Source organism: Rhizobium sp. BK312 (genome assembly GCF_014193605.1).
Taxonomy (GTDB): Bacteria; Pseudomonadota; Alphaproteobacteria; order Rhizobiales; family Rhizobiaceae; genus Rhizobium.
Map to the genome: position 1 here is coordinate 56,858 of NZ_JACHZP010000003.1, position 54,968 is coordinate 111,825.

At 60.6% G+C, this 54,968-nt stretch carries 58 protein-coding genes (1 of these 58 cut by a window edge); 29 read left to right on the forward strand and 29 right to left on the reverse strand.

The features are described 5' to 3' along the window. From FHT85_RS08850 to FHT85_RS08860, 3 genes are all read right to left on the reverse strand, one after another. Positions 1-445, reverse strand: partial view of an FAD-binding oxidoreductase gene (locus FHT85_RS08850; RefSeq protein ID WP_183774056.1) — the 5' end (the start) only. The gene continues 803 nt to the left of window position 1, outside the view; 445 of the gene's 1,248 nt are visible here — the first part of the coding sequence; its start codon is at positions 443-445; the stop codon falls past the left edge of the window. 117 nt (positions 446-562) lie between these two features. Next, entirely contained in the window at positions 563-1,060 is a 498-nt protein-coding gene (locus FHT85_RS08855) for an isoprenylcysteine carboxyl methyltransferase family protein (RefSeq protein ID WP_112335347.1), read from the reverse strand. After that, a complete protein-coding gene (locus FHT85_RS08860) occupies positions 1,060-2,112 on the reverse strand; it encodes a type III polyketide synthase (RefSeq protein WP_112409923.1) in 1,053 nt (350 codons plus the stop codon). Before FHT85_RS08860 ends, FHT85_RS08855 begins: the two co-directional genes overlap by 1 nt. A 197-nt stretch (positions 2,113-2,309) precedes the next feature. Here FHT85_RS08860 and FHT85_RS08865 point away from each other — a divergent pair, with 197 nt between their 5' ends. The 5 genes from FHT85_RS08865 to FHT85_RS08885 all read left to right on the forward strand — a co-directional run bounded on the left by FHT85_RS08865 (position 2,310) and on the right by FHT85_RS08885 (position 6,816). After that, positions 2,310-2,852 carry a tetratricopeptide repeat protein gene (locus FHT85_RS08865; protein WP_112398722.1) on the forward strand — a complete coding sequence of 181 codons (543 nt, stop codon included), beginning with the start codon at positions 2,310-2,312 and terminating at the stop codon, positions 2,850-2,852. A gap of 62 nt (positions 2,853-2,914) precedes the next feature. Next, positions 2,915-3,559: an RNA polymerase sigma factor gene (locus tag FHT85_RS08870; protein WP_246779934.1), complete on the forward strand. Its 645-nt coding sequence runs from the start codon at positions 2,915-2,917 to the stop codon at positions 3,557-3,559. Further along, on the forward strand, positions 3,552-4,355 hold the full coding sequence (locus FHT85_RS08875; RefSeq protein ID WP_183774059.1) for an anti-sigma factor family protein: 804 nt from the start codon (positions 3,552-3,554) through the stop codon (positions 4,353-4,355). Before FHT85_RS08870 ends, FHT85_RS08875 begins: the two co-directional genes overlap by 8 nt. 146 nt (positions 4,356-4,501) lie before the next feature. Continuing rightward, on the forward strand, positions 4,502-6,082 hold the full coding sequence (locus tag FHT85_RS08880) for a Ppx/GppA phosphatase family protein (RefSeq protein ID WP_112409926.1): 1,581 nt from the start codon (positions 4,502-4,504) through the stop codon (positions 6,080-6,082). Beyond that, a complete protein-coding gene (locus tag FHT85_RS08885; protein WP_112335353.1) occupies positions 6,079-6,816 on the forward strand; it encodes an RlmE family RNA methyltransferase in 738 nt (245 codons plus the stop codon). Before FHT85_RS08880 ends, FHT85_RS08885 begins: the two co-directional genes overlap by 4 nt. A gap of 80 nt (positions 6,817-6,896) precedes the next feature. On the opposite strand, the gene FHT85_RS08890 is transcribed toward FHT85_RS08885, so the two are convergent. Then, the gene (locus FHT85_RS08890) at positions 6,897-8,327 is read right to left on the reverse strand and encodes an MFS transporter (RefSeq protein WP_112409927.1); all 1,431 of its coding nucleotides are present in this window, start codon (positions 8,325-8,327) and stop codon (positions 6,897-6,899) included. Between the two features lie 346 nt (positions 8,328-8,673). On the opposite strand from FHT85_RS08890, the gene FHT85_RS08895 reads away from it, so the two are divergent. Further along, positions 8,674-9,546: an MBL fold metallo-hydrolase gene (locus tag FHT85_RS08895; RefSeq protein ID WP_112398728.1), complete on the forward strand. Its 873-nt coding sequence runs from the start codon at positions 8,674-8,676 to the stop codon at positions 9,544-9,546. A 53-nt stretch (positions 9,547-9,599) separates the two neighbouring features. On the opposite strand, the gene plsY is transcribed toward FHT85_RS08895, so the two are convergent. Both plsY and FHT85_RS08905 read right to left on the reverse strand, forming a co-directional pair. Then, positions 9,600-10,280 (reverse strand): glycerol-3-phosphate 1-O-acyltransferase PlsY, encoded by a 681-nt coding sequence (gene plsY, locus FHT85_RS08900; RefSeq protein WP_112409977.1) that lies wholly within the window; start codon positions 10,278-10,280, stop codon positions 9,600-9,602. Between the two features lie 112 nt (positions 10,281-10,392). Beyond that, positions 10,393-11,310: an alpha/beta fold hydrolase gene (locus FHT85_RS08905; protein WP_112409978.1), complete on the reverse strand. Its 918-nt coding sequence runs from the start codon at positions 11,308-11,310 to the stop codon at positions 10,393-10,395. Positions 11,311-11,617: 307 nt separating this feature from the next. Between FHT85_RS08905 and guaB the strand changes: the two genes are divergently transcribed. The 5 genes from guaB (at position 11,618) to FHT85_RS08930 (ending at position 16,127) form a co-directional block, all read left to right on the forward strand. Then, positions 11,618-13,102 (forward strand): IMP dehydrogenase, encoded by a 1,485-nt coding sequence (gene guaB, locus FHT85_RS08910; RefSeq protein ID WP_112335356.1) that lies wholly within the window; start codon positions 11,618-11,620, stop codon positions 13,100-13,102. Between the two features lie 3 nt (positions 13,103-13,105). Next, on the forward strand, positions 13,106-13,696 hold the full coding sequence (locus FHT85_RS08915; protein ID WP_112409928.1) for a hypothetical protein: 591 nt from the start codon (positions 13,106-13,108) through the stop codon (positions 13,694-13,696). A gap of 150 nt (positions 13,697-13,846) precedes the next feature. Then, positions 13,847-14,269: an MAPEG family protein gene (locus FHT85_RS08920; protein ID WP_112335358.1), complete on the forward strand. Its 423-nt coding sequence runs from the start codon at positions 13,847-13,849 to the stop codon at positions 14,267-14,269. 145 nt (positions 14,270-14,414) lie between these two features. After that, entirely contained in the window at positions 14,415-15,296 is an 882-nt protein-coding gene (locus FHT85_RS08925; RefSeq protein ID WP_112409929.1) for a dienelactone hydrolase family protein, read from the forward strand. A gap of 198 nt (positions 15,297-15,494) precedes the next feature. Continuing rightward, the gene (locus FHT85_RS08930) at positions 15,495-16,127 is read left to right on the forward strand and encodes a TetR/AcrR family transcriptional regulator (protein ID WP_112409930.1); all 633 of its coding nucleotides are present in this window, start codon (positions 15,495-15,497) and stop codon (positions 16,125-16,127) included. Between the two features lie 36 nt (positions 16,128-16,163). Here the strand turns inward: FHT85_RS08930 and FHT85_RS08935 are convergent, their stop codons facing one another. After that, positions 16,164-17,117, reverse strand: a complete 954-nt coding sequence (locus tag FHT85_RS08935; protein WP_015338895.1) for a LysR substrate-binding domain-containing protein — start codon at positions 17,115-17,117, stop codon at positions 16,164-16,166. 200 nt (positions 17,118-17,317) lie between these two features. Here FHT85_RS08935 and FHT85_RS08940 point away from each other — a divergent pair, with 200 nt between their 5' ends. Together FHT85_RS08940 and FHT85_RS08945 are read left to right on the forward strand one after the other, a co-directional pair. Then, positions 17,318-17,617: a DUF1127 domain-containing protein gene (locus FHT85_RS08940; protein ID WP_112409931.1), complete on the forward strand. Its 300-nt coding sequence runs from the start codon at positions 17,318-17,320 to the stop codon at positions 17,615-17,617. Between the two features lie 192 nt (positions 17,618-17,809). Next, a complete protein-coding gene (locus FHT85_RS08945) occupies positions 17,810-18,391 on the forward strand; it encodes a dienelactone hydrolase family protein (protein ID WP_112409932.1) in 582 nt (193 codons plus the stop codon). 13 nt (positions 18,392-18,404) lie between these two features. Here FHT85_RS08945 and FHT85_RS08950 read toward each other — a convergent pair whose 3' ends face one another. Continuing rightward, positions 18,405-18,542, reverse strand: a complete 138-nt coding sequence (locus FHT85_RS08950) for a hypothetical protein (RefSeq protein WP_162709577.1) — start codon at positions 18,540-18,542, stop codon at positions 18,405-18,407. Here FHT85_RS08950 and FHT85_RS08955 point away from each other — a divergent pair. Further along, positions 18,541-20,139: an ABC-F family ATP-binding cassette domain-containing protein gene (locus tag FHT85_RS08955; RefSeq protein ID WP_112409979.1), complete on the forward strand. Its 1,599-nt coding sequence runs from the start codon at positions 18,541-18,543 to the stop codon at positions 20,137-20,139. The two genes, FHT85_RS08950 and FHT85_RS08955, sit on opposite strands and share 2 nt — an antisense overlap. Positions 20,140-20,147: 8 nt before the next feature. Here FHT85_RS08955 and FHT85_RS08960 read toward each other — a convergent pair whose 3' ends face one another. The 3 genes from FHT85_RS08960 to FHT85_RS08970 form a co-directional block, all read right to left on the reverse strand. Next, the gene (locus FHT85_RS08960) at positions 20,148-21,026 is read right to left on the reverse strand and encodes an aldo/keto reductase family oxidoreductase (protein ID WP_112409933.1); all 879 of its coding nucleotides are present in this window, start codon (positions 21,024-21,026) and stop codon (positions 20,148-20,150) included. A 122-nt stretch (positions 21,027-21,148) separates the two neighbouring features. Further along, entirely contained in the window at positions 21,149-22,018 is an 870-nt protein-coding gene (locus tag FHT85_RS08965) for a DUF937 domain-containing protein (protein ID WP_112409934.1), read from the reverse strand. A 247-nt stretch (positions 22,019-22,265) separates the two neighbouring features. Then, positions 22,266-23,639, reverse strand: a complete 1,374-nt coding sequence (locus tag FHT85_RS08970) for a glutamate--cysteine ligase (RefSeq protein WP_112335365.1) — start codon at positions 23,637-23,639, stop codon at positions 22,266-22,268. Positions 23,640-23,882: 243 nt separating this feature from the next. Between FHT85_RS08970 and FHT85_RS08975 the strand changes: the two genes are divergently transcribed. Beyond that, on the forward strand, positions 23,883-24,497 hold the full coding sequence (locus tag FHT85_RS08975; RefSeq protein WP_112335366.1) for a LysE family translocator: 615 nt from the start codon (positions 23,883-23,885) through the stop codon (positions 24,495-24,497). 4 nt (positions 24,498-24,501) lie between these two features. Here the strand turns inward: FHT85_RS08975 and FHT85_RS08980 are convergent, their stop codons facing one another. The 3 genes from FHT85_RS08980 to FHT85_RS08990 form a co-directional block, all read right to left on the reverse strand. Beyond that, a complete protein-coding gene (locus FHT85_RS08980; protein ID WP_112335367.1) occupies positions 24,502-25,239 on the reverse strand; it encodes a 16S rRNA (uracil(1498)-N(3))-methyltransferase in 738 nt (245 codons plus the stop codon). A gap of 69 nt (positions 25,240-25,308) precedes the next feature. Beyond that, positions 25,309-26,844, reverse strand: coding sequence for an inorganic phosphate transporter (locus tag FHT85_RS08985; protein ID WP_112409935.1), 1,536 nt, complete (start codon positions 26,842-26,844; stop codon positions 25,309-25,311). A 96-nt stretch (positions 26,845-26,940) separates the two neighbouring features. Continuing rightward, a complete protein-coding gene (locus FHT85_RS08990) occupies positions 26,941-27,438 on the reverse strand; it encodes an NUDIX hydrolase (protein WP_112409936.1) in 498 nt (165 codons plus the stop codon). A 263-nt stretch (positions 27,439-27,701) separates the two neighbouring features. Here FHT85_RS08990 and FHT85_RS08995 point away from each other — a divergent pair, with 263 nt between their 5' ends. Continuing rightward, positions 27,702-28,610 carry a LysR substrate-binding domain-containing protein gene (locus tag FHT85_RS08995; RefSeq protein ID WP_112409937.1) on the forward strand — a complete coding sequence of 303 codons (909 nt, stop codon included), beginning with the start codon at positions 27,702-27,704 and terminating at the stop codon, positions 28,608-28,610. A 127-nt stretch (positions 28,611-28,737) separates the two neighbouring features. Continuing rightward, positions 28,738-29,901 (forward strand): adenosylhomocysteinase, encoded by a 1,164-nt coding sequence (locus tag FHT85_RS09000; protein ID WP_112409938.1) that lies wholly within the window; start codon positions 28,738-28,740, stop codon positions 29,899-29,901. A gap of 3 nt (positions 29,902-29,904) precedes the next feature. Here FHT85_RS09000 and FHT85_RS09005 read toward each other — a convergent pair whose 3' ends face one another. Together FHT85_RS09005 and FHT85_RS09010 are read right to left on the reverse strand one after the other, a co-directional pair. Beyond that, positions 29,905-30,468 (reverse strand): O-acetyl-ADP-ribose deacetylase, encoded by a 564-nt coding sequence (locus FHT85_RS09005; RefSeq protein WP_112409980.1) that lies wholly within the window; start codon positions 30,466-30,468, stop codon positions 29,905-29,907. Positions 30,469-30,497: 29 nt separating this feature from the next. Beyond that, positions 30,498-31,394 carry a LysR family transcriptional regulator gene (locus FHT85_RS09010; RefSeq protein WP_112409939.1) on the reverse strand — a complete coding sequence of 299 codons (897 nt, stop codon included), beginning with the start codon at positions 31,392-31,394 and terminating at the stop codon, positions 30,498-30,500. A 230-nt stretch (positions 31,395-31,624) separates the two neighbouring features. Here FHT85_RS09010 and FHT85_RS09015 point away from each other — a divergent pair, with 230 nt between their 5' ends. The 3 genes from FHT85_RS09015 (at position 31,625) to glcF (ending at position 35,795) form a co-directional block, all read left to right on the forward strand. Beyond that, positions 31,625-33,064, forward strand: coding sequence for an FAD-binding oxidoreductase (locus FHT85_RS09015; RefSeq protein WP_112409940.1), 1,440 nt, complete (start codon positions 31,625-31,627; stop codon positions 33,062-33,064). Further along, positions 33,061-34,260: an FAD-binding protein gene (locus FHT85_RS09020; protein WP_112409941.1), complete on the forward strand. Its 1,200-nt coding sequence runs from the start codon at positions 33,061-33,063 to the stop codon at positions 34,258-34,260. Before FHT85_RS09015 ends, FHT85_RS09020 begins: the two co-directional genes overlap by 4 nt. Positions 34,261-34,475: 215 nt before the next feature. Beyond that, positions 34,476-35,795 (forward strand): glycolate oxidase subunit GlcF, encoded by a 1,320-nt coding sequence (gene glcF, locus FHT85_RS09025; RefSeq protein WP_112409942.1) that lies wholly within the window; start codon positions 34,476-34,478, stop codon positions 35,793-35,795. Between the two features lie 48 nt (positions 35,796-35,843). Here glcF and FHT85_RS09030 read toward each other — a convergent pair whose 3' ends face one another. The 4 genes from FHT85_RS09030 to FHT85_RS09045 all read right to left on the reverse strand — a co-directional run bounded on the left by FHT85_RS09030 (position 35,844) and on the right by FHT85_RS09045 (position 38,941). Further along, complete coding sequence (locus FHT85_RS09030) at positions 35,844-36,191, reverse strand: DUF6881 domain-containing protein (protein WP_112335377.1); 348 nt, start codon at positions 36,189-36,191, stop codon at positions 35,844-35,846. Between the two features lie 76 nt (positions 36,192-36,267). Continuing rightward, the gene (locus tag FHT85_RS09035) at positions 36,268-36,939 is read right to left on the reverse strand and encodes an outer membrane protein (RefSeq protein WP_112335378.1); all 672 of its coding nucleotides are present in this window, start codon (positions 36,937-36,939) and stop codon (positions 36,268-36,270) included. Between the two features lie 302 nt (positions 36,940-37,241). Further along, positions 37,242-37,940, reverse strand: coding sequence for a L,D-transpeptidase (locus FHT85_RS09040; RefSeq protein ID WP_112335379.1), 699 nt, complete (start codon positions 37,938-37,940; stop codon positions 37,242-37,244). A gap of 218 nt (positions 37,941-38,158) precedes the next feature. After that, positions 38,159-38,941 carry a L,D-transpeptidase gene (locus FHT85_RS09045; RefSeq protein ID WP_112409943.1) on the reverse strand — a complete coding sequence of 261 codons (783 nt, stop codon included), beginning with the start codon at positions 38,939-38,941 and terminating at the stop codon, positions 38,159-38,161. A gap of 301 nt (positions 38,942-39,242) precedes the next feature. On the opposite strand from FHT85_RS09045, the gene FHT85_RS09050 reads away from it, so the two are divergent. Both FHT85_RS09050 and FHT85_RS09055 read left to right on the forward strand, forming a co-directional pair. Beyond that, a complete protein-coding gene (locus FHT85_RS09050; protein WP_112409944.1) occupies positions 39,243-39,872 on the forward strand; it encodes a DNA-3-methyladenine glycosylase I in 630 nt (209 codons plus the stop codon). Positions 39,873-39,901: 29 nt separating this feature from the next. Then, the gene (locus FHT85_RS09055) at positions 39,902-40,396 is read left to right on the forward strand and encodes a hypothetical protein (RefSeq protein ID WP_405047969.1); all 495 of its coding nucleotides are present in this window, start codon (positions 39,902-39,904) and stop codon (positions 40,394-40,396) included. 3 nt (positions 40,397-40,399) lie between these two features. Here the strand turns inward: FHT85_RS09055 and FHT85_RS09060 are convergent, their stop codons facing one another. Next, positions 40,400-41,104 (reverse strand): HAD family hydrolase, encoded by a 705-nt coding sequence (locus tag FHT85_RS09060; protein ID WP_112335383.1) that lies wholly within the window; start codon positions 41,102-41,104, stop codon positions 40,400-40,402. Between the two features lie 306 nt (positions 41,105-41,410). Here FHT85_RS09060 and FHT85_RS09065 point away from each other — a divergent pair, with 306 nt between their 5' ends. Further along, on the forward strand, positions 41,411-42,460 hold the full coding sequence (locus FHT85_RS09065; protein WP_112409945.1) for an aldo/keto reductase: 1,050 nt from the start codon (positions 41,411-41,413) through the stop codon (positions 42,458-42,460). Between the two features lie 56 nt (positions 42,461-42,516). On the opposite strand, the gene FHT85_RS09070 is transcribed toward FHT85_RS09065, so the two are convergent. Beyond that, complete coding sequence (locus tag FHT85_RS09070) at positions 42,517-43,542, reverse strand: zinc-dependent alcohol dehydrogenase family protein (protein ID WP_112409946.1); 1,026 nt, start codon at positions 43,540-43,542, stop codon at positions 42,517-42,519. Positions 43,543-43,652: 110 nt separating this feature from the next. Between FHT85_RS09070 and FHT85_RS09075 the strand changes: the two genes are divergently transcribed. Beyond that, positions 43,653-44,552: a LysR family transcriptional regulator gene (locus tag FHT85_RS09075; RefSeq protein WP_112398751.1), complete on the forward strand. Its 900-nt coding sequence runs from the start codon at positions 43,653-43,655 to the stop codon at positions 44,550-44,552. A gap of 19 nt (positions 44,553-44,571) precedes the next feature. Here the strand turns inward: FHT85_RS09075 and FHT85_RS09080 are convergent, their stop codons facing one another. Then, positions 44,572-44,868 carry a YciI family protein gene (locus FHT85_RS09080; protein WP_112335387.1) on the reverse strand — a complete coding sequence of 99 codons (297 nt, stop codon included), beginning with the start codon at positions 44,866-44,868 and terminating at the stop codon, positions 44,572-44,574. Positions 44,869-44,952: 84 nt separating this feature from the next. Between FHT85_RS09080 and FHT85_RS09085 the strand changes: the two genes are divergently transcribed. After that, positions 44,953-45,837: a LysR family transcriptional regulator gene (locus FHT85_RS09085; protein WP_246779935.1), complete on the forward strand. Its 885-nt coding sequence runs from the start codon at positions 44,953-44,955 to the stop codon at positions 45,835-45,837. A 40-nt stretch (positions 45,838-45,877) separates the two neighbouring features. On the opposite strand, the gene FHT85_RS09090 is transcribed toward FHT85_RS09085, so the two are convergent. From FHT85_RS09090 to FHT85_RS09100, 3 genes are all read right to left on the reverse strand, one after another. Then, positions 45,878-46,225: a DUF305 domain-containing protein gene (locus FHT85_RS09090; protein ID WP_409527327.1), complete on the reverse strand. Its 348-nt coding sequence runs from the start codon at positions 46,223-46,225 to the stop codon at positions 45,878-45,880. A gap of 95 nt (positions 46,226-46,320) precedes the next feature. Further along, complete coding sequence (locus FHT85_RS30510; RefSeq protein ID WP_246779936.1) at positions 46,321-46,563, reverse strand: hypothetical protein; 243 nt, start codon at positions 46,561-46,563, stop codon at positions 46,321-46,323. A gap of 206 nt (positions 46,564-46,769) precedes the next feature. Then, a complete protein-coding gene (locus FHT85_RS09100) occupies positions 46,770-47,297 on the reverse strand; it encodes a 2'-5' RNA ligase family protein (RefSeq protein ID WP_112409948.1) in 528 nt (175 codons plus the stop codon). A 125-nt stretch (positions 47,298-47,422) separates the two neighbouring features. Between FHT85_RS09100 and hisS the strand changes: the two genes are divergently transcribed. Genes hisS through hisG form a run of 3 tightly spaced genes read left to right on the forward strand, consistent with a single transcriptional unit; the run spans position 47,423 to position 50,750 of the window. Further along, positions 47,423-48,937, forward strand: coding sequence for a histidine--tRNA ligase (hisS, locus tag FHT85_RS09105; protein ID WP_112409949.1), 1,515 nt, complete (start codon positions 47,423-47,425; stop codon positions 48,935-48,937). Beyond that, positions 48,937-50,055 carry an ATP phosphoribosyltransferase regulatory subunit gene (locus FHT85_RS09110; RefSeq protein ID WP_112409950.1) on the forward strand — a complete coding sequence of 373 codons (1,119 nt, stop codon included), beginning with the start codon at positions 48,937-48,939 and terminating at the stop codon, positions 50,053-50,055. Before hisS ends, FHT85_RS09110 begins: the two co-directional genes overlap by 1 nt. Beyond that, positions 50,055-50,750 (forward strand): ATP phosphoribosyltransferase, encoded by a 696-nt coding sequence (hisG, locus tag FHT85_RS09115; protein ID WP_112409951.1) that lies wholly within the window; start codon positions 50,055-50,057, stop codon positions 50,748-50,750. Before FHT85_RS09110 ends, hisG begins: the two co-directional genes overlap by 1 nt. A gap of 78 nt (positions 50,751-50,828) precedes the next feature. Here the strand turns inward: hisG and FHT85_RS09120 are convergent, their stop codons facing one another. Further along, positions 50,829-51,272: a DoxX family protein gene (locus tag FHT85_RS09120; protein WP_112409952.1), complete on the reverse strand. Its 444-nt coding sequence runs from the start codon at positions 51,270-51,272 to the stop codon at positions 50,829-50,831. A gap of 210 nt (positions 51,273-51,482) precedes the next feature. Here FHT85_RS09120 and FHT85_RS09125 point away from each other — a divergent pair, with 210 nt between their 5' ends. Continuing rightward, positions 51,483-52,190, forward strand: coding sequence for a glutathione binding-like protein (locus FHT85_RS09125; protein WP_112335394.1), 708 nt, complete (start codon positions 51,483-51,485; stop codon positions 52,188-52,190). Positions 52,191-52,247: 57 nt separating this feature from the next. Here the strand turns inward: FHT85_RS09125 and FHT85_RS09130 are convergent, their stop codons facing one another. Both FHT85_RS09130 and groL read right to left on the reverse strand, forming a co-directional pair. Next, positions 52,248-52,706, reverse strand: a complete 459-nt coding sequence (locus FHT85_RS09130; protein ID WP_112335395.1) for a hypothetical protein — start codon at positions 52,704-52,706, stop codon at positions 52,248-52,250. A 572-nt stretch (positions 52,707-53,278) separates the two neighbouring features. Further along, positions 53,279-54,919, reverse strand: a complete 1,641-nt coding sequence (groL, locus tag FHT85_RS09135; protein WP_112335396.1) for a chaperonin GroEL — start codon at positions 54,917-54,919, stop codon at positions 53,279-53,281. Positions 54,920-54,968: the final 49 nt, after the last annotated feature.

Genomic DNA, 54,968 nt, shown 5'->3' on the forward strand with positions numbered 1-54,968 from the left:
CGCGCTTCCCGTTCGAACGGAACAGCTCCACCCAGCCGTTCTTGCGAATGAGCTCTTCGGCATGCGAGGCTTCGATGAGATCGTTGTGCTCGCTGACGGAATGTTCGATCAGCGGCGCGTAGGCGCGCGAAATCATCTCGTGGCGCTTGGTATTGGAGTTCCACCAATAGCGGGCGAGGAAGGCGATTTGCGCCGGCAGAGCGTGCAGATGATAATGCGCGTCGATGCGATTGTTGAAGGCATAGCGCAGCAGCAGGCCGAATTGCTGCGGGAAGCCGTAGGGCACGACGCCCTCGCGCTGAATGAGGCCGGCATTGCCGAAGGATGTTCCCTGGCCTGGTGGCTGGCGATCAACGAGGACGACTTGCCGTCCCCGCCGCTGCAGATGGATTGCCGTCGAAACGCCGACGATGCCCGCACCGAGAACGATTGCGTCCTTTGTCATTTTATCCTGCTATCCGCATGCCTAATGCATTGCCGCTCGGTCGTTCCGTATTGTCTGACCGCGCTCTAAGCATCGAAAATGCCTGCCAAATTTCGCCGGCGCAATTGAAAAATGCGGTCAGGCCGCACTCTGTTTCAGGCAGGCGTTTTCGGCGCGGATGCGGATCACAAGAATGATGCCGTTGAGCAGCGAAAAGATCGCGGCGTAAAGCGGCATGCCGAAGGCGAGCGGCAAGACAGCGATCTCGCCGGCGACGACGGTATAGTTCGGATGGCTGAGGAAGCGATAGGGTCCTTTGGTCACCAGCGCCGCGCGGGGCAGTATGATGATGCGCGTCGTCCAACGATCCTTCAGTGTCGCCAGTACCCAGAGGCGCAGTCCCTGCAGCACCATGAAGAGCAGGAACCAGACGAGATCGACAGGCCGGCCGATGGCGAGCAACCACAATCCGATCAGCCAAGCTGCGTGCATCGCCACCATGAAGGGATAGTGCTCCGGCGCATATTCCCGAGCGCCGCGGTCAAGGAGCGCTGCGGTATTGCGCCTGGCATAGATAAGCTCCGCCAGCCGCTGCAGCGTCACGAAGGCCAGAAGCGCGATCGACGGCCACAGCATCAGGCGACTCTCCTCAGGGTAATACAGCTTGCCGAAAATCCTGGCCCCATGGCAAGCAGGGCGGAACGCTCCGGCAAGCCGGCCGCAATGGCGCGCTCCAGCACGAACAGTATCGTGGGCGAGGACATGTTGCCGTAGTCGCGGATCACCTCGCGTTCGATTTCGAGCGAGCCTTCTTCAAGGCCGAGCGCGCTTTCGAGCGCCGCCAACACCTTGGCGCCGCCCGGATGACAGATGAAGCGGTCGACATCGGAGATCAAAAGCCTGGATCGCTCCAGAATGCCCGCAACCGCGCTCCTCAGATGCGTCTCGGCAAAGACCGGCAGTGATTGCTCGAGGATGATACCGAAGCCGGTATCGTCGATCTTCCAGCCCATGATGCCGAGGCTCTCGGGGAAAAGATGTTCTCCGGTCGATTCGATTTCCGCAATGCCGCTTTCGCCGGCCCGGAGCACGCAGGCCGCTCCGCCATCGCCGAACAGCGCGGTTGCGATAATATTGGGCCGTGTCAGCTCGTCCAGACGAAAGGCAAGCGAGCAGAGTTCGATCGCGACGAAGAGTACGACGGCGCCTGGCCGGCTTCTTGCCATTTTCGTTGCAACGGCAAGGCCGGATACGCCGGCAGCACAGCCGAGCCCGAAGATCGGCACGCGCTCGATATCCAGGCGAAAGCCCATCTCGCCCGCAAGCCGTGCCTCGAGGCTCGGCGTCGCGAGCCCTGTGGACGAAGCCGTGACGATGCAGTCGACCTCTCTGGCCTCAAGACCGGCCCGCTGCAGCGCTGCCGTTGCAGAACGGCGGAAAAGCTCGGAGGCCACCTCAACATAGGCAGCCATGCGATCCTGCCAGCCGTGCGGCTCTTCGAACCAAGAAAGGGGCCGCGCCACATGGCGCTTGCGAATGCCGGTGCTCTCGAACACGCGCGCGAGATATTTGAAGTCCTGAAAACGGTCCGAGAACAGACGGGCCGCCGTCTCGGCAGCGTCGGTCTGGAGAATGATGTTGTCGGGCGTTGCGACGGCAAGGCTTAGAAGTTTGACGGTATCGGTCACGAGTTTCTCCTACGCCCTTGAGGGGCGTGGGATGGAAACACGTGGTGAGGGTGGTCTATTCGATGCCGGAGCGGTCACGAAAGAGTGACGGCGTCCCGGCTTGGGATGCGCCGAAAAAATTTTTCGCATCGTCCGAATAAAAGATGCCGATGGTGTGTTCTCCCCTCGCAACGTTCATTTTGCCAAGGAGACATTCCATGACGACCAAAGCAATTCGCCTGGCTTCCATCGCTCTCGGCGCAAGCCTGACCCTCGGCGCTTTCGCCATCCCGGTCTTTGCTGCCGGCGACGATTCCAGCACGACGCCGACCTGCAAGAAGGGCGAGATCTACGATCAGAAGACCAAGAAGTGCGTCAAGCAGCAGGGCGCCAACGTCACGGACGAAAACCGCGCGGATTATGCATACTCGCTCGCCAAGAAGGATCATCGTTACGAGGAAGCCCTGGCGGTTCTCGACACGATGAAGAACCCGAATACGGCAGAAGCACTGAACTATCGCGGTTACGCCACCCGCAAACTCGGCCGCACGGACGAAGGCATTTCCTATTACCAGAAGTCTGTCGCCATGGATCCGAAGTACACGCTGGTTCGTGAATATCTCGGCGAAGCCTACGTCATCAAGGGCCAGATGGACCTTGCCAAGGACCAGCTGAGCACGATCAAGACGCTCTGCGGCAATACGAGCTGCGAGGAATATCGCGATCTTCACGCCGCGATCATGAATCCGTCCAGCCTGTGATCGCAGGTAAGCGCCGGGGATAAAGACGGCAAGCAGGGAGCTTTACGAGGGATATGGGAGTGATGCCAGTCGCTCGTGGCGCAATTTCCGCTTATAGTCTGACGGCAGCGGAGCCGCCAAAAAGATCGGCGGCTCCCGGACATGCGGGAATGGCGGAGGCTGTCATAGCGAGCGAAGAGGATATCAGGGCGGGACTGTCCCAGCATCTGACGCGGCTGTGGCGCTATGGTGTGGTGCTGTCGCGTCAGCGTGACGTGGCCGACGATCTCGTGCAGGCGACCTGCGTCAGGGCTCTGGAGCGAGCGGCTCAGTTCACATCGGGCACGCGGCTCGATCGCTGGCTCTTTGCCATCCTGCATTCGATCTGGCTGAACGAGGTCCGCTCGCGCCGCGTGCGTATGGGGCAGGGCTTTGTCGAAGCCGACGAGACGCTGGTTTTCGACGGTGCTCGGCAAACCGAAACGCATATTTTGGCCGGGCAGGTGTTGCAGCGCGTTCAGGCCCTTCCGGAGGCGCAGCGCACTGCGGTGTTCCTGGCCTATGTCGAAGGGCTTTCCTATCGCGAGGTGGCTGACGTTCTTGATGTGCCGATCGGAACGGTCATGAGCCGGCTGGCGGCGGCGCGGGCGAAACTCGCCGAGGGCATGGGAATGGCGGCTGACGGGAAATCGTCCGGAGGTGAGCGACTGGGGAATGGAAATGAGTGAATCGCATAAAGGACAGATGCCCTCGGACGAGCAGCTCACCGCCTTCATCGATGGCGAGCTGAATGTCTCCGAGCGCGAGCGGATCGAACGATTGATCGCCGGCGACGAGCGCGTGGCGGAGCGATTCGATTTTCTGTCGCGCAGCACCTTGCCCTTCGCAGAGGCATTCCAGCCGATGCTTGCCGAGGCTCCGGCTGCGAGGCTGGATGCCATGCTTGCCGGCATTCCCTTGAGAGAGGAGAGCAAAGCCAGCACTGCCGGCCTCGGCCGCCGCGGTTTCCTTGCGGCCGTCGCCGCAAGCTTCGTCGCTGCCATTGCCGTCGACCGTGCCGTGATCGGCCTCGGCCACCGGCTTTCGAAACCGGACGAAGATGCGGAATGGCGTGCCGTAGTGGCGGAATATCTCTCGCTCTATACGGCGGATACGCTGAGCGCCCCGGCCGGTGATCATGCGCAACAGGTTGCGCAATTGAATGAAGTCGGCGCCAAATTGAATCTGTCGCTGGCGCCCGAAGCCGTCGCCATGCCGGGTATCGAGTTCAAGCGTGCTCAGATTCTGAATTATGACAGCAAGCCGCTGGCTCAGATCGCCTACCTCGATCCGGAAAGCGGTCCCATGGCGCTCTGCATCGTCCGATCCGCCAAGGGTGCGGCGGCGCCGGACATGGAAAATCGCAAGGGCATGAATGTCGTCTATTGGTCGAGCGCCACCCACGCCTTCATGCTGATCGGGCATGCGCCGATCGACCGGATGGCGCAACTTGCGGCTGATATCAGGGCGCATCTGGTCGCCTGAGGGCTGTTTGGCACGCGACTAAAATGGCGTGATTCAAAAAGAATTTGGCGAAAACCCATCCTGCTGGTATTCTTTGCCCAACGAAAATCGAACGAGCGCCAGCAGCATACCCTCAGGGGCCTTGCGCGGCGCGGTGGAAAAGATACGTGAGTGACCCCGACAGCGGCCTAGCGCCGCAGGCAGACGGGGCGTCGGCAGCAGAGCGCAGGAAGGGTAAATCCTCCCGGCGCGCGAAGCGTAAGCGCGGTCACGGCCGTCCGAACGCTCATTCTGCGGAGGCCGCCCAGGCAGGCAAGTCCGGCCAGGTGGCGCAACGCCCAGCAGAGGATGAGGCCGGCTTACCGGCCAAAAAGCGTAAGCGCCGGCGCCGTGCGCGCGCAGCCCAAGGTGGCGCGCAGCCTGCTTCCCAGACACAGCAGCTTTCGGCACCGGCTGAGCATCGTGCCTCGCCGGATCATGGCCATCCGTCTTCGCATAAAAGCGGCAAGAACCGGCGCAAGCATCGCAGCAAGCGTGGCCTGCAGGGCCGGCCTCTGGTGCATGAGAAAGTGGCGCAGATCGTCGCGCCTGCCAATGCGCCTTCGAACGCGCATGCGCCAGCGGCCCATGATGAGCATCGCCAGATCAGGCAATCGCCGCCGCGCCGCGAAGGGCAGGGCCAACATCATCACTATGCCGACGCCGATTCCCGGCCACTCGACCTCTATGCGGCCCTCGACCTCGGCACCAACAATTGCCGCCTGCTGATCGCGCAGCCGACCCGCCCCGGCCAGTTCCGGGTGGTCGATGCCTTTTCGCGCATCGTGCGCCTCGGCGAAGGACTGGGAGCCAGCGGACGTCTGTCGAGCGATGCCATGGATCGGGCTGTGGAGGCGCTGCGCATCTGCGCGGCCAAGCTGAAGACACGCGAAATCCGGCGCATGCGGCTGATCGCGACCGAAGCCTGCCGCGCGGCGGACAACGGCGAAGCTTTCCTTGCGCGCGTGACCGAAGAAACAGGACTCCAGCTCGAAATCATTGATCGCGAGACCGAGGCACGGCTTGCCGTTTCCGGCTGCTCGTCGCTGGTGGGACCGGAGGCGCGCTCTGTCGTTCTGTTCGATATTGGCGGCGGCTCCTCCGAAATTGCCGTCATCCGTATCGGCGAGAATCGCTCCAGCCGGCTGGCCAATCACATCACCCATTGGACCTCGCTGCCCGTCGGTGTCGTCACGCTCTCCGAGCGGCATGGCGGTCGCGATGTAACGCCTGAACTGTTCGAGACGATGGTGTGCGAAGTCCAGCGCATGCTCGAGCGTTTCGATTGCCCGCCGGTGCATGGCGCAGCACGCGACAGCGGCGACTTCCACCTGATCGGAACTTCGGGCACGGTGACGACGCTTGCCGGCGTTCACCTCGATCTGCCGCGTTACGATCGGCGCAGGGTCGACGGCGTCTGGCTGTCGGATGACGAGGTGAGCGCGATGCAGGCCAAGCTCTTGTCTTGGGATTTTGCCGGCCGCGCCGCCAATCCCTGCATCGGACCGGATCGCGCCGATCTGGTGCTGGCGGGATGCGCCATTCTGGAGGCGATCCGCCGCCGCTGGCCGAGCCCGCGTATGCGCGTTGCCGATCGCGGCCTACGCGAGGGATTGCTGACCGACATGATGGCAGACGATGGCGTTTGGCGGCGGGGCCGCTCGCGCCGGGGTCATCGACCGAGGGATATGAAGGGGCCGCAGACGTGACCAAGCCAACCATCGCCGGCAACCGCACGGGCCGCAAGCTCGGCCAGCGCGTCAAGAAAAAGAAGCTGAAGGCTTCGTCGCGCCAATGGCTGCAGCGCCATATCAACGATCCCTATGTGCAGCGCGCCCAGCTTGAAGGTTACCGCGCCCGCGCCGCGTTCAAGCTGCTGGAGATTGACGAGAAGCATCAGATCCTCAAGGGTGCTCGCCGCATCATCGATCTGGGTGCCGCTCCGGGCAGCTGGTCGCAGATCGCCGCCAAGGTGACCGATTCGACCGAGGAGGATATTCGCGTCGCCGCTATCGACTTCCTCGAAATGGCGCCGATTCCTGGCGTCAGCATCCTGCAGCTCGACTTTTTGGAGCCGGATGCGCCGCAGCGGCTGATCGATGCGGTCGGAGGTACGCCCGATCTGGTGCTGTCGGATATGGCCGCGCCGACGACCGGTCATCACCGGACCGATCACCTGCGCACGATGCATCTCTGTGAAGTGGCAGCCCATTTCGCCGTCGAGGTGCTGGCCGAAGGCGGGCATTTCCTCGCCAAGACCTTCCAGGGCGGCACGGAGCGAGACCTGCTGACCTTCCTCAAGCAGAATTTCCGTCAGGTCGTCCATGTAAAGCCCGGCGCATCCAGAGCCGAGTCGGTGGAAATGTTCCTGCTGGCGAAAGGCTTCAAGGGCCGGAAGCTGGAAGGCGAGACGGAAGAAGAGCAATCCGCCGCCGACCGCTAAATCCGGCAACCCTCAATCGCTAAACTGACGAAACCCTCATTGCGCTGCCGTTTGGCTGAAGCGCAATGAGGGCTGGACCATCACTTTGCGGCCGTCTGCTCCACCTGCGGCTGTACCACTGCGACACGCTTGAGGCCAGCCTTGTGGCCGGAAACCATGGCGCCAGCGCTGCGATCCATGCGGATGAAGGGGATGGTGGCGACCACGGTCAGGATCGAAATGCAGAAGAACGCGATATGGAAATCGCGAACCTGTAGCTGCGTGCCGTTGAAGAAGGTCGAGGCTTCCAGGATCATGGCGGCGACGGCAACGCCGAGCGCCAGGCTGATCTGCTGCATGACCGAGCTCATCGATGTCGCCTGGCTTGCCTGCTTGTCGGTGATATCGGCAAAGGCGAGCGCATTGATGCCGGTGAAAAAGAACGAGCGCGAGAAGCCGCCGATCAGCAGGATGCCGACAATGATGAGATGCGACGTCCACGGCTGGAAAAGGCCGGTGCAGATCGTCGTGACTGTCGTGACGGCAGCAGCCGAAAGCAGCGCCGTCTTGAAGCCGACGGCGGTGAAGACGCGGCGCGCGATGAACTTGGTAGAGATCGCACCGATCGCGCCGGCAAAGGTGATGAGGCCGGACTGGAACGGATTAAGGCCGAAGCCGAGCTGCAGCATCAGCGGAGTTAGGAACGGCATGGCGCCGATGCAGATGCGGAACAGCGTGCCGCCCGTCACCGAGGCGCGGAAGGTGGCGTTCTTCAGCAGCGTGAGATCGAGGATCGGCGCCGGGTGTCGGCGCGCATGGCCGATATAGAGGAAGCCGCAGACGAAGCCGATGACGACGGCCGAGATGCCGATATAGGGCGGCAGCGCCGGCAGGCTGATGACGGACATGCCGAAAACGACCCCGGAGGCGGCAAAGGACGTCAAAAGAAAGCCGATGACATCGAGCTTCGGTGGCTTGGTCGCTTCCACCTCAGGCAGGAAGATTGACGCCAAGATCACGCCGAGGATGCCGACGGGAACGTTGATCAGGAAGATCCAGTGCCAGGAAGCATAGGTGGTGATGAAACCGCCGAGCGGCGGGCCGGCAAGCGGGCCGACGAGCGCCGGGATGGAAAGCAGCGCCATGGCCGAAACCAGGTCGCTTTTCTGCGTAGTGCGCACCAGCACAAGGCGCCCGACCGGAGTCATCATCGAGCCGCCAACGCCCTGCAGGAAGCGGGCGAAGACGAATTCCAGCAGGCCGCCCGAAAAGGCGCACATGATCGAACCGATGACGAAGACGCAGATGGCAACACGGAAAATGTTCTTCGCGCCGAAGCGATCCGCCATCCAGCCGCTGATCGGGATGAAAACTGCCAGCGACACCATGTAGGAGGTCAGGGCCAGCTTGAGCGTGATCGGGCCGACATGGAGATCGTTGGCGATGGCCGGCAGCGCTGTCGCGATGACGGTGGAATCCATCTGTTCCATGAAGAGAGCGACGGCGAGGATCAATGGAACGATGCGATTCATAGGCATCTGCCTCGATAGGTCTGTCTGCGGTAAGGCTATCGCTATTGGCGCGATCAGCCGCTCTGTAGTCCTATGCGAGGCCGCTGCCAATCCCGGATCTTGCTCCATGAATGCTTGGGGATCACGTCTTCGTGATGGCCGCTGTCGCTGGCGCGGAACACAGGGTTTGACATATGCTAAGAGCATGTAAATGCTAAACGCATAAAACATCGTTCGGTGTATTAGCGGATTCGGATCGTCTTGTCATGACCAATTTTCGGTCAAGCAGCATGTGTTCCAGGGCCCTTGCTGCCGACGACGTCGATAGGCGCAGCTTACGTTGCGCATCAGCACAAGGAGTAAGTTCATGACTGCCGTCCTGCCCCCGGATACGCATCAGTTCAAATTGGGATCCTGCACCGTAACCGTCGTCAAGGACGGCGCCAGCATCATGGATAATCCCTGGGAGACCTTTGGCTCGAACCAGGCCCCCGATACGGTTCGCAAATTGCTGGAGCAGAATTTCCTGCCGACGGAAAAGCTCGTGAACAGCTATGCGCCCGCCATCATCGATACCGGTTCCGACGTGATCGTCGTCGATACCGGCTTTGGTGCAGCCGGACGCGCGCGTGGCCTCGGCCGTTTTCGCGAGGGGCTGAAGGCCGTCGGCTACACGCCGGAACAGGTCACCGTCGTCGCGCTCACGCATCTGCATGGCGATCACATCAACGGACTGATGGAGGAGGGCGGCCCGGCGTTTCCGAACGCTCGCTACGTTACCGGCGAGATCGAGTATGGGTTCTGGACGGATAAGGCGCGTGAGGGAACGCCGGCGGAAGGCGGGCATAAGGCGGTACTCACCAATGTCGTGCCCTTCGCGGAGAAGATGACCTTCTTGAAGGATGGTGACCAGATCGTCAGCGGCATGACCGCCATGCTGGCGCCGGGCCACACCCCCGGCCATCTCGTTTTCCACCTGGAATCCGGCGGCAGGCAGCTCGTCATGACCGGCGACACCGCCAATCACCATGTCCTCTCGCTCGGCCGCCCGGACTGGGACGTGCGCTTCGATATGGACAAGCCGCAGGCGGCCAAGACCCGCCGCCGCATCTTCGACATGATCGCCGCCGACCGCATCCCCTTCCTCGGCTTCCACATGCCTTTCCCCGCCGTCGGTTTCGTCGAAAAGCAGCCGGAAGGCTTCCGCTACATTCCGAAAAGCTACCAGTTCGATGTTTGAGATAAGCTAATTATGGTAATCGGGATCGCACATGCTGGATGTGCGATCCCGTTTCAATTCCGGACCACGGCACTTCGCCCGAGACGAGGTTCCGTTCCTGCCAGCAGTCGCTGAATGTTCGTACGATGGCGCACAACCACGTAAAGGCTGCCAGCAATCACCAGCAGCCGATAGGGCAATGGCTGCTCCAGGCTGCAGACAAGGACAATCGCGGTCAGTGCTGCCAGGATTGATCCCAGAGAAACAATCCGAAATATAGCCAGGACGACGCCAAAAACCGTTACCGCGCCCAAGCCCACCGGCCAAGCTATCGCCAGCAGCAGGCCTAATCCGGTCGCGACGGACTTACCGCCCCGAAAATTCAGCCAAATGGGGCGGCTGTGCCCGAGCAGCACGGCTAGCCCGGCCAAGCAAACCGCCCAGGGCATCCAGGCTTGTTGATTGCGTGGATCAAGTGCCGTGGACAACGAGGCAGTTGGCAGCGTGCAGAGCCAAGGATAGAACCAACGGGCAAAGATGATCGCTCCAGCACCCTTCAGTACATCGATCACAAGCACCGCAAGAGCAGGCCATTTCCCGAGAGTACGTAACACATTTGTTGCTCCGGTGGACTTGGAACCGTGTTCCCGAAGATCGATGCCCTTGAGCAGTTTTCCCGCCAGATAGCCCGTGGGAATGGAGCCGACGAGATAAGCGATCGCCCATCCAATGATGTTCGCTATCCAGGACGTCAAAAGTGCCACCTTGTCTGTATCCTCAACGGTTATTCGCATGAAATTATCGTAGCGTGGAGGTCGAATTCCCCGCTGAAGCCAAGGTTTGGCATATCTGCGACTCGGCGTAAGCTCAGGAGCGGTCGCGAAAGGGGCCACTATCTTGATGCATAACGGCACGGATGGCGTCTGCAAAAGCAGCAGGCGCCTCCTGCGGCAGATTGTGTCCGACCCCTGCAATAATGCGCCGCTGATAAAACGCGGCCTTGCAATGCCGCGCGGCGTGGTCGATTGCATCAGGTGGATCGACACTGTCGTCGGCACCTTGCAGAACAAAGGTTGGCACGACGATATCAGGTTGCTTGGCCAGTTCTGCCTCTATGGACTGCAGCTCTGGATCTCCAGGAATGCCGCCGAACCGATGTCGATAGGAATGAATGACGACATCGACAAAATCCGGATTTTCGAATGCCGCAAAGCTCTGTTCGTAAGTTGCGTCATCGAAAGTCCATGTGGGGGACCATAGCTGCCAGATGAAACGGCAAAGCTCGCGGCGTTTCTCGGTCAGTCCTCTTCGGCCACGCTCCGAATGAAAGTAATATTGATACCAATAGCGATATTCCTCTTCAGGCGATGTGGGTTGGGCGGCGGCGGCGATGTTCTGAATGTTGTATCCCATTCCGCAACTGACCAGCCCGCGAACGCGCTCGGGCCAGAGTGCAGCAACGATGCACGCCGCGCGGCCACCCCAGTCATAGCCGCCAAGCGTCGCTGAAGAGATGCCAAGTGCGTCCATGAAAGCCAGAAGGTCCGCACCTAGAGCGGCTTGTTCTCCTGACCGGAAGGTCTCGTCGGAAAGGAATCGCGTCGAGCCGAATCCACGCAAGAACGGCACGAAACAATGCCATCCATCTACAGCAAGTTGCTCAACTACCTGGTCATAAGCATGAATGTCATATGGAAAGCCGTGCAAAAGGATTACCGGCTGGCCGTCGAGTGGTCCGCTTTCACGATAGGCAATTTCCAGAACGCCGGCTGTGACCTTCTTCATGTGCCATTCCTCTTCCGGCCAGATGCGCATGTGATTTTTCTAACATGACAAAACCGGTTTTTGACAACAAGTGGAAATCTTCAAACTCGCGCGGCGCGGAAATTGCTTGGCCGGATCGGTTCTTGCAACGTGGCTGTTCGGACATGAGCATGCCAAGGCTAGCATACCTGCCCATTGCTTTTTGCTATTCCCTTCCTGTCATAGACGTGTTACCAGCCCTCGCCAACTTCCAAGCAACACTTGCAAGATCGCCCGGTAGACGATTCGTTCCGGGCTTTCCTGTTTTTCACAGACGAAGGAATTGGCCATGGCACGCATCATTGAAACGTCAACCGGGTTGGATGCTCTGACATTCGACGACGTGCTCCTGCAGCCGGGACACTCCGAGGTCATGCCGGGCCAGACGAATATCGCCACCCGCATCGCCCAGGACATCGAGCTCAATCTCCCGATCCTCTCTGCCGCCATGGACACGGTGACGGAAAGCCGCCTTGCGATCGCCATGGCTCAGGCCGGCGGCATGGGTGTTATCCACCGTAATCTGACACCGGTGCAGCAGGCCGAAGAGGTCCGCCAGGTCAAGAAGTTCGAAAGCGGCATGGTCGTCAATCCGGTCACCATCGGTCCGGACGCAACGCTCGCCGAAGCGCTCAGCCTGATGAAGGCGCATGGCATTTCCGGCATTCCGGTCGTCGAAAAGTCGCACCGCCTCGTCGGCATCCTCACCAACCGCGACGTTCGCTTCGCCTCCGATCCCCAGCAGAAGATCTACGAGCTGATGACCCGCGAGAATCTCGTGACGGTCAAGGACGGGGTTCAGCAGCATGAAGCCAAACGCCTGCTGCACACGCACCGCATCGAAAAGCTACTTGTCGTCGATGGCGACAGCCGTCTCGTCGGCCTGATCACCGTCAAGGATATCGAGAAGTCACAGCTGAACCCGCACGCTTCGAAGGATGCCCAGGGCCGCCTTCGCGCCGCAGCCGCCATCAGCGTCGGCGACGATGGCTATGAGCGGGCCGAGCGCCTGATCGACGCCGGCGTCGACCTTCTGGTCGTCGATACCGCCCACGGTCACTCGCAGCGCGTTCTCGATGCCGTCACCCGCGTCAAGAAGCTGTCCAACTCCGTCCGCATCATGGCCGGCAACGTCGCCACCTATGATGGCACGCGCGCGCTGATCGATGCAGGCGCGGATGCCGTCAAGGTCGGTATCGGCCCCGGCTCCATCTGCACGACCCGTATCGTCGCCGGCGTCGGCGTTCCGCAGCTGGCCGCCATCATGTCGGCTGTGCAGGCAGCGCAGGATCAGAACATCCCGATTATCGCCGATGGCGGTATCAAGTTCTCCGGTGACCTGGCAAAGGCGATCGCCGCCGGCGCATCCGCCGCCATGATTGGTTCGCTGCTGGCCGGCACGGATGAAAGCCCGGGCGAGGTCTATCTCTACCAGGGTCGCTCCTTCAAGGCCTATCGCGGCATGGGCTCTGTCGGCGCCATGGCGCGCGGTTCGGCGGATCGCTACTTCCAGGCCGAGGTCCGCGACACGCTGAAGCTTGTGCCGGAAGGCATCGAAGGCCAGGTTCCCTACAAGGGGCCTGTCTCCGGCGTGCTGCATCAGCTCGCAGGCGGCCTCAAGGCAGCCATGGGCTATGTCGGCGGCGCCGATCTCAAGGATTTCCAGGAGCGCGCCACCTTCGTGCGCATCTCCGGCGCGGGTCTGCGCGAAAGCCACGCCCACGATGTCACGATCACCCGCGAAAGCCCGAACTATCCCGGCGCAGGTGGCTGATTGATGGCTGATCGCGCTTCTGGCAACGTCAGGTCCCTCGAGGGCCTGACGGCGATCCTCGCAGCGCTTTCGCTGGCACTGTTCGCCTGGATTTATGCCGGTTTCATGCGCGCCTTTAGCAATGCCGCAGCCGGCCAGCAGATGCTCGATGCGCGTATCGGCGGCTATGAGCGCGAAGACGTCGTCGCCATGCTGCGCTATCTCAAGGATCACCCCGATCCGGCGGTGATCCTGCATTCGATGTATCTCGGGCCTGAGCTGATCTTCCCGCTGGTGCTGGGCGGATTGTTGTTCTGCCTGATGCGGCTCGTCGGCCCCGGCGGCTTTTTCTTCGGCCGGCCGATTCCACCTGGCGCGACCGCAGTCATCTTCTGCTTGCCGATCTTCTACGCGCTTGTCGATTATGCCGAGAATATTGCCGGCCTGATGCTCTACCCGCCGGCAACGCCCTCCGATGCCACGGTATCGCTGCTGGCCGGCCTGCTGCCCATCATCGTCAGGCTGAAATTCCTGACGCTGGTTGTGACGGTTATTCTGCTGGCCCGCTTTGCGATTTTTCGCTACCTCTCGCCGGACGGCTCTAAACCGTCCTGATCGACTATAGCGCCGCGCGTCATACGTGACGCGCAAAGGTCGCTATAGCATTTTAGATCTACTGTATAGCTTTGTCCTTAAGTCGATTCCGATTTAAGGACAAAGCTATACAGTGGTTCAGTTTTCGGAAGTTTCAAAGGAGTTGGCGGCGTGACAGGCTACGAAATGTTCTGGCCCATGATGGCGCATGCGGTATTGGTTTTCATCCTCTATGCGCTCCTCGGATGGCGCCGCCGCGTGCTGGTGAAGGCCGGCCGCATTCAGCCAGCGCAATTCCGCGAAAACCACACAGCCGACGAACCGGCGGAAAGCCTGGTGGTGCGAAACAGCGTCGCCAATCAGTTCGAGCTGCCCTTGCTCTTCCATGTCGGTTGTATCGTCCTCTACACCGCTCAGGCGGATAATCTGCCGGCCGTAATCCTTGCCTGGATCTTCGTTGCCACGCGCTACGCGCATGCCTTCGTGCATGTGACCAGCAACGATCTGCGCTATCGCAGCCCGCTCTTCACTCTCGGCTTTGCAGCCCTGGTCTGCATGTGGGGCTGGCTTGGCATCTGGCTCGCCTTCTCCTGAGGCTGCCTGCATTCCGTAAGCCGCAACCTGCGGTAACGTGTTTGTGTTTTTCCTTTACCGTTACGCCGACATCGGTTGACCTATCTTGTCAGCGGGTGGCCGGTCGTTTGTTGCCTACCACCGGGGAAACAGGGAGAAGAGGATTATGAGCACGGAAAAGCCGGTCGTGACGCAGGCGATGATCAACGCCTATGACGAATACACGCATCTGACGCTCGATCGTCGGGGCTTTATGGAAAAGCTGACTAAGCTCGCAGGCTCGGCAGGCGCCGCCGCTGCCATCGCGCCGCTGCTCGCCGCCAACAAGGCCAGCGCCGAGATCATTGCCGCCGATGACAGCAGGCTGGACGCAAAGGATGTGACGTTCGCCGGCAGCAAAGGCGAGATGAAGGGCTATCTCGTCCGCCCGAAAGATGCAGCCGGCAAGCTCGGCGGCGTCATCGTCATCCACGAGAATCGCGGCCTCAATCCGCATATCCGCGATGTCGCCCGCCGCATGGCGCTGGAAGGCTTCGTGGTGCTGGCGCCCGATTTCCTCTCCCCGCTCGGCAGCACGCCCGAGGACGAGGACAAGGCGCGCGACATGTTCACCAATCTCGATCCGGCATTGACGGCCGCTAACGCCGAGGCGAGCCTGACCTATCTCGCCAAGACGGATGGCGCCAACGGCAATGTCGGCGCCGTCGGCTTCTGCTGGGGCGGCGGCCTCGTCAACCGTTTCGCGACCATCTCGCCGGAGCTGAAGGCGGGCGTTGCCTATTATGGCGCGCAGCCGCCGGCGGACGACGTGCCTGACATCAAGGCTGCCCTCTTGTTGCACTATGCCGGGTTGGACGATCGCATCAACGCCGGCATCGAGGCCTATCGCAAGGAGCTGCAGTCAGCCGGCAAGACCTTCGAGATCTTCGTCTATGAAGGCGTCAATCATGCCTTCAACAATGACACCTCAGCAGCCCGATACGACAAGAAAGCTGCTGACCTGGCCTGGGGCAGAACCGTCGATTTCCTGAGGAAGTACCTGTCCTAGAACGACGCGGATTGAGCATGCGGGCTCACCGATTACCGGGGCCGAAACCATGTTTTGGCCCCGATTCCGGAGTTCATTCTGACTCCTAAGTGATGATTAAAATTGGACTTTTCCCGTTTACGCGCATTGAACCCCTCAGGTGTCATAGCGTCGGCCGCGCTTGAGCGTCGTTCAGTGCGAGAATGAAACGGGAAGAGAATGAATCCGGATAATCCCGACCGTATTAACTTTCGAAAGAGGCCGCAGCAGGAGCGCAGCATCCAGCGTGTCGATGCCATCCTGTCGGTTGCGGCCGCGCTGATCGCCGAGAAGGGGGTGAGCGCGATGAAGATGACCGAACTGGCTACGGTTGCCGCAATCCCGATCGGCTCCGTCTATCAGTATTTCCCGGACAAGGCGGCGATCGTCCGCGCCTTGCTCGAGCGGCATTCCAGCCGCATCCGGCAAAAGGTCGGAGAGGTCTTTGCCTTTGTGGCATCACTCGATCATGCCATCGAGCTCGTCTGCACCATGATCGATTGGTATTATCGCGAGTTTCGCAGCGATCCCGCCTATATCGGCGTCTGGCTCGGCACGGATATCGACAGGGATATCCTCCAGCTCAACATACAGCACAGCAATCGTGTCGCCGAAATTTTTCTGGAGAGCATCCGGCCTTTCCTGCCCGCTGAAAGTCGCATCGACCTTGAGGCACGCACGCAGCTGTTCAGCCATCTGATCGGCGCATCCATCCGCTTCGCCATCGTAAGCGAGGACGAGATGGCGCTACGTATGCTGTATGAATTGAAGCAGGTGATCCGCGTTACCTTGCTGGCAGAGCCGGCGCAGTAACGATTCCCGAAGGCGATTGGCTGGTGATCCCCGAGCTCACCAGCCCGGCAGAATGTGCCCGGCGCGTAGTCGGGGATAGAAGCGCGTATAGGTTTTCACCTCGCCATCGAGATCGTCATCCACCGCAGCCGGCGTGATGTTGTCCAGGCAGGCCGAGATATGAGCGGTGATGGCGTTCATCAGCGATACGGACAGGCCGGCCCGCTTCATGATGCCGATCTGCACCGGCGGCAGCGGTGGGAAGCCATCGGCCTGGGTCAGCACCTTCATGCCGGTCCTGAGCGCCGATTCCGGCATGACCGAAACCGCCATGCCGGCGAGCACGGCCGCGGCAACGACGGTGCAGGACCAGCTGGTGAACAGGATCTGATAGTCGCGGCCGCCGGCATCGAGAGCCGAGCAGGCAAGCTGGCGCCACTGACAGTCGCGCCGCCCGACGGCGAGCGGAATGGGCGCATCGTCGCGCAGCGGATGATTGGCCGAGCCGACCCAGCAAAGTGGTTCCGTTCGCACGACATCCGACATGCGTTCACGCGGATTGTGGGTGACGAGCGCGATATCGAGCTCGCCGCGATGCATGCGCTCGGCGAGATCGACCGAGGGTTCGCAGACGATGTAGAGCTCGACATTCGGGTGCGTCTTGGCAAAACGGCCTATGATTTCGGGCATGTAGCGGTCGGCATAATCGTCCGGCGTGCCGATGCGCAGCGTGCCCTCGAGCCGATTGTCGTCGAAAGCCGCCATCGCCTCGTTGTTCAGGCGAATGATGCGGCGGGCATAGTTCAACAGCTTGTCGCCTTCCGCCGTCAGGCGGTTGCCGCGGCCATCCTTGATAAAGAGTTGCTTGCCGACGCGCTCTTCCAGCCGCCGCATCTGCATGGAGACGGCCGATTGCGTTTTGAACACGCGGTCGGCTGCCTTGGTGAAGCTTCCGGAATCTACGATTGCGATGAAGGTCTGCAACTGATCGATATCAAGCGGCGCGGACATGGGTTCACCTATAAAGGAGTTTGATAGTTATCATTAGAAACATTCGTTGGACTGATCAATAGGGCTTTGGCATCTTCTGAATGCAATTCAGCATACCAATCGAACAGAAACGCCCGTCGAACTCCTCCCGGCCTACGCCCCTTTTCCGGATCATCGGAAAGGGGCTTGGCTCGCGTGTGCCCAAAGAAAGGAACACGGAAATGCGCACGACAGATCGGACCCTTGACCTCGGCCTAGCAACGCCATCGCTGTCGCTGACGGCACGCGTAGGGGTTGCTTTGAGCAATGTCTCATCGATCTGGCGCGCAATCCGAAATCGTAAGGAAATCGAATATCTGAATGAGCTGAACGACACTCAGTTGAGCGACATCGGCCTCACCAGGCAGGATTTGAACGCCGCGCTGACCACCTCGACCTTCTTCGGGGATCCGTCCGGCCATCTCACCAATTCCGCGCGTCGCGTCGCGCGCCTCTCCGCCTTCAGCAGCTTTAGAGGCTGATGGTGGACGATAGTTTCCCCGCAGGGTGATAGCCAATAAGCCCTGCCTCTTTCCCGGTGTTCGGCCCAAGGGCCAACACCGGGTTTTTTCTTTCTGAAGACCGGTTTTTCGTCATGGATCACGCGCGGGCAAGTTGCCTCCTGCAGCAACTGTCTTATCTAACGACCTGATCCGAACAGCAGGGAAGCGATGATGGCAACGGTGATCTTCTTCCACTCCGTCTATGGTCTGCGGTCGCTCGAGCATGAGGCGGTGGAGCGTGTGCAGGCGGCCGGGCACAAGGCCTTCGCGCCGGATCTCTATGATGGGCTGATCGCCCGATCGATCGAAGAAGGGTTCGAATTCAAGGACGAGATCGGCTGGGAAACGATCTGCGAGCGCGCCGAATGGGCGTTGGCCGGGCTGCCGGCCTCGACCGTATTGGCCGGCTTTTCAATGGGGGCCGGCGTTATCTCCAGCCTCTGGCCCAAGCGGGAAAAGACGGCCGGCATACTTTTGATGCATGGCGTCGCCCCGATCGCCGAGAACGCGCGCAAAGGTCTGCCCTTGCAGCTTCATCTGGCCGATCCCGATCCCTTCGAATCAGAGGAAGAGGTTGCAAGCTGGCGGCAGACCGTCACCAAGTCCGGCGTCGCGGCAGAGATCTTTCGGTATCCGGGCGGCGGCGGCCATCTCTATACCGATGCCAGCCTGCCTGATTATGACGCCAGGGCCGCCGATCTCACCTGGAAACGTGTCATCGACTTCCTTGACGCCATCGATGCCAATGCGTGAAATGCCCGCATCTTCACTCGCAGGACTTGAACTGAAGATGCCGCTCGCCTAGTTTATGAGCATCGTTGATACCAACAGGATGTGTGCAGCCATGGATTTCACCTCGACCGCAATGCCGTTCAGCCTTGCCATCGAGGACATTCATGCTCATGCCCATATCCATCGTTCTATCCAATCTTTCGTGGTCCACGCCTGACGGCCGGCCGCTTCTTTCTAATCTCGATCTAAGCTTCGGCGCCGAGCGCACCGGCCTTGTCGGGCGTAACGGCGTCGGCAAAACGACGCTGATCAAGCTCATCTCCGGCGAGCTGCAGCCGCAATCCGGCAGCATCTCGTTCAACAGCCGATTGGGAATCCTGCGCCAGAGCGTGCAGGTGGAGGCGGACGAAACCGTCGCCGATCTTTTTGGCGCAAGCAAAGCCCTTGCCGTGTTGAAACGGGCGGAAGCCGGCGAGGCAACCAATGATGAACTCGCCTCGGCCGACTGGACGCTCGAGGCGCGCATCGCCGCAGCCCTTGATCGTGTCGGGCTTGACGTCACTCCGGAAACGCCTCTCGTGGCCCTGTCCGGCGGACAGCGCACGCGCTGCGGCCTGGCTGCCCTTATCGTCGACGATCCGGATTTCCTCATTCTCGACGAACCCACCAACAATCTCGATCGTGACGGTCGCGCCGCTGTCATCGATCTGCTTGCGGGCTGGAGGGCAGGGGCCATCGTCATCAGCCATGACCGTGAGCTGCTCGACACCATGGATGCGATCGTCGAACTGACATCGCTCGGCGCCTCACGCTATGGCGGCAACTGGAGCCAATATCGCGAACGTAAGGCGCTGGAGCTTTCCGCGGCCGAGCATGATTTCGCCGAGGCGGAGAAGCGTATCGCCGAAGTGGAGAGAAGCGCCCAGGCAGCCGTCGAGCGGCAAGCGAGGCGGGACAGAGCCGGCCGAAAGATGGCGGCAAAGGGCGGTATTCCGCGCATCATGCTCGGCGGCTTGAAGGAGCGGGCCGAAATGACGAGCGCCGAAAAGACGCGGCTTGCCGAACGCCGCCGCTCCCAAGCCCTGCAGGATGCCGCCGCCGCCCGCGAAAAGATCGAGATCCTGCAGCCCCTGGCCGTCAAGCTGCCGACATCGGGACAGCCGGCAAACAGGATCGTCCTCAGGATGGAAGGCGTCACCGCTGGCTACGAGCCAGAACGGCCGATCCTGCGCGACTTCAATTTCATTATGACGGGGCCGGAGCGTGTTGCCGTCACCGGGCCGAACGGCTCGGGCAAGACGACACTGCTGGCCCTGGTCTCCGGCGCGCTAAAACCCTGGAGCGGCACCGTACGGATCGTCCACTCCTCCCTGCTGGATCAGCGAGTGAGCCTGCTTGATCCATCGCTGTCAATTCGCGACAACTTCCGGCGGATCAACCCGGATGCGGACGAAAATGCCTGCCGAGCCGCCTTGGCGCGCTTCATGTTTCGGGCTGATGCCGCGCTGCAGATCGTCTCCAGCCTGAGCGGCGGCCAGCTTTTGCGGGCCGGACTTGCTTGTGTACTTGGCGGCGCGGTTGCGCCTTCGTTGCTGATCCTCGATGAACCGACCAATCATCTGGATATCGACTCCATCGCCGCGGTTGAAGCCGGGCTGCGGGCCTACGACGGCGCGCTTCTGGTTGTCAGCCACGACGAGGTGTTTCTCAACAATATCGGCATAGAGAGACGGCTCGAGCTCTCTGCCCGAGCCTTCTCGGATCGGTGAGGGGTGCGTCAAGCGTGGTCGGCACCGGCGATGCGATCGAGTTCGGCGATCGCATCTTCCGGAAGCTTCAGCTCGGCGGCCGCGATATTCTGCCTGAGGTGCGCAAGCGACGAGGTGCCTGGGATGAGCAGGATATTCGGCGCGCGCTGCAGCAGCCAGGCAAGCGCCACCTGCATTGGCGTGGCGTTCAGGCGCGCGGCCACATCGGAAAGCGCCGATGATTGCAGCGGTGTGAACCCACCGAGCGGGAAGAAGGGCACATAGGCGATGCCGTCGCGCTCCAGTTCATCGACCAGCGCGTCATCCGTGCGTTGCGCCAGATTGTAGAGGTTCTGCACGCAGACGATCTCGGTAATCCTGCGCCCTTCGGCGATCTGGTCTCGCGTGACGTTGCTAAGCCCGATGTGACGCACCAGACCCTGCCGCTTGAGCTCCGCAAGGACGGTTAGCGGTGCCTCGATCGAACCGTCGGTCGGGTGATGTGGATTGATCATGACGCGAAGGTTGACGACATCTAGCACGTCGAGCTGCAGATTGCGCAGATTGTCGTGCACCGCCTGCTTCAGCTCATCGGCCGAAAAGGCCGGCAGCCAGGAGGCATCAGCGCCGCGCCGCGCGCCGATTTTGGTGACGATGACGAGATCGTCGCGATAGGGATGGAGCGCTTCCCGGATCAGCTGGTTGGTCACATGCGGACCGTAGAAGTCGCTGGTATCGATATGGTTGACGTCGGATGCGATGGCTTCGCGCAGAACCGCAAGTGCCGTCTCGTGGTCCTTCGGGGGGCCGAATACGCCGGGGCCTGCAAGCTGCATGGCGCCGTAGCCGACCCGTTTGACCTTGCTGTCCCCAAGGGTAAAGCTGCCGGATTGATCGATGCTGGACATGGCTATCTCCTTTTCAAGCTGAAAGCAGAAATAGGCTCAGTCGCAGTGTATGATAACCGGGTGCAATGCGTACAGGCTGTGCGGAACAGCGAACAATGGAACGGAATACGATCAGCCGAATGTCACTTCTGTTCTGGGGCTGGCTTGTCCTCGGTCTTCAAATAGCTGTCGAAGATCGCTTCCATGTTCTTTTGATAATTCTTCTGCACTTCGAGGCCGCTGTCGAACATGGCGTTGAACATCTCGGTATAGGCGGCCATGTCGATGCCGGCGGCAGGCTTGGCCTTTGGTTCTTCCTTTGGCGGCTCTGCCGGCATCGGGAAGTTCTTCATCATGTCCTGGAACGCTTTGGCGAAGGGATTGTCGAGGAAAGGATTGTTCGGCGCTGGCTTCTCGCGCTTGACCGAATCGGCGCCGAACATCAGCTCCATCGCCTGGGTGAAGGGATTGTCGAAGATGCTTGCCTGCGGCGTCGGCTGCTGTTTGGGCGCAAAGCCGATGCTCTGCAGCCAGCCCTGCATCATTTCGCCCATATCGGTGTTGAGAAAGGGATTGGTCATTTGCGGGATTTGGCCGCTTGTTTCCTTGAAGAGACCGCCCATCAGCGTATCGGCCATGGCGGGCAGCATGCGCTTGTAGATTTCCTGCCCGATGCCGGTCATCTGCGCTGCCTGCGCCGCGATCGCCCGGGAAACGTCTTTGGAACCGAACAGCCGTCCGAGCACCGCATTGCCGTCGGCAATGCCCTCGGGCGTAAAGGCCTTGGTCATGTCCTCGAAATATTTAGCATAGGAGCCCGAGCTGATGTCCTGCATCACGCCCATGAAATTATAGGGATCGGTGGCGCTGCGCTTGAAGCCGGAGGAAAAGGCCGGCATCAGCGCGGCCATCGCCTTTGCCGCCTGCTCCTGCGCAAGACTGAACTGCTTGGCCATGGCCTCCGTGGCGGCGCCATTCTGTGCCTGCATCATCATGTCGAAGAGTGGCAGCATCGAAGTCCCTTTCCCCGCTAGAGCGTGATGCCGAAAAGTGTAGGCGGTTTTCGGATGACATCACGCTCTACTTCTTTGATTCTAGAGCGGATTCAGATTTTAGGTCGATTCGACCTAAAATCATCCGGCTCTAGGAGGCCGCTTCGGAATCAGGCGGCGCTTGATTCCGATAGTATAGCGGAAAAAAGAGGGCGCATACCGGTTTCTGCCGTGAACTCGCTAGGCCGCGACGGCAGATAACCGCCTATCAGTATTGATATTCCTCGAAGATCGGTTCGACAGACTGGTTCCAGCGGCCATTGTAGAGCATCAGCAGATCGTCAGCGAGCGTACCCTTCTTGGCAAGCACCTCGTCGAGCGGCGAAAGGAAGACGGTTTCGTCCTGGCCGTCGCCATTCAAGCGATTGCGGTTCTTCAGGCCAAGGCGCGAAATGCCGACCACTTCGCGTGCAATATCAAGCAGACCGTGGGCCTTGATGGAAGCCTTCAAGCCCTGCGCCGGCACCGCGTCACGTAGTGCGTTGACCTCTTGGAAATTCCAATCCTTGGTCAGCTCGTCGGCCGCCGTCAGCGCTTCATCGTCATAGAGCAGGCCGACCCAGAAGGCCGGCAACGCACAGATGCGGCGCCACGGGCCACCGTCCGCGCCGCGCATTTCGAGGAAGCGCTTGAGGCGGACATCCGGGAAGAGGGTGGAGAGATGGTTCGTCCAATCGCCCATCGTCGGTTGCCAATCGGCGATTTCGCCCTTCAGCGCTCCATCCATGAACTGACGGAAAGTGACATGCGTACAGTCGTGATAACGGCCGTCGCGAACGACGAAATACATGGGAACGTCGAGCGCCCACTTCACATAGTCTTCGAAGCCGAAATCGTCGCGGAACGTGAAATCGAGCAGGCCGCCGCGGCGGTTGTCGGTATCTTTCCAGATTTCGCCACGCCAGGACGAAAGTCCGTTCGGCTTGCCCTCGGTGAAGGGAGAGGAGGCAAAGAGCGCCGTTGCCAGCGACTGCAGTTTCATCGACACGCGCATCTTGCGGCGCATATCCGCTTCCGAGGAAAAGTCGAGATTCACCTGGATGGTGCAGGTGCGATACATCATATCGAGACCCATGGTGCCGACCTTCGGCATGTAGCGGGTCATGATGTCGTAGCGCGATTTCGGCATGCGCGGCGTTTCGGCAAGGGTCCACTTCGGGCTGCCGCCGACACCGAGGAAACGGATGCCCATCGGTTCGGCGATCTCGCGCACCGTCGCCAGATGGTTGTTGGATTCCTTGCAGGTCTGGTGGATGGTTTCGAGCGGCGCGCCGGAAAGCTCGAACTGACCGCCCGGCTCGATCGAGATCGCGCCCATGCCCGTGGGTTCGCCGAGCCCGATGATGTTGTCGCCGTCCATGATCGGATCCCAGCCGCTCTTCTTCTGCAGTCCCGTGAGGAGCGCGGAAATGCTGGCTTCGCCGAAATAGGGGACCGGGCTGTTGTCGGCGCGAAAGAACACGAATTTCTCGTGCTCGGTGCCGATACGGAATTTCTCCTTCGGCTTGTTGCCGGCGGCCAGATAGGCCGTCATTTCCGAGACCGAGGAGAGCGGAGTCTGGTCGGTGGTATCGCGCGCCATGGTATTACCTTAGATCTCGGAGAAGAGCCCGCGCCAGCCGCAGGTCAATTGGAGGGTGATTGACGCGGATTGACGTACGGTGCAAGTGAATTTCTTTCAAGGGTCGTTCAAAAAAATAGGATTTTATGTCTCGCAAGCGCATCACGCCAGTGGCAGGCACAAGCATATTTGCACAAGCGTTCAAGACGCCTCTCTATTCACGCCGCTAGTGTTGCTTCCGCTGACATCAAGCGGAGCACATCGATGAACGGTCCGAACGCCCTTTACTATTCCATACTGACACTGCTGCTTGCCTCGGTGGTCATCATGGGCAGCCCAGGCCCGTCCACGATCAGCGCGACAGCGATGGGCGCCGCCTATGGTTTCAGGCGGTCGCTCGCTTACGTTTCCGGTCTCATCGCAGGCACCGTAGCGGTCTTGCTGGCCGTCGCCGCCGGCGTCGTTGCGATTCTGCTGTCCGTGCCCCACGGCGCATTGCTGCTGACGGTGGTTTCCGCCGTCTATATCCTCTACCTCGCCTTCAAGATCGCCACGGCGCCGCCGCTGTCTCGCTGCGACGATCACGTTACGGCGCCTGCCTTTTCTGGTGGTTTCCTGCTCGCCGTCGCCAATCCCAAGGCCTATCTGGCGATCGCTGCCGTCTTCGCCACTGTCAGCCTGTTTCAGGATCGGCGGCTGCTCGACGCCACCGTCAAGATTGCGCTGCTCACGGCGATGATCGTTGCCATTCACATGGTTTGGCTGCTCGTCGGTGCTTCGCTATCCCGTTTCCTCCGAGATCCGAAGATCTCGCGGATCGTCAACATCTCGCTCGCAATCCTGCTGGTCGTTGCGACCATCGTTGCAGTCTTGGAGTAAAGGGTCAGTTCCAGTCGCCGATTGCGGCTTGGATTACCGCCATGGCGGCAACGGCGGCCGTATCGGCGCGCAGGATGCGCGGCCCGAGCGGAATGGCGGTGACGAAATCGAGGCTGCGTAAGAGGGCACGCTCCTCTTCCGAAAAGCCGCCTTCGGGGCCGACCAGCAGCGCCAGATGGTTTTCTTTTACCTGCGTCAGCAGCGGCAGCGGATTTTGTCCGGTATCGCCTTCGTCGCAATAGATGATGCGGCGCTCGCGCGGCCAGCTTGCCAATAGATCGGCAAGCTTAACCGGCTCGGCGACGTCGGGAATGCCAAGAATGCCGCATTGCTCGGCAGCCTCGATGACGTTGGCCTTGACCTTGTCGAGATTGGTGATCTTCCCTTGCACATGCTGTGTCATGACCGGCTGCAGCAGGCCGGCACCCATCTCCACGGCCTTCTGAACGAGGTAGTCGAGGCGCCCAACCTTCAGCGGCGCGAAGAGATAATGCAGATCGGACGGGGCCGGCTGCGGGCGTGTCTCCTCGATCGGCGTCAGCAGGATGCGCTTGCGGGTGGGGAAGGAGACACTAACTTTCCACTCTCCGTCGCGGCCGTTGAAGATCAGGAGTTCGGCGCCATCCTCCATGCGCAGCACATTGGCGAGATAGTTGAACTGATCATGATCCGTCTCGATGGCAGTACCTGCCTTGATGTCGGACGTCACATACAGCCGCTGCATGCGGAAATTGGCGCGCATGGATAATTCCCGGAATTACTTAGAACAATGAGATAGAGCGGTTCGAAGGCCGGTGGGAACCGAACCGCTCTAAATGAAGAGCGCGACCATAACCCAATAAACGACGGCGGCAAGCAGGGCTGCGACCGGCACGGTGATTGCCCAGGCGGCGATGATGGTCATGAAATGCGAGCGGCGCACGAGCCGGCGGCGATGAATCTCATCGGGATTGCGCTCATCGGTGGCTTCCGGCTCACTCCAGGGTATGCCCGCCGCCTCGGCCTTTTTGCGCATATAGTCAAATCGCCGCTTGGAACGGACGGTTGACCACTCGCGAAAGAAGCCGACGCCAAAGACTGCGCCAACGGTAATGTGGGTCGAACTCACCGGGAAACCGAACCAGGCGGCCACGATGACGGTGAGGGCCGCAGACACGGCGACGCAATAGGCCCGCATAGGATTGAGTTTGGTGATCTGCTCGCCGAGAAGACGAATAAGCCGCGGGCCGTAAAGCAGAACGCCGACGGAGATGCCGCAGCCGCCGATCATGACCACCCAGAAGGGAGCCTTTTGGGTCGTCGTTTCAGCGAAGACATTCAGCGAGCCGCCAAGTCCGATATCGCGGACGATCGCGGCCAGTGGCCCGATCGCGTTGGCGACGTCGTTGGCGCCATGCGCGAAGGACATCAGGGCTGCCGAACAGATCAGCGGCAGGCGGAAAAGCTTGCGCAGCGAGCTATTCTTGTTTTCCAGCCCGACCGATTGCGCCTTTACCAGCGGTCGCGCCCCGAGCCCGACGATGATGCCGACCGCGAGGCCGATCGTCAGATTGAGGATACTGGGTATCGCGCCTTTGGGTTCGAGCTGGACCACGAGATAGCCTGAGAAGGCACCGGCCATCAGCCCAATCAGGATGGGAATCCAGTATCTGGCGGCGGCGATCTTGTCGTCGCGATAGATGATGCAGGTCTCGATGAAATAGAGGATGCCGGCGGCGATGGCACCGCCGAGAAAGGGCGTTACAACCCAGCCTGCGGAAATGGCCGCCAGCGTGTTCCAGTTCACGAGCTCGGGGCCGACAGCGGCTGAACCTGCGCCGACAACGGCGCCGACGATCGTATGCGTGGTCGAAACGGGCGCTTTCAGCCAGGTGGCGAAATTGATCCATAGGGCTGCGGCGAGAAGTGCCGCCATCATCAGCCAGGCAAGCTTGCCGACACTGATGATGCGGTTGGTGTCGACGATATGGGTCGAGATTGTGTTGATGACCGGGCCGCCGGCGATCGTCGCGCCGAGAATCTCGAAAATCGCCGCCATGACGAGCGCCTGCGCCATGGTAATCGCCCGCGCACCGACGGCGGCGCCGACATTGTTTGCGACGTCCTTCGCGCCGATGTTCATGGCCATGTAGCCGGCAAGCGCCACCGCGGCAAAGATCAGTGTGGCCCCCGGTTGGTCGAGCACGTAGATACCGGCAAAGACCATGGCGAGGCCGAGAAAGATCAGGCCGATGCCCGGCGCCACCAGGCGCCTCGTGACGTGATGGGTCGCGTCCTCGACATAGGTGAATTTGTCGAGGTCCTTGTCGAGCGTCCTTTTTGCAGGCGTGGCCGGTCGGTCGGGCATTCAATTCCCTGGATCAAAACTCTCGTATTGCGCTGACCGATGAGGCGCGCAATATCTGCCAGGCACACTGGCACAGTTTTTTGTGACGAATGTGGCTTATTTCGCCTGGATCGCAGCGGAAGCTGCCGTCATCCGCTCGGCGAAGGCAAGAATGAGATCGTGCAGCTCCGGTTCGCGAACACGTTCGGCGGCTTCCTCGAAGGAGACCCACTCCATGGAGCGCTCGCCCTTTTCCTTGAAGTTCTTGACGAGTTCGCTGACTTCGAGGGCATAGACCTGCACCCGGCACGGCACCTGAATGCCGTCCTTCAGCAGCTTGTCATAGCCGAACGAGCCGAGCGGCTCGGTTTCCACCACACCGCGCACACCTGCCTCTTCATAGGCCTCACGGGCGGCGACCTCGTGGGAGAGCTTGCCCGGCATCGGCCATCCCTTGGGGATGACCCAACGACCGGTGTCGCGGCTGGTCAGCAACAGCATCTCAAATTGACCCGTCTTCTTCTTCACCCGATAGCAGAGCGCAGCATATTGCTGTCGCGGCGGACGCCGAAACATGAGTTGCACATCATTTGCTATACGGCTGAGAAAGGCCAATTGTCGGTTCACCTTTAGGAGTTGGAGTGACGGCTTGATTCTATATTATCACTTTGGGGAAAAATTTTGCGTTCCACAGAACGCTATATGGTATTTCCCCACATATTTATTGAGTGCTACGTAGATAAAAATACAAAGATTTGCCTTCTGATATTCGCCAACGCTTATGCTGAAAGCGACATTCCACAGCGTTTCCGTGCCGCAGATGGCGCAATTGCTTGGATGTGGCTGCTATCGTTTTGGAAAGAGAGAAAAAATTTATTATGTCCGGACGCATCCCGCCTCGACGCTTGCCGCCTTTGAACGCGCTGCGTGCCTTCGATGCGGTGGCGCGCTGCGGCAGCATTCTGAAGGCGGCTGATGAGCTTGGCGTCGTGCGCGGGGCTATCAGGCAGCAGCTGACCCTGCTGGAGGTACATTTTGGTGTGCCCCTGTTCGACCGGGAGAATGGCCGGCTGGTGCTGACAGCGAAGGGCCGGGCATTCGCCGATTCCGTTGGCGTCGCCTTTGGCATCCTGACGCGGGCCTCCGCCGAACTTTCCGTTGGCCAACGGCGGTCGATCCGGCTCGGCGTTCCCTCGGCCTTTGCCGTCTGGTGGCTGATGCCGCGTCTCGCGGCGCTTCAGGCGGCACTTCAGGATATCGATATCGACATCGTGCCGATGGCTACGGTCGAGCCGCTTGCCAAGCGCGCCGACCTGGAAGCGGTCATCATGGGCGGCGAATACCGGCCGATGCGCGATATCACGGCCATTCGTTTCATGGAGGATGAGTTCGGTCCCGTCACAACGCCAGATATCGCCGATCGCCTCGGGCTTGCCAGTGGGGTTTCGGCACTTGCCGGAGCCGTCGGCCTTGCCAGCCGTTCCGCCCCGAGCCTGTGGGAGGATTGGTTTGCCGAAAGCGGTCGCGCGCCCATCCCCTTTGCCGTCGATCGCGAATTCGAGGATCTGCTGCTTGCAATCGGCGCCGCCCGCTCGGGCCTCGGGGTCGCCGTCGCCCCACGCACCGCCATTGGCGAGGATATCGATCGCGGTACTCTGGTCGCCCCCTTCGGCTTCATCCGTAGGCCGGCGGGCTACAGCCTCAGCATTCGCAGCGGCGACGTGAAGGACCCGGCACTGGTACGATTGGCGGATTGGCTAAGCGAGACAGGGGCCGAACCGGCTTAGCAAAACATCAAAACGAAGCGCATCGACATGGCAGATTTTCTGCCATACAGCGCATTGCAATGTCCATCGACACATCCTTTGCGATCATGCCAGATCGCGGCATCGAACCAACCGGCAGGAGCGCATCATGGATCAGTCTTCTTCTCTTTCGCGTATCGACTGGGTGGCGCGCAGCTGTCGTCTGCTGGCGGCCACAGCAGCGGAGTTTCGTAACACAAAACCCTTTGCCGGCCTCACCATCGGCACCGGCATACACCTCGAGCCGAAGACGGTTGCGCTGCTGATGACGCTGCGTGCCGGCGGCGCCGATCTCGTCTGCACCGGCAATCTCAACAGCACCCAGCCGGAAACGGTGGACTATCTGCGCGCTCAGGGCATCAAGGTCTTTGCGACGCAGACCCGCGACGCAGAGGAGCATGGTGCAAGCCTCGATGCGATCCTGGCGGAAAAGCCTGACCTGCTGCTCGACAATGGCGGCGATCTCTTCGCCCGCGTGGCCGATAGGCCCCATGCCAACCTGCTTGGCGGCACCGAGGAAACCACATCCGGCCGCACCCGCCTGATGCCGATGCGCGATAAGCTCAACATACCGATCCTCGTCATCAACGATAGCCCGATCAAACAGTTCGCCGAAAACCGGCATGCCGTCGGGCAAAGTCTGTTCGAGAGCTATCTGCGCTTCACCAACCGTTCCACCAACGGTAAACGTGTGACCGTCTTCGGCTACGGCGCTTGTGGCAAGGGCACGGCGGCGTGCTTCCGCAACGCATTCGCCGCCGTTAGCGTCGTCGATATCGATCCGGTGACCACACTCGAAGCTCATCTCGATGGCTTCACAACGCCGCCGCGTGAATTAGCGATCCGCTCTGCCGATGTGCTGGTCACCGTGACGGGCTATCCGGACATTATCACGGTTGCCGATCTGCCCTCGATCAAGGACGGTGCGATCCTGATGAATGGCGGCCACTTTCCGCATGAGATCGATGTCGAAGGCTTCCGCAGCAGTCCCGATGTTGTCGGCGTCGATCGCTACGAGGCTGAGCAGATCGAGACTGTTTGCATGCGAGACGGCCGAGCCTTCCATATTCTCGGCGGCGGTCACATGGCCAATCTGGCCGGCCCGCGTCCGCTGGGGAATACCGTCGAATCCATGGATCTCGGCTTCGCCCTGCAGGCGCGATGCCTGGAGCGGGTCGCCAAGGGCGGCCTCGGCAAGGAGGCCTGCGTCATCCCCGTTCCCGCCGAGATCGACGCCTTGGTTGCGTCGGCCTATCTCGACCTGGCGCGATAGGCATCAGGCTCTGGACAGCACCTGCGGCAGCAATCTGTCGTAGAGTGCCGCCATCTCGTCGCTGAAGCAGCAGAAGATGATCTCATCGAAAGCGCCATGCTTGCTCTCGGCAAGGGTGGTGCGGATCGCAATCCCAGCCGCCGGCTCGGCGGGAAAGCGATAAACGCCGGTGGAGATGGCCGGGAAGGCAATGGTTTTGAGCGCACGTTCCCGGGCAAGGCTAAGGCTGTTGCGATAACAGCCGGCAAGCAGCTCTTCCTCGTTATGATCGCCACCGTTCCAGACAGGGCCGACGGTGTGGATCACATGCCGTGCCGGCAGGCGGTATCCCATGGTGATCTTCGCTTGCCCGGTTCTGCAGCCGTTCAGGCTCCGGCATTCGGCAAGGAGATCCGATCCGGCAGCACGATGGATCGCGCCATCGACGCCCCCGCCGCCCAGCAGGGTGCTGTTGGCTGCATTGACGACGGCATCGACCGGAAGCTTGGTGATATCGCCAAGAACGACGGTGAAGCGCACCTTCGAATTCGGCGCGACATCGGAACGAATGATCTCAGGCGCGGCCATGACGGTCTCCTCGATCCTCAAAAGGGTTCTCATCGCTCCCAATAGGGAACAGGCCCGTAAAGTTCCGCCAGAAAATCGATGAAGACGCGCACTTTTGCCGGCAGGAATTGTCGGCTGGGGTAAACGGCCGAAAGCGTGACGTTGTGCGAGCCCTCATAGGCCGGGAGCACCTGGACGAGGCGGCCGTCGCGCAGTTCCGGCCCGATATCCCAGGTCGAGCGCAGCGCAATGCCGAGGCCGGCAATGACGGCTTCGCGTACGACCTCGCTGGAATTGGTGATGAGCCTGCCCTCTGGCCGAAAGATCAGGCTGCCTTTCGGCCCCTCCAACCGCCACGGATCGAGATTGTGCGCCGGTAGGCAGATATGCCGGCGCAGATCGTCGATATCCTCGGGCATGCCATGGGCATCGATGTAGGCAGGGGAGGCGCAGAGCACACGGCGCACCGGCGCCAGCCTGCGCGCGACAAGGCTGGAATCCGTCAGCTCGGCAATGCGGATGGCAAGATCGAAACCGCCGCCGACGATATCGACGAATTCGTCGCTGAGAACGAGGTTGAGCGCCAGTTCGGGATGGGCCTGCATGAAGGATTTCAGATGCGGCGCGATGTGGAGACGGCCGAAGGACGTCGGGGCGGAGATTTTCAGCGTGCCGTGCATCTGGGAGGAGCGCCCGGCAATGTAGGCTTCCGCCTCTTCCAGCCCGGCGAGGATGGCGAGCACGCGGTCGTAGAAGCCCTGGCCCGCTTCCGTCAGCGAAATCTGCCGTGTGGTGCGCTGCAGGAGCCGGGTGCCGAGCCTGTCTTCAAGGCGCTTGATGCGCTTGGAAATGACGGCCGGCGAAAAACCGAGAGCACGACCCGTCAGCGACATGCTACCGGTCGCCACGACGCTGGCGAAGATTTCGAGATCTCCCAAATTGGTCATGCAGAATTATTCCCTGTTTTGGAATAAGTGCTTATCATTTGCTCCAAACTTGGGAAAGCGCTAAGCCTATAATGCACCTAGAGCCGGATGATTTTAGGTCGGATCGACCTAAAATCTGAATCCGCTCTAGAATAGAAAAGTAGAGCATGATGTCGTCCGAAAACCGATCACACTTTTCGGCAGCATGCTCTAAAAGGGGCTGTATCCGACGGGTGCAGGAGGAGGACGGCATGGCCGAGGCCATTTCATTTCTGGAGCCGCGTGCGGATGTTCTGGCGCGCCGAGGTGCGATCGTCGCCGATTTGACCGATCTGCTGGCCCCGGAGTGTCTGATCCACGAGCCGCGCGAACTCGTGCCCTTCGAAACCGACGCCTTCGTGTCCTATCGCCGCCTGCCGCTCGCCGTTGCCCTGCCGCGCTCGACAGCGGAAGTGGCTGCGGTCATGAAATATTGCCATCGCTACGGCATTCCCGTCGTTCCGCGCGGCGCCGGCACCTCGCTTTCCGGCGGCGCGATACCCCAGGAAGATGCCGTCGTCCTCGGCCTCTCCAAGATGAACCGCATCCTCGATATCGATTACGCCAATCGCACGGCGACCGTGCAGGCGGGGGTGACGAACCTGCATGTCTCCGAAAGCGTCTCGGCCGACGGATTCTTTTACGCGCCTGACCCGAGCTCGCAGCTTGCCTGCACCATCGGCGGCAATATCGGCATGAATTCCGGCGGTGCGCACTGTCTGAAATACGGCGTCACGACCAATAATCTCCTCGGCGTCAAGCTTGTCCTGACTGATGGCACCGTCATCGATCTCGGCGGCAAGGGGCTAGATGCGGCGGGCTACGATCTGCTCGGTCTGGTCTGCGGCTCGGAAGGCCAGCTCGGCATCGTCACCGAGGCAACGGTGCGGCTCATCGCCAAGCCGGAGGGCGCCCGGCCGGTACTCTTCGGTTTCGACAGTTCCGAAGAGGCGGGCGCCTGCGTCGCCGATGTCATCGCTGCCGGCATCGTGCCTGTCGCGATCGAATTCATGGACAAGCCGGCGATCGAAATCTGCGAGGCCTTCGCCAAGGCCGGCTATCCCCTCGATGTCGAAGCTCTCCTGATCGTCGAGGTCGAAGGCTCCGAGGCGGAAATGGACGATATGCTTGCGAGCATCGTCGCCATTGCCCGCACTCACAAGGTCAGGACCGTGCGCGAATGCCAGTCGGCAACCGAGGCGGCCCTGATCTGGAAGGGCCGGAAGTCGGCCTTCGGCGCCACCGGCCGCATTGCCGATTACATCTGCATGGACGGAACCGTGCCGCTGAGCCAGCTCTCTTATGTGCTGAAGAAGACGGGCGAGATCGTTGAGGGCTATGGTCTGCGTGTCGCCAATGTCTTCCATGCCGGCGACGGCAACATGCATCCGCTGATTCTCTTCAATGCCAACGACGCCGAAGATGCCGCCAAGGCGGAAGCGGCGGGCAACGATATCTTGCGGCTCTGCGTCGATGCCGGAGGTTGCCTCACCGGCGAGCACGGCGTCGGCATCGAGAAGCGCGACCTGATGCGCCACCAATATGCCGATGTCGATCTCGCGCAGATGATGTCGGTGCGCGCAGCCTTCGATCCCGGCTGGATACTTAACCCATCCAAGGTCTTCCCGCTCGACGGACGCAACGCCGCATGACCGAACTTCATCCGAGAACCGAGGAGGAAGCCGCCTCCATCATCGGCGATCATATGGCACGCGGCGCGGCCCTAGCAATCGTCGGCGGCAACACGCGATCCGGCTTCGGCAATGCGGTCCCGTCCGAAGCGGTGCTCTCGTCACTTGGCCTGACCGGCATCGTCGCCTACAATCCAGGGGAGATGGTGATGACGGCCCGCGCCGGCACGCCGGCCGCCGAGATCGAGGCCGCTCTTGCCGAGGCCGGCCAGATGATGGCCTTCGAACCGATGGATCACAGGCCGCTGATGGCAACCGAAGGCGAGCCGACGATCGGCGGCATTTTCGCAGCCAATGTCTCTGGCCCGCGCCGTTTCGTCAGCGGTGCGGCGCGCGATAGCCTGCTCGGCGTCCGTTTCGTCAATGGCAAGGGCGAGATCGTCAAGGCTGGCGGGCGGGTGATGAAGAACGTCACCGGTCTCGATCTCGTCAAGCTGATGGCCGGTTCGCACGGAACGCTCGGCCTTTTGACCGAAGTAACGTTCCGCGTGCCGCCGAAGCCGAAGGCAGAGGAGACGGTCGTTCTCTCCGGTCTCAACGATGCGGAGGCCGCCAATGCGATGGCCGCGGCCATGGCTCTGCCGCTCGAGGTATCGGGCGCCGCCCATTTGCCGCTGACCGTCTCCTGGTCTTTTCTCGACGGCAAGCTGCCGCAGGGGGAGGCGACTGTGCTGCGCGTCGAGGGTCTTCCGGGTTCCGTCTCGGTCCGGGGTGAAAAGCTTGCTGCCGCCATGGGCCGGCTCGGCTCGGTGAAGCGCCTTGAGGAGGATGACAGCCGCAGGCTCTGGCGCGAAATCCGCAATGTGAAGCCCTATGCCGATGGTACGACGCGCCCCGTTTGGCGTGTGTCCGTGGCACCCAGTATCGGCCACCAGCTCGTCGCAGCACTTCGCCTGGAAGAAGGCGTGGATGCCTATTATGATTGGCAGGGCGGGCTCGTCTGGATGCGCATGGAAGCCGGACCGGAAGGTGATGTGCTCAGGCGCTACATTCATGCCTTGGGCGGCGGACATGCCACCTTGATGCGCGCCACCCCTGCCCACCGTGCGACGACGCAGGCCTTCCAGCCGCAACCCGAAGCCGTGGCCCTGCTGTCTGCGCGCGTGAAGGAAAAATTCGATCCGGCCGGAATTTTCAATCCGGGGAAGATGGCGTAATGAAATCTGGTTCCTGCCGGCGATGGCCCCTCACCCTAACTCTCTCCCCGCGGGCGGGACGAGGGGACGACCTCGTTTGCGGCGGCTTATCGGCTCGAGAGAGGTTGAGAAGTGACGGAGGATGCGCCAATCCCCTTCTCCCCGTCAAAACGCGGAGAAGGTGGCCGATAGGCCAGATGAGGGGCGCGGTCTTGCTCGAACGGGGACATGGGTAAATGCAAACCAATTTCACGCCCGAACAGCTTGCCGACCCGCATGTGGCCGAATCCGAGGCGATCCTGCGCAAATGCGTGCATTGCGGCTTCTGCACCGCCACCTGTCCTACCTATGTGACGCTCGGCAACGAACTCGACAGTCCGCGTGGACGCATTTACCTCATCAAGGACATGCTAGAAAACGGTCGGGCAGCCGATGCCGAGGTGGTGACGCATATCGATCGCTGTCTGTCCTGCCTAGCCTGCACGACGACCTGTCCGTCCGGTGTCGACTATATGCACCTGATCGACCATGCGCGTGTCCATGTCGAGAACACCTATAAGCGCCCGCTGATGGATCGGCTGACCCGCAATGTGCTGGCAGCCGTCTTGCCTTATCCCGGCCGTTTCCGGCTGGCCTTGCGGCTTGCGAATTTTGGCCGGCCGTTCAAGGGGCTGTTGAGACGCGTTCCGGCCTTAAAGGCTTTCGCCGCCATGCTCGATCTCGCGCCCCGCAGCATTCCCGCGCCGTCGCCTTTTGCAAAACCGGGGCTGCATGTAGCGCAGGCCGAGCGCCACGGTCGCGTGGCGATCCTGACGGGCTGCGCCCAGCCGGTGCTCGATCCCGAAATCAACGCAGCCACCATCCGCCTGCTGACGCGCCTCGGCGTTGAGGTCGTGGTGCCGGAAGGGGAGGTCTGCTGCGGTTCGCTGGTTCATCACATGGGCCGCGAGGAACAGGCGCTCGCAGCTGCCCGCGCCAATGTCGATGTGTGGCTGCGTGAGATCGAGGCCCGAGGGCTGGACGCGATCATCATCACCGCGTCGGGCTGTGGCACGACGATCAAGGACTATGGGCATATGCTGCGCCTCGATCCGGCCTATGCGGAAAAGGCTGCGAGGATTTCAGCTCTCGCCAAGGACATCACGGAATATCTCGCAAGCCTGGATCTCCCGTCGCATATGCCGCGCGGCATCGCGGTCGCCTATCATTCCGCCTGCTCCATGCAGCACGGGCAGAAGATCACCATGGCGCCGAAGCTCTTGCTGAAAGCCGCGGGCTTTACGGTGCGCGACCCGGCGGAAGGGCATCTGTGCTGTGGTTCGGCCGGCACCTACAACATCATGCAGCCGGAAATTTCGGCCGAGTTGAAGGCGCGCAAGGTCAGAAACATCGAGGCGACGAAAGCCGATATCATCGCGACGGGCAATATCGGCTGCATCACGCAGATCGCGACGGGAACGGGCATTCCCATCCTGCATACGGTGGAATTGCTGGATTGGGCCTATGGCGGCGAAATGCCTGTGAAACTGAAGGGCCTGCAGCCGGCCGCCGCTTAGAGCATTTCCGGGAAAAGTGTAGAGCGGTTTTCCGTCCGGAATTGCGTACTAATGCAGCTTGTCCGGCGCGGGTAGGCGATGAGCCTGCCATTCGACTTCGAACCGATCGGCGGCAATGCGCGTCATGCTGATGCGATCCTGCCCTTCCTCGAAGAAAATGCCATCCACCAGGCCGGTAATGCCATCGTAAAATGAGCCTTCGACGAGGCTGGTGATCTCCAGCATGTCACGTCCCACTGCAGTAAAATCGACAACCGACATGCATTGCCGGCGACCATCGGCAAACACATCGATCAGCCGCGGAACATCGCCGGCGATATCGACCTCATAATAAACGATGACCGGCTCCTCGTTTTCCGGATGGATCCAGTCGCAACGATAGTAAGAGAAGCTCATGCGTTGGATCATAGCACAAGACCCCCCATGCCTGAACCGGTTTGAGGGATCGATTGCGACTTCAGCCTGAGGAACGTCAGAAGTTGAACGACACGCCAAAGTTGAGAGCGTGGGTGAAAACCTTGGTCTTCAGCGTGTCGCCGCTGTCGATCGAGACGTTGTTCACGAAGTTGTAGTTGCCCTTGTATTCGACGAAGGTCGACCAATGCTTGGCGAATTGGTAGCTGACGCCCGCCTGCGCCTGCAGCGAAGCGCCGCCGAACTGGTAGTCGAAGGTCGTGCCCGACGAGCGGGTGACTTCGACATGCGGCACGTTGATGCCGGCGCCGAGGCCGACATAGGGCGTCCAGTTGCGGCTCGGATCCTGGAAGCGGTAGAGCGCGTTCAGCGTCAGCATGTTCAGGCCGTCGGTGAACTCGAAATGCGACCAGCCGGGCGTATTGCCGAGATCGCCATAGACTTTCGCATGGGTATAATCGAGCGACACGCCCCAGTTCGGCTTGTCGAACTGGTCAAGCCACCAGATGCCGCGGAAGCCGAAATAGGGCGGCATCTTGAAGGATTTTCCGGACCAGTTGGGGTCGAAATCAGCGCCGTCCGACGTGGTCACATTGCTGCCCGTTGCGCCCTGTATGCCGCCGTAAGCGGAAAACTGCATCTCGGCCGAGGCAGAGCTTGCGGCAAAGATGAATGCGGAAGTCGCAAGCGCGGCGAGGGCCGGCTGCTTGATGCGAAATGCACGATGCATATGAAATCCCCGGATGCCAAAGTGCTGCCATCTAAGCGTGCTTCCATGACACTTCTATTGCAGTCATGGGTGAACAGGCACGGCTTAGGCGGGAAAACTGACGGTAAACTGAAGGCGACGAGCCATTTTTCGGCGGGACATCGTGATAAGTTTCAGGCTGTAACACCGGCGCAACAGTGTCTCCATCCGCGCCTGCACGCAATAAACTATTGCAAGCGATACGGGCGCCTTCCCCGGCGCGAATGATGTCATGCCAGGGAAGAGCGCCCGCTATGTTGGTGCCTGATTCGGGTCGGATTCTATCAGCCGCCGAACAGCGTCCTCAGCACATCGACGCCGCGATCCTGATAGCTGACTTCGCCTTGCTTGTTGCCGGGGCCAACGACGATGACCTTGGTGCCGACGGGGACGCGATCATAGAGATCCATCACGTCCTTGTTCATCATGCGGATGCAGCCGGAGGACATGTTAAGGCCGATGCTCCAGGGCTGGTTGGTGCCATGGATGCGGAAGGCGGTGTCGTTGCCGTTGCGATAGAGATACATGGCGCGTGCGCCGAGCGGATTGTCCTCGCCACCTTCCTGGTAGGCCGGCAGTTTGTGGCCCTTCTTGGCTTCGCGAACGATCATTTCCGGCGGCGGCGTCCAGCCGGGCCATTCCGCCTTGCGGCCGACCTTGACGACGCCGGACCAGCCGAAACCATCGCGGCCGACGCCGATGCCATAGCGTCTTGCGCGGTTATTGCCTTCGACGAGGTAGAGATACTTGTTGTTGGTGTCGACGATGACGGTGCCCGGCTCCTCGTTCGTCGCCAGCCGCACCATCCGCCGCTGGAACTGCGGCTTCACCTGGCCCTGCGGCTCCATTGCGACCCGGATCACGTCGGTGCGGGCGACCGGCGCCGTAATAGGTGTCGAAGCGGTGAAGGCTGCTGCGTTCGATGCTGCAAGAAGACACGCCGCGACGACACCTGCCGTCACGATCGACAATGCTGCTTTCATAATTGGCATTCCCCTCGTTGAATCCGGTAGGAAATTACCGGAACCAACGAAGGGATCAAGATCAAAATGACCAATGTTGGGTACGTTCAGGAAGAACTGCCCTCTTGTCTGTCGCCGATCAGACTATAGTCTGAACTATAGTGGAGGGTTTTCCCATGCGGCGAATACTGCCCCTCCAATGGAGTAGTATCGCGCACAGGGTGGGACTTTTTTCGAGATTACATGACGGTGACGCGGGTGCCGACCTTTACGCGGTTGTAGAGATCGATGACATCCTCGTTGCGAAGGCGGATGCAGCCGGAGGAGACGGCATTGCCGATGGTCCAGGGGGCGTTGGTGCCATGGATGCGATAGAGGGTGGAGCCGAGATACATGGCGCGTGCGCCGAGCGGATTGCCTTCCCCGCCTTCCATGTGCGCCGGCAGATAATGGCCCTTGGCGGCTTCGCGTGAGATCATCTCGGCCGGCGGCGTCCAATCCGGCCATTCCTGCTTGCGGGTAACTGTGTGGGCGCCGGCCCATTCGAAGCCCGGCTTGCCGACGCCGACGCCATAGCGCCGCGCCTTGCCGTCATCCATCACCAGATAAAGGAAGCGGTCGTTGGTATCGATGACGATGCTACCGGGCTTTTCCTTGGTCTGGTAGTCGACGATCTGCGGCAGGAACTGCGGATCGATCTGGCCCCGGACTGCCGGATATTGCGGGCGGGCCATGGCGACCTGCTGCACAGCCGGGCGCGCAAACAGCCCGCGCGGCTGCACGACCTGACGCACCTGCGGATTGGCCGGCTGCTCCATTCTGGGATCGACTGCGCGCCGCGCCATTGGGCGGGGATAGACGACCGGCTGCACGTTGCCGCCACCGAGCTGCATCACCCAGGGGGCGGTCAGATCGGGACTGACGATGACAGGCGGGCGCGACTGATAGCGATCGTCGGCAAAGGCGGTGGAGGCAAGCAGGCTCAGGGCGCCGGCGGCACACAGAACGGCATGTTTCATCATCGGACAAACTCTCTACACATGGGCCGAAGATGGGCGCGAAGCACCCGGTCGAAACAATGGTGCCACTTGCACGCGAGCGAATGGTAAACATCTATTCATCAAAATGCCGCGAAGCCGATAAAGCTTTGTCAGGGTTACCGCCTGGTTTGGAAAGATGGTTTGCAAGTGGTAAATCATGAATCGGAATGCGCGGTCGTCGAAGTCAGTCTATGAATTTAAGCATTTGATTGATCTCAATTTATCCGATAGTGGCTTACCGGTTTCCGGTAGCGCGTGCTGAAATAGGGGACGAATCGCGAAAATGGCCGAAACGGGCATCATCACCGGTGAAGATGGCAAGGACCGCTGCTTCTGGCACGGCAATCTGCCGGAGTATCAGCACTATCACGACGAGGAATGGGGTCGGCCCGTCGTCAACGACATCAGGCTGTTCGAGAAAATCTGCCTCGAAGGCTTCCAGTCGGGCCTCTCCTGGCTGACGATCCTGCGCAAGCGCGAGAATTTCCGCGCCGCTTTTGCCGGCTTCGATTTCGAGAAGGTCGCCAAGTTCGGAGATGCGGATATCGAGCGCTGCCTCGCCGATGCCGGCATCATCCGCCATCGCGGCAAGATCGTCTCCACCATCAACAATGCCAATCGCGCCATCGAGCTGCGCGACGAATTCGGTTCGCTCGCCCGCTATTTCTGGAGCCATGAGCCGACCGCTGCCGAGCGCCCGGAGATCTTTGACCTTGCCCATCTTCGCGCAAATCCGACGACGGCGGCTTCGGTGCGGATTTCGAAGGATCTGAAGAAACGCGGCTGGACCTTTGTCGGCCCGACCACAGTTTATGCCTTCATGCAGGCCATGGGCCTGGTCAACGACCACATCGAAGGCTGCTATTGCCGGAAAGAGGTGGAGGCGATGCGTTGCGCATTGGTGCGGCCGTGAGAGCTGTGCTTCTCGGTCTTTCGCTGACGATGGTTGCGCTTTTTGGCGCCGCAGGCGCCCATGCTCAAAGTGATACCCAGCAACAGCAGCTGCCGCAGCTCGACCGTGGCGAAAAGCTTGAGAAGATCGCCCTGCCGGCCGTTCTCGAGAGGCTGACGGGCTGGACGAAGTTCGGCAAGGGCAAGGTCTACATGCTGCCGCTGAAGAAGGGTCAGCATGTGCGGATCACTTTCAGCTCCAAGAGCAAGTACGCCTATATGGCGATCTTCGATCTCTCGTCGAGCGGGGATGAATCCTTCTTCGGCACGGATGAAGACGGCAATACCGCCGACGTGACCCTCAATGAGGATACGACCTGGCTGCTCAAGCCCTATTATTCGCGCGTCACGCGCCGGCGCGGTCTCGGCGCGCCATACGAGATCCTCATCGATCCCAATCCGCCGGCCGCGCAGCAGGCGCCGGCCGATCAGCAGAAGGACCAGGGGCCGATGCTGTTTCCACCCCGTTCCAAGCAGGGGCAGTAGGGATTACTGCAACGCTTCGATCACGTCATGCAGCTCGCCGAGATGACCGATTTTGCGGAAACGCGGTGCGTCTGTCGGTTCCTCGACATGCTCGAACGACCATGTGAGCTCGTGCGGCACGAAGACGCCGTAGCTGCCGGCAGCGAGCGCCGGCACGATGTCCGATTTCAGTGAGTTGCCGATCATCATCGCCCGCTCCGGCCCGTCCCCCACCTTGGAGAAGATGCGGCGATAGGTCGACGCGTTCTTGTCTGAGACGATCTCGACGGCATCGAAGAGATCGCCGAGCCCGGATTGCGCAAGCTTGCGCTCCTGATCGAAAAGATCGCCCTTGGTGATCAGCACCAGCAGATATTTTCCCGAGAGGGCCTCCAGCGTCTGGCGCACATGCGGCAGTGTCTCGACGGGATGGGCAAGGAGATCGCGGCCGATATCGAGGATTTGGGCGATGACGGTCGATGGCACTTCGCCCTCGGTGATCTCAATGGCCGTCTCGATCATGGAGAGGGTAAAGCCCTTTATTCCGAAGCCGTAGTGACGAAGATTGCGCTTCTCCGCCTCCAACAGGCGTGCGGAGATGACGTCGCTTGGGGCGTGATCGGCAAGTAGCTCGGTAAATTGCAGTTCCGTCAGCCGGTAGAACTGTTCGTTCTGCCAGAGCGTGTCGTCGGCGTCGAAGCCAATTGTCGTTAGGGGGCGTTGCGTCATCGGGTGTGTCCGTTTTGCGCATCAGATAAAAACCGGAGTCTAATCCGCGCGCGCCTCGACGCAAGAGCATGCGTCGGTCACCGCATCGTGATCGGCCCGAGGTCTCGCGTTGAAAATGGTTTCGGGTGCATTATGTGCTTGTTGTCTCGATTGCCGCGGAGCCAGAGCCCCGGCCTCGACGACTGTCTTATGACCTCCCCAGGGCAGCGCCGACAGCGGCTGCCGTGCCGAGGCCAATCCATAGCTAAAAGATAAGCGTTCACCGGCCGGAAGCGTCTTCCGGCTGACCACAAGGGAATTTCTCCTATGCGTTACAATCAACTGGGCAATACCGGCCTGTTCGTCTCCGAACTCTGCCTGGGCACGATGACCTTCGGCGAAGCCAATCCCAACACTCCCTGGGGCTCGATCGCCGATGTTGACCAGGCGCTGGCCGACAAGATCGTAGAAGGCTCGCTTGCTGCCGGCGTCAATTTCATCGACACCGCCGACGTCTATTCCTTCGGCAATTCCGAAAAGCTGCTCGGCCAGGCCCTGAAGAACCTCGGCGTTCCCCGTAAGGATGTCGTCATCGCCACCAAGGTCTATGGCGTCATGGGCGACAAGCCGAACGATCGCGGCGCCTCGCGCGGTCATATCATGGACTCCGTGCAGGCCAGCCTGGATCGTCTGCAGACCGATCATATCGATCTCTATCAGATCCATGGAACGGATATCGTGACACCGATCGACGAGACGCTGCGGGCGCTGGATGATCTCGTTTCGCGCGGTCTGGTTCGCTATATCGGCGTTTCCAACTGGCAGGCATGGCGCATCGCCAAGGCGCTCGGTATTTCCGAACGCCGCGGCTTTGCCCGCTTCGAAACGGTGCAGGCCTATTATTCCATCGCAGGCCGCGATCTGGAGCGCGAGATCGTGCCTGTCATGGCTGAGGAAAAGCTGGGGCTGATGGTCTGGTCGCCGCTGGCAGGTGGTCTGCTCTCGGGCAAGTATGGTCCGGGCGCTCCCGGCAATGGCGAGGGACGGCGTGCGAGCTTCGATTTCCCGCCTGTCGACAAGGACCGCGCCTGGGCTTGCGTCGCCGCCATGCGCGAAGTGGCGGAAAAGCACGGCTCCAGTGTCGCCACCGTGGCGCTTGCTTGGATCCTGGCGAAGCCCTTCGTCACCAGCATCATCATCGGCGCCAAGCGTCTCGATCAGCTCGACCAGAATCTTGCCGCCGTCAAGCTGAAGCTCGATGCCGACGACATGGCCAAGCTCGATGACGTCAGCGCGCTAGCGCCCGAATATCCCGGCTGGATGCTGGCTCGCCAGGGCGCCCAGCGCGTGCCGCAGCCCTTCGAGCCGAAGGGTTGATATCAGCTGACATCATAGGTCGGGCCGCCAGCTTTTCGCAGCGGCCCGACTCCACGTTAGAGCTCGATGACGATCTTGCCGAAGGGGCCGCGATCGAGATGATCGAAGGCGGCGGATGCCTCGCCGAGGGCATAGCGATGGTCGATGACGGGCTTCAGGCCGATGCTGTCGACGGCACGCACGAAATCTTCGAGCGAGCGGCGGTGGCCGACGCTGATGCCCTGCACGGTGGGAGATTTCAACAGCAGTGGTGCCACCGGACCGGAGATGTCGAAGCCCTCAAGGACGCCGATGACGGAAATGCGGCCTTGCGGCGCCACCGCCTTCAGCGACTGGGCGAAATTCGGCCCGCCGGCTATTTCGAAAATATGATCGATGCCCCGATCGTTGGTGAGGCGATAGACCTCTTCCACCCAATCGCTTTTGTTGCGGTCGATGCCGTGATGAGCGCCCAAAGCCTTGGCCCGTTCGAGCTTTTCCTCTCCGGAGGAAGTCACGAACACCTCGGCGCCTTGTGCTGCGGCGATTTGCAGCCCGAACAGCGCAACGCCGCCCGTTCCCTGCACCAACACGCTATCGCCGGGCTTGATCTTGCCGCGCTCCACCAGCGCGAACCAGGCCGTGAGACCGGCACAAGGCAAGGTGCTTGCCTCGGCATAATCAAGGCTCTGGGGCGCCGAGACGAGCCAGTCCTCCGGCATGGCGACATATTCGGAGAGCACGCCGGGATAGAAGCCGCCCAGCGTCCTGTAGGGTGGTGTGCGGGCATCGCCGAGCGGCTTGCCATCGATCCAGCCGGGATGGAAGGTCGACATGACCCGATCACCAGCGGCAAATCTGGTGACATCGTCTCCCACCGCTTCGATCACACCGGCCATATCGGAAGCCGGCACGAAGGGAAATTGGATGGGTAGACCCATGCCGGTTTCGCGCACGAGCTTGTCGCGATAATTCAAAGACACGGCCTTCACCCGCACGAGCACCTCGCCAGCCCCAGGCGAGGGAATTGCGGTTTCCGCAAGGTTTAACGGAGCGCCGACGGCGATCGTCTCGAGGGTCCAGCGCTTCATGGTCTTCGTCATCATGATCTCCTGAGAGGAATTGAAAGCAATGGACGGAACATATCGTTGCTTTCTGGTCGCCAGTGGCGATATTATTTCCGCTAACTGGTTCCTTAGAGGAAGCAATCATCATGAACGATATGCTCAATGGCATTCCCGAATTCGTGGAGGCGGTCGAGGCCGGCGGCTTTTCGGCAGCGGCGGCGCGCATGAATCTCTCGCGCTCGGCGATCGGCAAGACGATCGCGAAGCTGGAGGGACGCTTGAATGTGCGCCTGTTTCACCGCACGACCCGCATGCAGAGTCTGACGGATGAGGGGCAAGCTTTCTACGAGCGCTGCCGCCGGGCGCTGGACGAGATACAGTCCGGCGAGGCGATGCTGGAATCGGGCAAGCGCGAGGTTACGGGACGTCTGCGCATCTCCATGCCGGTGCTCTTCGGTCGCCGCTGTGCTGCACCGCTGCTGCTGGAACTGGCGCGTGTCCATCCCAAGCTTGAACTCGACCTTTCCTTCAGTGATCGCGTGGTCGACCTTTTCGACGAGGGCTTCGATCTCGCCATTCGCAATGGCGTGTTGCGGGACGAAGCCGGCCTTGCTGCCCGCAAGATCGCCCTCCATCGCATGACGCTATGCGCCTCGCCGGATTATCTCGCTGCTAGAGGTACGCCGCAGACCATTGCCGATCTCGATAGCCACGATCTCGTCGTCTATGCGAGATCGGGGGAAGCCAAGAGATGGACCTTTCTGCAGGACGACGGTGCGGCCGTCGACTATTTTCCGCAGACGCGATTACGTCTGGATGACCTGGAGGTCATTGCGGATGCGGCCGCCGCCGGGATGGGCATTACGTGGCTGCCCTGCTGGCTGGTACGAGGCTATGTGCACGCAGGCAAGCTCATGCAGGTGCTCAATGTCTCCAGCCGGCCCGTCAACGTCTACGCCGTCTGGCCGCAGGTGCCGCAGCTTTCGCTGAAGATGCGCGTGGTCATCGATCTGCTCGCCGCGCGACTGCCTGCGGTCATGGGTTGAGCTGGTAGCGATACTCCTGTCAAAGAAGTGCGCGCTCCGCAAATACCCGGTTCCAGATGAAGACCTGCACGGATTTGCGTAGGCCTGCCGCCCAGAATGGATCTTCCTTCACCAGACGGTCGACTGTATCGGCGGTCTCAGCTTCGACAAGCCACAGGCCGCCGGCAAAAGCGTCACCCTCGCGGCTGAGCGGTCCGGCCGTTCGGATGGACGCGGCATTCGCCCTTAGGAAGGCGAAGTGGCGCGGCAGATACTCCTTGCGGATCGCGGCCGCGTTTTGCTGGTCGTCCTCGAACAGAACTGCGAACAGGGTCATCGTCATCTCCTTGCTGGATATTTCCAGTCTACGGCTGCAATAGTGCTGATACACGCAGTAAGTTTGCCGTCAGGAGCTGCAAAATTGCACGATATCGACTGGAACGATCTGCGCCACGTTCTGGCGCTTGCGCGGGGTGGGTCCTTCGCTGCTGCCGGCAGGGTGCTTGGCACAGATGCGACGACGGTCGGTCGCCGTCTGCGTATTCTGGAAAACCGCCTCGGCGCGGCGCTGTTCTCGCGCGATGCAGGCGGCACCCTGTCGCCGACGCCGACGGGCGAGATCGCGGTCGCAAAGGCCGAGGCGATCGAGGCCGAAGTCATGGCGCTGTCAGGCGCGCTGGATGCGGCAAATCCCATGGCGCTCGGCAAGGTGCGGCTTACCGCAGCGCCATCCTTCATCAGCCGGTTGTTGATCCCCTCGCTGCCCAGCCTGCTGGCGCAGCATTCCGGGCTGCAATTGGAACTCATCGGCGATTCCAGAAATTTCAACCTGACTCGGCGCGAAGCGGATATGGCTTTGCGCCTCGCAAGGCCGGCCGATATGACGAATGGCAGGGTCGTCGCGAGACGGATCGCGACCCTGGACTATGCCGTTTACGTCGCCGCGGGACGGGAGGGCCACGTCGAAAATTTACCCTGGATCGTCTATGAGGAGGCGATGTCGCATCTGCCGCATGCCCGCTGGATCGCCGCACAGGCAAAAAAGTCAGACCTTTCTAGCCCGGTTGCGGTCAATGATGCCGAAGCCTTGCTCCAGGCTGCGGCTGCAGGATTAGGGCGCGCGCTCCTGCCGAAAATCCTGGCGGAGAATGCGGGAGATCTTTGCCGCGTCGACACTGGTGACACAAATCCGCCGACGCGCGAGATGTGGCTGCTTATCCATGCCGAACTTCGTCAGCTTGTTCGTATCCGTACAGTTTCCGATTGGCTGGATGGAGTCTTCCGCAAATTGCATAGGGAGCCGTGAGAGAGACGGCACGAATGCCGCCTCCCATTTGCCGGATGGTTCACTTGCCGTGCTTCTTTAGCCAGGCTTTCATTTCCTTGATCTCGCTTTCCTGCGCGGTAATGATGCCTTCCGCCATTTTGCGCAGTTCGGGATCTTTTCCGTATTTCAGCTCTATCCTGGCCATATCGATCGCGCCCTGATGATGCGGGATCATGCCTCGGACGAAATCTGCGTCCGCATCGCCGCTGTAGTGGATCATCATGTCCTTGTGCATCTTGCTCATGGCGTCGTTGAAAGCCTTGCTGGAAGCACCTTGGTCTTCCATCGGCTTGCTCATATCCATGCCCTTCATGTCGTCGGCAAAGGCAGGAAGGCTGATGGCAAGGACGAATGCGCCGGCAAGCATCAGCGATTTTGAGGTGGACATAGGTATTTTCTCCGTTTCTGAACGGTATCTGAAATTGAGCGAATAGCCGCTCGTCGATTGAATACAGATGATCGTCAGGCGAGACGGGGAGGGGGTGCTGTCGGTTGTGGCCGGGAGTCGGCAAGACGCTGTCCGGGCTCAGGTGCCGGATAGGAGAAGGCCCGTTTGCCTTCTTCCGCCATAAGCGTCGATGTCAGGGCGAGGCAGGCGGCGCAGGACGCCACATGCGCCATGCCACCTGCACAAGGGTTTTGCGGCTTCTTTTCCTGATGCTGCGCCATATCGCTATGGCTGGCCATGCCAGGCATATCAGCCATGGTCTCATGTATGCTCATGGTTGATGCGGCGGGCATTGCGCCGACAGAATCACAGATTGGACAGCTCGCCAGCACCGGCATGGCACCGTAGAGCAGCCAAGCAATTACCATCGAGAGGATCGCAAGCAAGCGCATGAAGGGGAACCTAGCGGCGCCGGCCGCGAAGGCAAGCGCAAATTCAACCGCGGAGGACAATGGGAAGGCGATCAAGACAGCAGTTTAACGTCCTGCAGGATTTCGACCGGCGGAAAGCTGACGCAATCCACCGCGTCGAAGATGAGCGTGAACTTCGCAGGCGTCGCCTTTGCCCATGCTAGCGCCTCCTCCCTCGCGCTTGTCGGGATCTTCATCGCAACGGTGCAATGCGGCTGCCAGCAATCCGGGCGGGAATGCTCGTCGCACAGGGCAGGGTCGATCTCGTCGTGAATGACGCGCTGTATCTGCCTGAGCACTCGATCGTCGGTAGGGCGTGCCCAAAGCACCAGCATCTCGTTGGAAAAATGGCCGATCCCGGAGAATTCGACCGATATGGGTGGCACACCCGCGAAAGCCTTCTGGGCCGCTGTGAAAAGTGAAGGCAGGGCGATATCCTGATAGACCGCGAAGGTCAGATGCGGCGGATAGTTCAGTGCTTGCATCGATGGCGCGGTTTCGAAGCGGCTTGCCTCCCGCCAAAGATCCAGAACCGGCGTGACCGTTTCATCCGTGCATTTCAAGACGATCGCGTATGGCATGGTTCCTATGCCGCCTTCTCTGGCTTTTGTCGGTTTTGTCGGCCGTTAACTTATAACAATCCTTGCCGCATTCGGCCCAATCCGCTAGTTAACCGCGACTGTTCCCATACCGGATTATCCTAGAGATGAGCGACAAACAAAAGAAACCACAGAAGCTCAAGGCCCGCCTGCCGCGTGGCTTTGTCGATCGTTCGGCCGCCGACATTCGCGCCGTCAACGAGATGACCTCCAAGATCCGGGCCGTTTATGAGCATTATGGTTTCGATCCCATCGAAACGCCGCTGTTCGAATATACCGATGCGCTCGGCAAGTTCCTGCCCGATAGCGACCGGCCGAATGAAGGCGTGTTCTCGCTTCAGGATGACGACGAGCAGTGGATGTCGCTGCGCTATGACCTGACGGCGCCGCTTGCCCGTCACGTCGCCGAGAATTTCAACGAGATCCAGCTTCCCTATCGCACCTATCGCGCCGGCTACGTCTTCCGCAACGAGAAGCCGGGTCCGGGCCGCTTCCGCCAGTTCATGCAGTTCGATGCCGATACTGTCGGCGCGCCGGGCGTGCAGGCGGATGCCGAGATGTGCATGATGATGGCTGACACGCTGGAGGCCTTGGGCATAAAGCGTGGCGACTATGTGATCCGCGTCAACAACCGCAAGGTTCTCGACGGCGTGTTGGAAGCCATCGGCCTCGGCGGCGATGACAAGGCTGCCCAACGCCTGAACGTGCTGCGCGCCATCGACAAGCTCGACAAGTTCGGCCCCGAAGGCGTGGCGCTGCTGCTTGGTCCCGGCCGCAAGGATGAGTCCGGCGACTTCACCAAGGGTGCCGGCCTCGACCAAGGCCAGATCGAGAAGGTGCTCTTCTTCGTCGGCATCAAGGACTATGCCGAAAGTGCCGCCCAGCTTGCCGAGCTTGTCGCCGGCACATCCAAAGGCGGCGAAGGCGTCGAGGAACTGAATTTCATCGGCAGCCTCGTCACCAGCGCCGGCTATCAGTCGGATCGTATCAAGATCGATCCCTCCGTCGTGCGCGGCCTCGAATACTACACCGGCCCGGTCTATGAGGCCGAGCTGCTGTTCGACGTCACCAACGAGAAGGGCGAGAAGGTCGTCTTCGGTTCGGTCGGTGGCGGCGGCCGTTATGACGGGCTCGTCTCGCGCTTCATGGGTCAGCCGGTGCCTGCCACCGGCTTTTCCATCGGCGTGTCGCGCCTGATGACGGCGCTGAAGAACCTCGGCAAGCTCGGCACGGACGAAGTGATCGAGCCCGTGCTGGTCACAGTCATGGATGGCGACGTCGATGCTATGGGCCGCTACCAGCGCCTCACGCAACAGCTGCGCGCCGCCGGCATCCGCGCCGAGATGTTCCAGGGTAACTGGAAGAAGTTCGGCAATCAGCTGAAATATGCCGACCGCCGCGGCTGCCCGATCGCCATCATCCAGGGCGGCGACGAGCGTGCCCAGGGCGTCGTCCAGATCAAAGATCTGATCGAGGGCAAGCGGCTTTCCGGCGAGATCGAGGACAATGCCAGCTGGCGTGAGGCTCGCGTGGCGCAGGAAACTGCGCCGGAGGACGAACTGGTCGAGAAGGTCAAGGCTATCTTGGCGGCGCAGGCAGAAGACCGGAAGAGGGCGGGCTGATGCCCCTGATTAACCTCCCGAATTTTGCCGGCGATCTGCTGGACGAATTCTCCGTTCGCGGAACGGAGAGGGTGGATACGCCCATCATCCAGCCGGCCGAACCGTTTCTCGATATGGCCGGCGAAGATCTTCGCCGGCGCATCTTCATGACCGAAAGCGACACCGGCGCCAGCCTTTGCCTGCGTCCGGAGTTCACCATTCCGGTCTGTCTGCAGCATATCGAAACCGCCACCGGCACGCCGAAGCGTTATTCCTATCTCGGCGAAATCTTTCGCCAACGCCGCGAAGGCGGTCATGAGTTCTATCAGGCCGGCATCGAAGATCTCGGCGATGGCGACACGGCCGGCGCTGACGCTCGCGCCATCGGCGATGCCATCGGTATCCTGAGCCGGCTAGTGCCCGGTAAGGCACTTTCGGTGACCTTGGGTGATCAGGCCGTATTCGAGGCGGTGGTGCAGGCGCTCGGCCTGCCGTCGGGCTGGCAGAAGCGGCTGATTCATGCCTTCGGCAACATGATGCAGCTCGAAACACTGCTCGCACGGCTCGCAAGCCCGCAGCCGGTTACCGGGCTCAATGCGCACGTACTCGATTTCCTCAATCGCGGCGATGAGCAGGGGCTGATCAAGCACATCGACGCCACTATGCATGCGACCGGCTATTCCACCAATGCCAGCCGTTCGCCGCAGGAGATCGCCCGGCGCCTTCGCGAGAAGCTGGTCCTGTCCGAAACGCGGCTCGACGATGCGGCCTTCCGCGTGCTGGAGGAGTTTTTGTCCTTGAGCGTGCCGCTGGCAGATGCTTCCGCGGCGCTGGCAGGTTTTGCCGACGCTGCAGGGCTGAAGCTCGGGAGCGCATTGAAGAGCTTCGATGCCCGCGTGGCGGCGCTGGCCAAAGCCGGCGTCGACGCTTCGAAGATTGATTATCGCGCCGCCTTCGGTCGTCCGCTTGATTACTACACCGATCTCGTCTTCGAAGTAACGGTGGAGGGATCGAGCGCGGTGCTCGCCGGTGGCGGTCGCTTCGATCGGCTGATGACCCTGCTCGGGGCCAAGAATCATATCCCGGCCGTCGGCTTCGCGCTCTGGCTCGACCGTATCGAAACCGCGAGGGCAGCCTGATGACAATCACGATAGCGCTTCCCTCCAAGGGCCGGATGAAGGACGATTGCGCCGCGATCTTCGAGCGTGCCGGCATGCCGATCGTCGCCGTCGGTAACGATCGCTCCTATCGCGGCCGTGTCGAAGGTTGGGACGGAGTCGAGATCGCCTTCCTGTCAGCCTCGGAAATCTCGCGAGAGATCGGCAATGGCAGCGTCGATTTCGGCATTACCGGCGAAGACCTCGTGCGTGAGGGCATGGCGGAAGTCGATCGCCGGGTCGAATTCTGCGCAAGGTTCGGTTTCGGTCACGCCGATGTCGTCGTCGCGGTGCCGGAAATCTGGCTCGACGTCGATACCATGGCCGATCTCGGCGATGTCGCCGCCGATTTCCGCGCCCGTCATGGCCACCGGCTGACGGTCGCCACCAAATATTGGCGGCTGACGCAGCAGTTCTTCTCCAGCCAGCACGGCATCCAGCTCTACCGTATCGTCGAAAGTCTGGGTGCGACGGAGGGGGCACCCGCTGCCGGCTCGGCCGATATCATCGTCGACATCACCTCCACCGGTTCGACTCTGAGAGCGAACCATCTGAAGGTCCTGTCTGATGGCATCATCCTGCGCTCGCAGGCTTGTCTGGTGCGGGCACGCAAGGAAGGCCACGAGGGTGATCCGATGGTTCAGCGCATCATCTCGGCCGTTCGCAGCGCACTCTGATTTTTCAGTTTCCTGTTCATGCAAAAAAAAGCCCGCCGGAATTCCGGCGGGCTTTTTGTCTTGGGAGACAGGCAGCGCTTAGGCGGCGGCGTAGGCGCCGCGGCGTGCGTCGAGCGAGTAGACGCCTGCACCATTGGTGGCGAGCATGATGTAAGCGCCGGCCAGCGTGACGTTCTTCAGGAAGTTCACGAAGTTCAGGCCGTTGATCCAACCATTGGCGGCCGCCGGGAAGTCCGGAACATTGACCGTCGGCAGGTGGAAGACGATGCCGGTGAAGACACAGAAGAGGGCGAGCAGCCAGCCGACGATGCGGACCTGGAAGCCGATGAGGACGCAGACGCCGGTGACGAATTCAAACGTGCCGGCAAGATAGGTGAGCAGCGTTGCGGCCGGCATACCGGCTCCGGCAATCATGCCCGCAGTACCGGCCGGATCGGTCAGCTTGCCGAAACCGGCAAAGATGAACATGAAGGCGAGCAGGATGCGCGCCACAAGAATGATGATGTTGTTGCTATTGGACATGAGGGGTCTCCAGTAAATAGGATCACGTGGCAGTTATTCTCTGGAAATGGATATTCGTGATTTTTGAGGAGTTGGAAAGATAAACAACTGCGCACAATTAGTTCACAATCATTGAACAATGATCCGCCGAGATAGCTCTTCCCATACAAGCCCCATCGGCTATTGTGGCGGCAAATCAGTTGCCAAATCAGAGCCTTCAGGAGTAAGCCCATGGCCGATCTTTCATCCTTTCCGATCACGAAGCGCTGGCCCGCTAGCAATCCGGATATTATCCAGCTCTATTCGCTGCCGACACCGAACGGCGTAAAGGTCTCTATTGCGCTGGAGGAGCTTGGCCTGCCCTATGAGCCGCATCTGATTTCCTTCGGCACCAATGATCAGAAATCACCGGAATTCGTTTCGCTGAACCCGAATGGCCGCATTCCGGCAATCATCGATCCCAATGGCCCCGACGGTAAACCGATCGGCCTGTTCGAATCCGGCGCGATCCTGGTCTATCTGGCGGAAAAGACCGGCAAGCTCATTCCGAGCGATGCTGCCAGGCGCTACGAGACCCTCGAATGGGTCTTCTTCCAGATGGCAGGCGTCGGTCCCATGTTCGGCCAGTTCGGTCATTTCTTCAAATTCGCCGCCGAGAAGGTCGCCAATAACTCCTATCCGGTCGAGCGTTATCGCGATGAGGCCAAGCGCCTCCTCGGCGTGTTGGAGAGCCGCCTGCAAGGACGCGAATGGATCATGGACGATGAATACACCATCGCCGACATCACCACCTTTCCCTGGGTTCGCGGCGTCGACGTTTTCTATGGCGGCCGCGAGGTGCTGGAGTTCGAAAGCTTCCCCTCCGTCATGGCCTGGCTGGATCGCGCTCTGGCACGTCCGGCAAGCCAGCGCGGCCTCAGCATTCCCAAGCGGGATTGATCAGCTTGAACTCGGTAGCTGGTCGGGCGAACTTGGCCGACCATGGCCGATAGTGATTTACTGCCGGGTGGCGAGTTGGCTGCCCGGCTCCAGCTTGAAGCGCGGAAACAGAAAAACGCCGACCATGCTGCCGGCATGCTGCTTATCCGCGGCAACGGACTCACCGACACAGAAGACCGGCCGGCGATGACCACCTGCGCCGAGCGTGGTCGTCGAATAGCAGAAGCAGGAATTGGCCGTAGCCGCCTGCTCGAAAAGATCGAGGATACGGGCCCGATCCTGCAGATCATAGCAATGCATGAGGCTTAGCAGGCCGCATTCTGAAGAACTCAGCCCATGCAGCATTGTGCCCCACTGCCCAAGTTTGATGATGCCGCTTGAAAGATCGCCCGTCCATCCCTCGGAAACACAGAACTGAGCCAGAAGATCGGGGTAATGGCCCTCGAACTCCAATGAGCCCGGCGCAAACGGTGCGGAAAAATCGGCCTTGGCAATCTTGAACAAGATGATCCCCATTTGAGCGCCAGGTCCCCCCTTGCGCTTTATTCAAATTTCCCTGCGTCTTCCGGATTGAATGTCTTCCCGCATGCCGCATCAAAAGCAGAGCATTCGGCTCTGCTGCTTCCATTTTCCGTCATGCTTGGTCCGACTTGGCGATCCAATCTATGAAGTCATTTCAAGTAAAAAATCCGCGCGCCCCTCAATCCTTAAGATCATAGCCACGTGCAGACGCCGATTAATCGTGCCGAATATAAGTAAAATTTGCGTGCATTGCAGCTAACCCTCTAAAATCGCTGCGCCGCGATTTATAAGAGCTTTTTCGAAAACGACAATGGGGCAATTTGCGTAAATTTGCGCTGCCGCAAAACTTGGCGGCTTTGGGCTGAAGTCGTAAGGCCTAAAACGAAAAGGGCGACCCGAGGGCCGCCCTTCGTCAATTCCGGAATGCCGGATTGAACAATCGTAATAAGGCCGTTGGCCTATCACATCATGTCCATGCCGCCACTTCAGGCCGCTTTGCGGCCTGAAGCACTAAAAGTGCATGGGCGAAGCTTTATGGACATTCCTGTGATGAGGCCGTTGGCCTATCACATCATGTCCATGCCGCCCATGCCGCCCATACCGCCCGGCATGCCGCCAGGAGCATCCTTCTTCGGCAGCTCGGCGATCATGGCTTCGGTGGTGATCAGCAGCGAAGCAACCGAAGCTGCGTTCTGCAGAGCCGTACGAACAACCTTGACCGGGTCGACGATGCCCATGGCGATCATGTCGCCATATTCAGACGTCTGGGCGTTGTAGCCGTAGTTGTCTTCGTTCTTGTCGAGAACCTTGCCGACAACGATCGAAGCTTCGTCACCAGCGTTTTCTGCGATCTGGCGAACGAGCGACTGCAGGGCACGGCGAACGATGTTGACGCCGGCTTCCTGATCCTGGTTTTCACCCTTGACAGTGATCTTCGTGGAAGAACGCAGGAGGGCGATACCGCCGCCCGGTACGATACCTTCCTGAACAGCAGCGCGCGTCGCGTTGAGAGCGTCGTCGATGCGGTCCTTCTTTTCCTTCACTTCGACTTCCGTCGAGCCGCCAACGCGGATCACGGCAACGCCGCCAGCGAGCTTGGCAAGACGTTCCTGCAGCTTCTCGCGGTCGTAGTCGGAGGTGGTCTCTTCGATCTGAGCCTTGATCTGGGCAACGCGGCCCTCGATGTCGGACTTGGCGCCAGCGCCGTCGACGATCGTGGTGTTTTCCTTGGAGATCGAAACCTTCTTGGAACGGCCGAGCATGTCGAGGGTGACGGACTCAAGCTTGATGCCGAGGTCTTCGGAGATGACAGTGCCGCCCGTCAGGATGGCGATGTCTTCCAGCATGGCCTTGCGGCGATCACCGAAGCCCGGAGCCTTGACGGCAGCGATCTTCAGGCCGCCGCGCAGCTTGTTGACGACGAGGGTCGCAAGAGCTTCGCCTTCGACGTCTTCAGCGATGATGAGGAGCGGCTTGCCGGTCTGAACGACGGCTTCGAGAACCGGAAGCATGGCCTGCAGGTTCGAGAGCTTCTTCTCATGCAGGAGGATGAACGCGTCTTCGAGGTCGGCGATCATCTTTTCCGGGTTGGTCACGAAGTAGGGGCTGAGGTAGCCGCGGTCGAACTGCATGCCTTCGACGACTTCGAGTTCGGTTTCGGCGGTCTTGGCTTCTTCAACCGTGATGACGCCTTCATTGCCGACCTTCTGCATGGCTTCAGCAATATCGAGACCGATCTGCTTTTCGCCGTTTGCGGAGATCGTGCCGACCTGGGCAACTTCTTCCGAGGTGTTGATCTTCTTGGCCTTGGCCTGGAGATCCTTGACGACTTCTGCAACAGCGAGGTCGATACCGCGCTTCAGATCCATCGGGTTCATGCCGGCTGCAACAGCCTTGGCACCTTCGCGAACGATCGCCTGGGCAAGAACGGTTGCGGTGGTGGTGCCGTCACCGGCGACGTCGTTGGTCTTCGAAGCAACTTCGCGGACCATCTGGGCGCCCATGTTTTCGAACTTGTCTTCGAGTTCGATTTCCTTGGCGACGGAGACGCCGTCCTTGGTGATGCGCGGAGCGCCGAAGGACTTGTCGATGACGACGTTACGACCCTTCGGGCCGAGCGTGACCTTCACTGCGTCAGCGAGGATGTCGACGCCACGAAGCATCTTTTCGCGGGCGCTGCGGCCGAATTTTACTTCTTTAGCTGCCATGTTTGAAACTCCTGAATTCGCGTTTTCCGGGCTTTAAGACCCGTCAGCT

Excerpts from the sequence above, each read along its gene's own strand:
- FHT85_RS08855 (WP_112335347.1), bottom strand. The coding sequence starts at position 1,060 with ATGCTGTGGCCGTCGATCGCGCTTCTGGCCTTCGTGACGCTGCAGCGG.
- FHT85_RS08865 (WP_112398722.1), top strand. The coding sequence starts at position 2,310 with ATGACGACCAAAGCAATTCGCCTGGCTTCCATCGCTCTCGGCGCAAGC.
- FHT85_RS08870 (WP_246779934.1), top strand. The coding sequence starts at position 2,915 with ATGCCAGTCGCTCGTGGCGCAATTTCCGCTTATAGTCTGACGGCAGCG.
- FHT85_RS08875 (WP_183774059.1), top strand. The coding sequence starts at position 3,552 with ATGAGTGAATCGCATAAAGGACAGATGCCCTCGGACGAGCAGCTCACC.
- FHT85_RS08890 (WP_112409927.1), bottom strand. The coding sequence starts at position 8,327 with ATGAATCGCATCGTTCCATTGATCCTCGCCGTCGCTCTCTTCATGGAA.
- FHT85_RS08895 (WP_112398728.1), top strand. The coding sequence starts at position 8,674 with ATGACTGCCGTCCTGCCCCCGGATACGCATCAGTTCAAATTGGGATCC.
- FHT85_RS08905 (WP_112409978.1), bottom strand. The coding sequence starts at position 11,310 with ATGAAGAAGGTCACAGCCGGCGTTCTGGAAATTGCCTATCGTGAAAGC.
- guaB (WP_112335356.1), top strand. The coding sequence starts at position 11,618 with ATGGCACGCATCATTGAAACGTCAACCGGGTTGGATGCTCTGACATTC.
- FHT85_RS08915 (WP_112409928.1), top strand. The coding sequence starts at position 13,106 with ATGGCTGATCGCGCTTCTGGCAACGTCAGGTCCCTCGAGGGCCTGACG.
- FHT85_RS08925 (WP_112409929.1), top strand. The coding sequence starts at position 14,415 with ATGAGCACGGAAAAGCCGGTCGTGACGCAGGCGATGATCAACGCCTAT.
- FHT85_RS08930 (WP_112409930.1), top strand. The coding sequence starts at position 15,495 with ATGAATCCGGATAATCCCGACCGTATTAACTTTCGAAAGAGGCCGCAG.
- FHT85_RS08935 (WP_015338895.1), bottom strand. The coding sequence starts at position 17,117 with ATGTCCGCGCCGCTTGATATCGATCAGTTGCAGACCTTCATCGCAATC.
- FHT85_RS08940 (WP_112409931.1), top strand. The coding sequence starts at position 17,318 with ATGCGCACGACAGATCGGACCCTTGACCTCGGCCTAGCAACGCCATCG.
- FHT85_RS08945 (WP_112409932.1), top strand. The coding sequence starts at position 17,810 with ATGGCAACGGTGATCTTCTTCCACTCCGTCTATGGTCTGCGGTCGCTC.
- FHT85_RS08955 (WP_112409979.1), top strand. The coding sequence starts at position 18,541 with ATGCCCATATCCATCGTTCTATCCAATCTTTCGTGGTCCACGCCTGAC.
- FHT85_RS08950 (WP_162709577.1), bottom strand. The coding sequence starts at position 18,542 with ATGAGCATGAATGTCCTCGATGGCAAGGCTGAACGGCATTGCGGTCGA.
- FHT85_RS08960 (WP_112409933.1), bottom strand. The coding sequence starts at position 21,026 with ATGTCCAGCATCGATCAATCCGGCAGCTTTACCCTTGGGGACAGCAAG.
- FHT85_RS08965 (WP_112409934.1), bottom strand. The coding sequence starts at position 22,018 with ATGCTGCCACTCTTCGACATGATGATGCAGGCACAGAATGGCGCCGCC.
- FHT85_RS08970 (WP_112335365.1), bottom strand. The coding sequence starts at position 23,639 with ATGGCGCGCGATACCACCGACCAGACTCCGCTCTCCTCGGTCTCGGAA.
- FHT85_RS08975 (WP_112335366.1), top strand. The coding sequence starts at position 23,883 with ATGAACGGTCCGAACGCCCTTTACTATTCCATACTGACACTGCTGCTT.
- FHT85_RS08980 (WP_112335367.1), bottom strand. The coding sequence starts at position 25,239 with ATGCGCGCCAATTTCCGCATGCAGCGGCTGTATGTGACGTCCGACATC.
- FHT85_RS08985 (WP_112409935.1), bottom strand. The coding sequence starts at position 26,844 with ATGCCCGACCGACCGGCCACGCCTGCAAAAAGGACGCTCGACAAGGAC.
- FHT85_RS08995 (WP_112409937.1), top strand. The coding sequence starts at position 27,702 with ATGTCCGGACGCATCCCGCCTCGACGCTTGCCGCCTTTGAACGCGCTG.
- FHT85_RS09000 (WP_112409938.1), top strand. The coding sequence starts at position 28,738 with ATGGATCAGTCTTCTTCTCTTTCGCGTATCGACTGGGTGGCGCGCAGC.
- FHT85_RS09005 (WP_112409980.1), bottom strand. The coding sequence starts at position 30,468 with ATGGCCGCGCCTGAGATCATTCGTTCCGATGTCGCGCCGAATTCGAAG.
- FHT85_RS09010 (WP_112409939.1), bottom strand. The coding sequence starts at position 31,394 with ATGACCAATTTGGGAGATCTCGAAATCTTCGCCAGCGTCGTGGCGACC.
- FHT85_RS09015 (WP_112409940.1), top strand. The coding sequence starts at position 31,625 with ATGGCCGAGGCCATTTCATTTCTGGAGCCGCGTGCGGATGTTCTGGCG.
- FHT85_RS09020 (WP_112409941.1), top strand. The coding sequence starts at position 33,061 with ATGACCGAACTTCATCCGAGAACCGAGGAGGAAGCCGCCTCCATCATC.
- glcF (WP_112409942.1), top strand. The coding sequence starts at position 34,476 with ATGCAAACCAATTTCACGCCCGAACAGCTTGCCGACCCGCATGTGGCC.
- FHT85_RS09030 (WP_112335377.1), bottom strand. The coding sequence starts at position 36,191 with ATGAGCTTCTCTTACTATCGTTGCGACTGGATCCATCCGGAAAACGAG.
- FHT85_RS09035 (WP_112335378.1), bottom strand. The coding sequence starts at position 36,939 with ATGCATCGTGCATTTCGCATCAAGCAGCCGGCCCTCGCCGCGCTTGCG.
- FHT85_RS09040 (WP_112335379.1), bottom strand. The coding sequence starts at position 37,940 with ATGAAAGCAGCATTGTCGATCGTGACGGCAGGTGTCGTCGCGGCGTGT.
- FHT85_RS09045 (WP_112409943.1), bottom strand. The coding sequence starts at position 38,941 with ATGATGAAACATGCCGTTCTGTGTGCCGCCGGCGCCCTGAGCCTGCTT.
- FHT85_RS09050 (WP_112409944.1), top strand. The coding sequence starts at position 39,243 with ATGGCCGAAACGGGCATCATCACCGGTGAAGATGGCAAGGACCGCTGC.
- FHT85_RS09055 (WP_405047969.1), top strand. The coding sequence starts at position 39,902 with ATGGTTGCGCTTTTTGGCGCCGCAGGCGCCCATGCTCAAAGTGATACC.
- FHT85_RS09060 (WP_112335383.1), bottom strand. The coding sequence starts at position 41,104 with ATGACGCAACGCCCCCTAACGACAATTGGCTTCGACGCCGACGACACG.
- FHT85_RS09065 (WP_112409945.1), top strand. The coding sequence starts at position 41,411 with ATGCGTTACAATCAACTGGGCAATACCGGCCTGTTCGTCTCCGAACTC.
- FHT85_RS09070 (WP_112409946.1), bottom strand. The coding sequence starts at position 43,542 with ATGACGAAGACCATGAAGCGCTGGACCCTCGAGACGATCGCCGTCGGC.
- FHT85_RS09075 (WP_112398751.1), top strand. The coding sequence starts at position 43,653 with ATGAACGATATGCTCAATGGCATTCCCGAATTCGTGGAGGCGGTCGAG.
- FHT85_RS09080 (WP_112335387.1), bottom strand. The coding sequence starts at position 44,868 with ATGACCCTGTTCGCAGTTCTGTTCGAGGACGACCAGCAAAACGCGGCC.
- FHT85_RS09090 (WP_409527327.1), bottom strand. The coding sequence starts at position 46,225 with ATGCTTGCCGGCGCATTCGTCCTTGCCATCAGCCTTCCTGCCTTTGCC.
- FHT85_RS30510 (WP_246779936.1), bottom strand. The coding sequence starts at position 46,563 with ATGGCTGATATGCCTGGCATGGCCAGCCATAGCGATATGGCGCAGCAT.
- FHT85_RS09100 (WP_112409948.1), bottom strand. The coding sequence starts at position 47,297 with ATGCCATACGCGATCGTCTTGAAATGCACGGATGAAACGGTCACGCCG.
- hisS (WP_112409949.1), top strand. The coding sequence starts at position 47,423 with ATGAGCGACAAACAAAAGAAACCACAGAAGCTCAAGGCCCGCCTGCCG.
- FHT85_RS09110 (WP_112409950.1), top strand. The coding sequence starts at position 48,937 with ATGCCCCTGATTAACCTCCCGAATTTTGCCGGCGATCTGCTGGACGAA.
- hisG (WP_112409951.1), top strand. The coding sequence starts at position 50,055 with ATGACAATCACGATAGCGCTTCCCTCCAAGGGCCGGATGAAGGACGAT.
- FHT85_RS09120 (WP_112409952.1), bottom strand. The coding sequence starts at position 51,272 with ATGTCCAATAGCAACAACATCATCATTCTTGTGGCGCGCATCCTGCTC.
- FHT85_RS09125 (WP_112335394.1), top strand. The coding sequence starts at position 51,483 with ATGGCCGATCTTTCATCCTTTCCGATCACGAAGCGCTGGCCCGCTAGC.
- FHT85_RS09130 (WP_112335395.1), bottom strand. The coding sequence starts at position 52,706 with ATGGGGATCATCTTGTTCAAGATTGCCAAGGCCGATTTTTCCGCACCG.
- groL (WP_112335396.1), bottom strand. The coding sequence starts at position 54,919 with ATGGCAGCTAAAGAAGTAAAATTCGGCCGCAGCGCCCGCGAAAAGATG.